The organism is Pseudomonas salomonii (assembly GCF_900107155.1).
Lineage (GTDB): Bacteria > Pseudomonadota > Gammaproteobacteria > Pseudomonadales > Pseudomonadaceae > Aquipseudomonas > Aquipseudomonas salomonii.
Genome location: NZ_FNOX01000002.1, coordinates 288358 through 346028, shown reverse-complemented (window position 1 = coordinate 346028; position 57671 = coordinate 288358). Strand labels below are relative to the sequence as shown.

General features: G+C 57.3%; 49 protein-coding genes and 1 pseudogene (2 of these 50 only partly in view). 27 read left to right on the top strand and 23 right to left on the bottom strand.

The genetic code is table 11. The annotated features are described in order from the left end of the window. The 6 genes from BLV67_RS05555 to BLV67_RS05530 all read left to right on the top strand — a co-directional run. Positions 1-340 carry the 3' portion of an amino acid ABC transporter permease gene (locus tag BLV67_RS05555; RefSeq protein WP_069787657.1) on the top strand. The gene continues 329 nt to the left of window position 1, outside the view, so only the last 340 of its 669 coding nucleotides appear in the window; its start codon lies beyond the left edge, outside the window; the stop codon is at positions 338-340. A 10-nt stretch (positions 341-350) separates the two neighbouring features. Continuing rightward, positions 351-1016 carry an amino acid ABC transporter permease gene (locus BLV67_RS05550; RefSeq protein WP_069787656.1) on the top strand — a complete coding sequence of 222 codons (666 nt, stop codon included), beginning with the start codon at positions 351-353 and terminating at the stop codon, positions 1014-1016. 70 nt (positions 1017-1086) lie between these two features. Continuing rightward, on the top strand, positions 1087-2397 hold the full coding sequence (locus tag BLV67_RS05545; protein WP_236215958.1) for an NAD(P)/FAD-dependent oxidoreductase: 1311 nt from the start codon (positions 1087-1089) through the stop codon (positions 2395-2397). Between the two features lie 275 nt (positions 2398-2672). Next, positions 2673-4175, top strand: coding sequence for an FAD-dependent oxidoreductase (locus BLV67_RS05540; protein ID WP_069787654.1), 1503 nt, complete (start codon positions 2673-2675; stop codon positions 4173-4175). A 106-nt stretch (positions 4176-4281) separates the two neighbouring features. Then, on the top strand, positions 4282-4659 hold the full coding sequence (locus BLV67_RS05535) for a Rid family detoxifying hydrolase (RefSeq protein WP_069787653.1): 378 nt from the start codon (positions 4282-4284) through the stop codon (positions 4657-4659). Positions 4660-4691: 32 nt separating this feature from the next. After that, on the top strand, positions 4692-5813 hold the full coding sequence (locus tag BLV67_RS05530; protein WP_074854417.1) for a PLP-dependent cysteine synthase family protein: 1122 nt from the start codon (positions 4692-4694) through the stop codon (positions 5811-5813). Between the two features lie 123 nt (positions 5814-5936). Here BLV67_RS05530 and BLV67_RS05525 read toward each other — a convergent pair whose 3' ends face one another. Next, positions 5937-6251 (bottom strand): EthD family reductase, encoded by a 315-nt coding sequence (locus tag BLV67_RS05525; RefSeq protein WP_069787652.1) that lies wholly within the window; start codon positions 6249-6251, stop codon positions 5937-5939. Between the two features lie 25 nt (positions 6252-6276). Beyond that, the gene (locus tag BLV67_RS05520) at positions 6277-7152 is read right to left on the bottom strand and encodes a TauD/TfdA dioxygenase family protein (RefSeq protein WP_236215956.1); all 876 of its coding nucleotides are present in this window, start codon (positions 7150-7152) and stop codon (positions 6277-6279) included. 293 nt (positions 7153-7445) lie between these two features. On the opposite strand from BLV67_RS05520, the gene BLV67_RS05515 reads away from it, so the two are divergent. Beyond that, positions 7446-9044: a phytoene desaturase family protein gene (locus tag BLV67_RS05515; RefSeq protein WP_069787650.1), complete on the top strand. Its 1599-nt coding sequence runs from the start codon at positions 7446-7448 to the stop codon at positions 9042-9044. Here BLV67_RS05515 and BLV67_RS05510 read toward each other — a convergent pair. The 5 genes from BLV67_RS05510 to BLV67_RS05490 all read right to left on the bottom strand — a co-directional run bounded on the left by BLV67_RS05510 (position 9041) and on the right by BLV67_RS05490 (position 14472). Then, positions 9041-10156, bottom strand: coding sequence for an AraC family transcriptional regulator (locus BLV67_RS05510; protein WP_069787649.1), 1116 nt, complete (start codon positions 10154-10156; stop codon positions 9041-9043). The two genes, BLV67_RS05515 and BLV67_RS05510, sit on opposite strands and share 4 nt — an antisense overlap. Before the next feature lie 313 nt (positions 10157-10469). Beyond that, complete coding sequence (locus tag BLV67_RS05505) at positions 10470-11045, bottom strand: peroxidase-related enzyme (RefSeq protein ID WP_069787648.1); 576 nt, start codon at positions 11043-11045, stop codon at positions 10470-10472. Next, on the bottom strand, positions 11042-11539 hold the full coding sequence (locus BLV67_RS05500; RefSeq protein WP_069787647.1) for a CMD domain-containing protein: 498 nt from the start codon (positions 11537-11539) through the stop codon (positions 11042-11044). The genes BLV67_RS05505 and BLV67_RS05500 overlap by 4 nt, the downstream gene beginning before the upstream one ends. Positions 11540-11620: 81 nt before the next feature. Continuing rightward, positions 11621-13054, bottom strand: coding sequence for an NAD-dependent succinate-semialdehyde dehydrogenase (locus BLV67_RS05495; protein ID WP_069787646.1), 1434 nt, complete (start codon positions 13052-13054; stop codon positions 11621-11623). Positions 13055-13455: 401 nt separating this feature from the next. Next, a complete protein-coding gene (locus tag BLV67_RS05490; protein WP_069787645.1) occupies positions 13456-14472 on the bottom strand; it encodes an AraC family transcriptional regulator in 1017 nt (338 codons plus the stop codon). 222 nt (positions 14473-14694) lie between these two features. On the opposite strand from BLV67_RS05490, the gene BLV67_RS05485 reads away from it, so the two are divergent. Both BLV67_RS05485 and BLV67_RS05480 read left to right on the top strand, forming a co-directional pair. Further along, positions 14695-16365, top strand: a complete 1671-nt coding sequence (locus tag BLV67_RS05485; RefSeq protein ID WP_069787644.1) for a GMC family oxidoreductase — start codon at positions 14695-14697, stop codon at positions 16363-16365. Beyond that, positions 16352-18790, top strand: a complete 2439-nt coding sequence (locus BLV67_RS05480) for a flavin-containing monooxygenase (RefSeq protein ID WP_069787643.1) — start codon at positions 16352-16354, stop codon at positions 18788-18790. The genes BLV67_RS05485 and BLV67_RS05480 overlap by 14 nt, the downstream gene beginning before the upstream one ends. A gap of 71 nt (positions 18791-18861) precedes the next feature. Here BLV67_RS05480 and gorA read toward each other — a convergent pair whose 3' ends face one another. From gorA to BLV67_RS05455, 5 genes are all read right to left on the bottom strand, one after another. Beyond that, a complete protein-coding gene (gene gorA / locus BLV67_RS05475; protein WP_069787642.1) occupies positions 18862-20220 on the bottom strand; it encodes a glutathione-disulfide reductase in 1359 nt (452 codons plus the stop codon). 82 nt (positions 20221-20302) lie between these two features. Continuing rightward, positions 20303-21055: an alpha/beta hydrolase family protein gene (locus BLV67_RS05470; RefSeq protein WP_069787641.1), complete on the bottom strand. Its 753-nt coding sequence runs from the start codon at positions 21053-21055 to the stop codon at positions 20303-20305. 754 nt (positions 21056-21809) lie between these two features. Beyond that, entirely contained in the window at positions 21810-22556 is a 747-nt protein-coding gene (locus BLV67_RS05465) for a sulfite exporter TauE/SafE family protein (protein ID WP_069787640.1), read from the bottom strand. 49 nt (positions 22557-22605) lie between these two features. Then, a complete protein-coding gene (locus BLV67_RS05460; RefSeq protein ID WP_069787639.1) occupies positions 22606-24189 on the bottom strand; it encodes a rhamnogalacturonan lyase B N-terminal domain-containing protein in 1584 nt (527 codons plus the stop codon). Next, the gene (locus BLV67_RS05455) at positions 24189-25442 is read right to left on the bottom strand and encodes a pectate lyase family protein (protein WP_083269406.1); all 1254 of its coding nucleotides are present in this window, start codon (positions 25440-25442) and stop codon (positions 24189-24191) included. The genes BLV67_RS05460 and BLV67_RS05455 overlap by 1 nt, the downstream gene beginning before the upstream one ends. Before the next feature lie 241 nt (positions 25443-25683). Between BLV67_RS05455 and BLV67_RS05450 the strand changes: the two genes are divergently transcribed. Next, the gene (locus BLV67_RS05450; RefSeq protein WP_069787637.1) at positions 25684-27219 is read left to right on the top strand and encodes an aldehyde dehydrogenase family protein; all 1536 of its coding nucleotides are present in this window, start codon (positions 25684-25686) and stop codon (positions 27217-27219) included. 6 nt (positions 27220-27225) lie between these two features. Here the strand turns inward: BLV67_RS05450 and BLV67_RS05445 are convergent, their stop codons facing one another. The 4 genes from BLV67_RS05445 to BLV67_RS05430 all read right to left on the bottom strand — a co-directional run bounded on the left by BLV67_RS05445 (position 27226) and on the right by BLV67_RS05430 (position 31783). Then, positions 27226-28239 (bottom strand): AraC family transcriptional regulator, encoded by a 1014-nt coding sequence (locus BLV67_RS05445; protein ID WP_069787636.1) that lies wholly within the window; start codon positions 28237-28239, stop codon positions 27226-27228. A 21-nt stretch (positions 28240-28260) separates the two neighbouring features. Next, positions 28261-29697, bottom strand: a complete 1437-nt coding sequence (locus BLV67_RS05440; RefSeq protein WP_069787635.1) for a coniferyl aldehyde dehydrogenase — start codon at positions 29695-29697, stop codon at positions 28261-28263. Positions 29698-29751: 54 nt separating this feature from the next. Beyond that, positions 29752-30972 carry an amino acid deaminase/aldolase gene (locus BLV67_RS05435; RefSeq protein ID WP_069787634.1) on the bottom strand — a complete coding sequence of 407 codons (1221 nt, stop codon included), beginning with the start codon at positions 30970-30972 and terminating at the stop codon, positions 29752-29754. A 136-nt stretch (positions 30973-31108) separates the two neighbouring features. Then, the gene (locus tag BLV67_RS05430) at positions 31109-31783 is read right to left on the bottom strand and encodes a TetR/AcrR family transcriptional regulator (protein WP_069787633.1); all 675 of its coding nucleotides are present in this window, start codon (positions 31781-31783) and stop codon (positions 31109-31111) included. 162 nt (positions 31784-31945) lie between these two features. Here BLV67_RS05430 and BLV67_RS05425 point away from each other — a divergent pair, with 162 nt between their 5' ends. Genes BLV67_RS05425 through BLV67_RS33100 form a run of 7 tightly spaced genes read left to right on the top strand, consistent with a single transcriptional unit; the run spans position 31946 to position 39701 of the window. Next, positions 31946-32371 (top strand): DUF2147 domain-containing protein, encoded by a 426-nt coding sequence (locus BLV67_RS05425; protein ID WP_069787632.1) that lies wholly within the window; start codon positions 31946-31948, stop codon positions 32369-32371. Positions 32372-32398: 27 nt separating this feature from the next. Beyond that, complete coding sequence (locus BLV67_RS05420) at positions 32399-33280, top strand: TorF family putative porin (RefSeq protein ID WP_069787631.1); 882 nt, start codon at positions 32399-32401, stop codon at positions 33278-33280. A gap of 10 nt (positions 33281-33290) precedes the next feature. Further along, positions 33291-34919, top strand: a complete 1629-nt coding sequence (locus BLV67_RS05415; protein WP_069787630.1) for a xylulokinase — start codon at positions 33291-33293, stop codon at positions 34917-34919. Continuing rightward, the gene (locus BLV67_RS05410) at positions 34916-35593 is read left to right on the top strand and encodes a class II aldolase/adducin family protein (protein WP_069787629.1); all 678 of its coding nucleotides are present in this window, start codon (positions 34916-34918) and stop codon (positions 35591-35593) included. Before BLV67_RS05415 ends, BLV67_RS05410 begins: the two co-directional genes overlap by 4 nt. After that, entirely contained in the window at positions 35590-37071 is a 1482-nt protein-coding gene (locus BLV67_RS05405; RefSeq protein ID WP_069787628.1) for an aspartate aminotransferase family protein, read from the top strand. The genes BLV67_RS05410 and BLV67_RS05405 overlap by 4 nt, the downstream gene beginning before the upstream one ends. A 10-nt stretch (positions 37072-37081) precedes the next feature. Next, positions 37082-37702 carry a hypothetical protein gene (locus BLV67_RS05400; protein ID WP_069787627.1) on the top strand — a complete coding sequence of 207 codons (621 nt, stop codon included), beginning with the start codon at positions 37082-37084 and terminating at the stop codon, positions 37700-37702. 25 nt (positions 37703-37727) lie between these two features. After that, positions 37728-39701 (top strand): SDR family NAD(P)-dependent oxidoreductase, encoded by a 1974-nt coding sequence (locus tag BLV67_RS33100; RefSeq protein WP_069787626.1) that lies wholly within the window; start codon positions 37728-37730, stop codon positions 39699-39701. 3 nt (positions 39702-39704) lie between these two features. Here the strand turns inward: BLV67_RS33100 and BLV67_RS05390 are convergent, their stop codons facing one another. Continuing rightward, positions 39705-40751 (bottom strand): AraC family transcriptional regulator, encoded by a 1047-nt coding sequence (locus BLV67_RS05390; RefSeq protein WP_069787625.1) that lies wholly within the window; start codon positions 40749-40751, stop codon positions 39705-39707. A gap of 155 nt (positions 40752-40906) precedes the next feature. On the opposite strand from BLV67_RS05390, the gene BLV67_RS05385 reads away from it, so the two are divergent. Both BLV67_RS05385 and BLV67_RS05380 read left to right on the top strand, forming a co-directional pair. Then, entirely contained in the window at positions 40907-42328 is a 1422-nt protein-coding gene (locus BLV67_RS05385) for a flavin-containing monooxygenase (protein ID WP_069787624.1), read from the top strand. Next, on the top strand, positions 42318-43199 hold the full coding sequence (locus BLV67_RS05380; protein ID WP_069787623.1) for an SDR family NAD(P)-dependent oxidoreductase: 882 nt from the start codon (positions 42318-42320) through the stop codon (positions 43197-43199). Before BLV67_RS05385 ends, BLV67_RS05380 begins: the two co-directional genes overlap by 11 nt. A gap of 86 nt (positions 43200-43285) precedes the next feature. Here the strand turns inward: BLV67_RS05380 and gspJ are convergent, their stop codons facing one another. Then, positions 43286-43891, bottom strand: coding sequence for a type II secretion system minor pseudopilin GspJ (gspJ, locus tag BLV67_RS05375; RefSeq protein WP_069787622.1), 606 nt, complete (start codon positions 43889-43891; stop codon positions 43286-43288). After that, on the bottom strand, positions 43888-44349 hold the full coding sequence (gspH, locus tag BLV67_RS05370) for a type II secretion system minor pseudopilin GspH (RefSeq protein ID WP_069787621.1): 462 nt from the start codon (positions 44347-44349) through the stop codon (positions 43888-43890). Before gspH ends, gspJ begins: the two co-directional genes overlap by 4 nt. A 68-nt stretch (positions 44350-44417) precedes the next feature. On the opposite strand from gspH, the gene BLV67_RS05365 reads away from it, so the two are divergent. Beyond that, positions 44418-44849: a type II secretion system protein N gene (locus BLV67_RS05365; protein WP_069787620.1), complete on the top strand. Its 432-nt coding sequence runs from the start codon at positions 44418-44420 to the stop codon at positions 44847-44849. A gap of 6 nt (positions 44850-44855) precedes the next feature. On the opposite strand, the gene gspI is transcribed toward BLV67_RS05365, so the two are convergent. Beyond that, positions 44856-45242: a type II secretion system minor pseudopilin GspI gene (gspI, locus tag BLV67_RS05360; RefSeq protein ID WP_069787619.1), complete on the bottom strand. Its 387-nt coding sequence runs from the start codon at positions 45240-45242 to the stop codon at positions 44856-44858. A gap of 138 nt (positions 45243-45380) precedes the next feature. On the opposite strand from gspI, the gene gspG reads away from it, so the two are divergent. Genes gspG through gspF form a run of 7 tightly spaced genes read left to right on the top strand, consistent with a single transcriptional unit; the run spans position 45381 to position 53374 of the window. Next, positions 45381-45830 carry a type II secretion system major pseudopilin GspG gene (gene gspG, locus BLV67_RS05355; RefSeq protein WP_069787618.1) on the top strand — a complete coding sequence of 150 codons (450 nt, stop codon included), beginning with the start codon at positions 45381-45383 and terminating at the stop codon, positions 45828-45830. A gap of 8 nt (positions 45831-45838) precedes the next feature. Further along, on the top strand, positions 45839-46762 hold the full coding sequence (gene gspK / locus BLV67_RS05350) for a type II secretion system minor pseudopilin GspK (protein ID WP_069787617.1): 924 nt from the start codon (positions 45839-45841) through the stop codon (positions 46760-46762). Further along, positions 46759-47898, top strand: coding sequence for a type II secretion system protein GspL (gene gspL / locus BLV67_RS05345; RefSeq protein WP_069787616.1), 1140 nt, complete (start codon positions 46759-46761; stop codon positions 47896-47898). Before gspK ends, gspL begins: the two co-directional genes overlap by 4 nt. Continuing rightward, positions 47891-48400, top strand: a complete 510-nt coding sequence (gene gspM, locus BLV67_RS05340; protein ID WP_069787615.1) for a type II secretion system protein GspM — start codon at positions 47891-47893, stop codon at positions 48398-48400. Before gspL ends, gspM begins: the two co-directional genes overlap by 8 nt. Continuing rightward, a complete protein-coding gene (gene gspD, locus BLV67_RS05335; protein ID WP_069787614.1) occupies positions 48397-50745 on the top strand; it encodes a type II secretion system secretin GspD in 2349 nt (782 codons plus the stop codon). Before gspM ends, gspD begins: the two co-directional genes overlap by 4 nt. 2 nt (positions 50746-50747) lie before the next feature. Further along, positions 50748-52166, top strand: coding sequence for a type II secretion system ATPase GspE (gspE, locus tag BLV67_RS05330; RefSeq protein ID WP_069787613.1), 1419 nt, complete (start codon positions 50748-50750; stop codon positions 52164-52166). Then, positions 52166-53374: a type II secretion system inner membrane protein GspF gene (gene gspF, locus BLV67_RS05325; RefSeq protein ID WP_069787612.1), complete on the top strand. Its 1209-nt coding sequence runs from the start codon at positions 52166-52168 to the stop codon at positions 53372-53374. Before gspE ends, gspF begins: the two co-directional genes overlap by 1 nt. 63 nt (positions 53375-53437) lie before the next feature. Here the strand turns inward: gspF and BLV67_RS05320 are convergent, their stop codons facing one another. The 3 genes and pseudogenes from BLV67_RS05320 to BLV67_RS05310 form a co-directional block, all read right to left on the bottom strand. Beyond that, positions 53438-54580, bottom strand: a complete 1143-nt coding sequence (locus tag BLV67_RS05320; protein ID WP_069787611.1) for a pectate lyase family protein — start codon at positions 54578-54580, stop codon at positions 53438-53440. Between the two features lie 271 nt (positions 54581-54851). Further along, on the bottom strand, positions 54852-55919 hold the full coding sequence (locus BLV67_RS05315) for an NAD(P)-dependent oxidoreductase (RefSeq protein ID WP_069787610.1): 1068 nt from the start codon (positions 55917-55919) through the stop codon (positions 54852-54854). A gap of 701 nt (positions 55920-56620) precedes the next feature. After that, positions 56621-57671 (bottom strand): annotated as a pseudogene (locus BLV67_RS05310) (sigma 54-interacting transcriptional regulator); it runs 598 nt beyond the window's last position.

The window sequence follows — 57671 nt, the reverse complement described above, 5'->3', positions numbered from 1 at the left end:
CAGGGCCGCCATCCAGGGAGTTCAAAGCAATCAGTACGATGCAACTGTTGCTCTGGGACTTTCTCCGTTTCAACGAACGGTGTATGTGGTGCTCCCACAAGCATTCCGCTCGGCGCTACCAGTATTGGTTGCAAACGGCATTGGTGCATTCCAACAAACTGCGCTGGTTGCGATAGTCGCTTTGCAAGACCTTATGTATATGGGGAAAATACTGGCCACCGACACTTATCGACCTATCGAGGTGTTTACCGTTATTGCTCTTATATATTTTGCAATATCGTTCCCTGTATCACAGCTCGTAGAATACATAGAGCGACGCCGTAAAGCGGAAAACTCATGAGGACGCGGCCATGGAACTAGATTTTTCAGTAATCTTCGATTACAAGGCTGCGTTGCTTTTTGGCCTTTTCTTAACTCTAAAGCTCACAGCGATCTGCGTTGTGTTGGGGTGTGCTTTAGGTTTTTTGGTGGCGATTGCAAGGAGCTCAAAAAATAAGATTATCTATGGGGTCAGCACTGTCTATGTAGCGCTGTTTCGCGGTACTCCAGTGCTCATTCAGTTGTTTTGGATGTTTTTCTGCTTGCCTCTGGTCTTGGGTATGGAGCTATCGAATCTGACTTGCGGAATAATCGCGCTTACGTTGTATATGGCGGCGATTACGAGTGAGACGTTCCGTGCATCGTTCAGTTTCGTCAGTAAAGAACAGCATGATGCGGGGGTCGCTTTAGGGCTCACTTACCGTGTTCATACTTTGTACGTTCTTCTACCGCAGGCGCTACTCAGGGCGGCTCCCACGCTTCTTTCCAACTGCACCAGCTTGTTTAAAGAGAGCGCTCTCGTCTCCGCTGTGGGCATGGCTGACTTGATGTTTGTTAGTCAAAATATATCTAACCGAACGGGCCATCCGGTGGAGCTCTTGACCGCCGCTGCTGTAATTTATTTTGTGATTGCGTTCCCTATTACTCGTGCCGTCACGGCGTTGGAACGGAAAATTTTGCATACCATGGCTATTTAGTTAAGCAAAAAACCAACCCTTTGTAGCGATTGAAAACAGTTAATAAATTAAACGCTCGTAGCGAAGTAGGATGACTATGTTTAATGGCGATAGACCTTTCATTAGCGGACAAGAATCTGGAATCGACCATTCAATGTGGTCTGCGACGGGTGGGGAAAGACCGGAAAGTGTGATTCTTGCGCAGCAAGAGTCCTGCGATGTTTTGATCATTGGCGGCGGATTCAATGGTGTGACCGCTGGGCTTCACTGTGCTGAGCGCGGTGCGAAAACTATATTGGTCGAAGCACAGGAAATTGGCTCGGGTGCAAGCGGTCGTAATGCTGGGCAAGTGAACCCTGGCCAGTTTCTATCCCCCGAACAAATCCTCCGCGCTTTGGGCCCGGATTACGGTCAGCTCTTTTTGAAGGAGTTGGGCAGCGCGCCTGACGTAGTCCGTCAACTGATACGCGATTACGGTATTGACTGTGCCGCTGACGAAAGGCCTATCATCCGCTGTTCAACGTCTCCTCAGAAAACACGAGAACTTGAAACCCAAGCTTCGGATTGGCAAGCCTTGGGAGCGAATGTTCAGATGGTCTATGGCTCTGAACTCGAAGAGATGAACGGATCAACCCGATATAAAGCTGCACTGATCGATCATCGCGGATTTACGCTTCAACCGCTTGCCTACGTGCGCGGGTTAGCGCGAGCCGCAGTCGCCAGAGGTCTTAGAATTTCTACCGGGTCTAAAGTGACATCCCTGGAACCTTCAGGTACCGGATGGGTTGCTACCACCGGCACTACGACAATAAAAGCCGACAAAGTCATTCTCTCAACCAACGCATACAGCAATGATCTGGTACCAGGTTTCAAAGAGGAAATAATGCCTCTTGGTGCTTTTGGTATCGCCACAGCAGACCCGTTACCTCCTGAGTGGAGAGAGCGAATTTTGCCTCACTACATAGCCATGTGGGACACCCATAAGATACCGCTGTGGTTCAGATATGACCCGGTTGGGCGTCTTCATGTTGGATCGATTGGGTTCCTTCCCATTCATTCGGAAGGGGATAACTGGGTAAATCGCGCAATGAAGTTTGTCTACCCGTTCGCGCCTACATTCAAATGGGGCTATCGGTGGTCAGGCACGCTCGGCCAAACGGTCGACAGATTGCCGCATCTCGTTGAACCGCGCCCGGGCATCTTTGCGACCATCGGATGTAACGGACGGGGCATTGCGCCAAATGCTTATTTCGGAAAAATGCTAGCTAGCATCGCACTTGGCGATGATGTAATAACTCCGTTGCCACTTAGAAATTCTACGAAATATCCAATGCGTGAGATCGCGTTAGAAGCATATGACGCTGGAATTCGCTTCTATCGCAATACGTTACTTTTTACGTAATAAAAACGAAAAAAAATGCGGGTTTTGCATTGCTATTGGAGGTCTTCGTTCGCATTTTTGCTAGCCTTGGAAAAATAATTCCAAGGGTTTTGATTTTTTAGAAGTTTATTCATTTTTGCTTGGTTTTAGCGGTGAAGATTGGAAGCAGCTTCTGATGAAGGAAGAATACACTGACTTTATCGAGCCCAATTAGCGAAATGGCAATATGAGTGGCCTCTGGGCTGTTTGCGACGAGATGACCTATATTTCGGATCTCTGTAGATAGGTGAAGAAAAATGAGTGTTAAATCAACAGAATATAGTGCTCTAGATGAATTGGCGTCCAGGGTACAGGCAGATCTCCACGTCCTACGCTTTCCTCATGACCCTTGGGTACTGCCTAAGGCGCACCCTAGCGGTAACCATGTCTACGACGTTGCTATCATCGGGGGCGGCCAAGGCGGGTTGGCAGTCGCGGCAGGTCTCTTGCGCGAACGAGTTGATAACATCGTTGTTTTTGATCAGCAGCCCAAGGGACTGGAAGGCCCATGGAACAATACGGCGCGGATGCGCACTTTGCGTACCGTAAAGCATTTGCCAGGTATTGATGCGTCCTTAACCAGTCTTGCACCTCAAGCCTGGTACACAGCCAAATACGGTGAAGAGGCCTGGGAAGAGCTGATCAAGATTCCGAAAGGCGATTGGCAAGAGTATCTTACATGGTGTCGCGATACGCTGAAGATTCCAGTCGAGAATCTTACTGGTGTCTCCAACGTCATTCCAGAAGATAAACTCTTTCGACTAGAGCTGAACAGATTCGACGGTCGAGGGGAAATATCGTCTCGCGATGTTGTTTATGCTCGCAGAGTGGTTGTTGCGACGGGCGTTGATGGCAGTGGGGCGTGGCATGTACCCAAATTCATCTCATCGGCATTGCCCAGAGATCGATATGCTTCTTCAGGAGAGCATATTGATTTTTCCAAGCTTGTAGGGAAGAAGATTGCTGTTCTCGGTGCAGGCGCATCTGCATTCGATAACGCTTCGACCGCGCTTGAGGCGGGAGCGTTAGAAGCGACTGTTTGTATTCGTCGCAAGGATATCCAGCGTATTAATCCTCAGGTCTGGATGGCAAAAGCAGGGTTTCTTAATCATTACGCTGATATGGATAATTCCCTGAAGTGGAAATACATGCGGCATATGTTCAGGTACAACATTCCAGCTCCGCAGGACGCCTACAATCGATTGTCAGGTTTAGAAGGTGCGAGCGTTCGTACCAATGCGGCCTGGGAAGGGGTGAAACTCGTCATTGATGACGGAAAAGAACAAGTTGAGGTCACCCTTGCATCTGGAGACAAGCTCAAGGTCGACTACTTGATAGTTGCTGTTGGGTTTGTGAACGATTTTTCACTACGCGCAGAGCTTTCAAGTATTTCCAATGACATAGCGCTATGGCGAGACAAATATAGTCCTGCCCATGGGGAGGAAGATGCTCAAATATCCAGCCATCCCTACCTGGGTGAGAATTTTGAGTTTGTCGAAAAAAAGCCTGGGGAAGCCCCCTATATTAAGAATATATTCAACTTTACCTATAGCGCCCTTGTAAGTATGGGGCTTTCCGGTTCGGCTATCAGCGGGTTTAGATACTCGGTTCCTCGTGCGGTACGTGGTATCACCAAATCGCTTTATCTTGAGGATGCTGAAGAGATCTATAATAAATTCACCGATTATGCAGAGCTTGAGATGGTAGGCGTTGTTCCGTTCAGTAATTCAATTCAAACAAGAAAAATGTTCGCTGATTGAATTACTTATCTTTACTTGGCCCATGAAAGGTATCGGTAATCGATACCTTTGCTGACATAAAATTATAAATTGTTAATATCCATTAATAATGGGTAGGGATCCTTTTATGCGAAATATTTCAACTTTTTTAGCCCCTGCTGCCGTTGGCCCTTATTCCCAAGCAGTCTGCCATGGCGAATATCTATTTGTTTCGGGGCAGCTAGGCATTGACCCGGCCAAAGGAGAGTTGGTGGCGGACGATGCCTTGCTTCAAATGAAACAGTGCCTCAACAATATCTCGGCGATTGCTGAAGCAGCGGGTACAGGTATTTCAAAGACTATCAAAACAACAATAATGGTCACGGATTTAAGTGATTTTGCGAAGTTGAATGACGTATATGCTACCTATTTCTCTTCTCCGTTCCCTGCTCGCGCCACATTCGAGGTTTCCGCACTACCAAAAGGCGCCCTCGTTGCAGTAGATGCCATTGTCGCGCTGGACTGAATGTTGAATCAGTAGCCAAATACAGGATATTTATGAATCTTAATCTCGGTAATCAGGATAAAGAGTGGACTCGCTGGGCGATCGGCGTGTTGCAGGGGGATGCCAATCGCTCTGCCGATACACATCTGATTCCTTTAGACTTTAACGGGCTGCCTGGGATATCGATTTATCTGAAGGATGAGTCTACTCACCCTACAGGCAGTTTGAAGCACCGCTTGGCACGATCGCTTTTCCTGTATGGCATCTGCAATGGCTGGATAAAGAACGGTACTTTGTTAGTCGAGGCATCTTCTGGCTCAACAGCTGTCAGTGAGGCGTATTTCGCTAAGCTTCTAAATCTGCCCTTTACTGCAGTCATGCAGCGTTCCACCAGTTGCCAGAAAATCGATGCAATCAATCGATTAGGGGGAACATGTCACTTTGTTGACAATCCTGGGGCTATCTATACGGTGGCCGAGCAACTTGCTCGTGAAACGGGGGGGCATTATTTGGACCAGTTTACAAATGCAGAACGCGCTACGGACTGGCGTGGCAACAATAACATCGCCGAAAGTATATTTTCACAAATGGCGATGGAGAAAGACCCTGAACCAGCTTGGGTGGTTATGAGTGCCGGCACTGGAGGAACGTCAGCTACAATCGGAAGGTATATCAAGTATAAGCATCTGAATACTCGACTTTGTGTGGTTGATGTTGAACATTCTGCTTTCTACGAATCCTACGATACTGGGGATAAGGCGAGCACTTGTGCTACTCCCTCTCGGATTGAAGGTATTGGTCGGCCTAGGGTGGAGCCTTCGTTCATCCCTGATGTCATCGATCACATGATAAAGATTCCAGATGCAGCTTCACTTGCTGCCATGCACGTGCTTTCAGAGCGGCTATCGCGTCGTGTTGGTGGTTCTACGGGAACGAATTTTTTTGGCGTTTGTTGTATCGCGGAGCAAATGCGCTCACAGAAGCAGACAGGGTCGATAGTCTCGGTAATTTGCGACTCGGGAGATCGTTATGCCTCTACGTATTACGATGCTGACTGGCTTAAAGAAGCCAAAATTGACATAGGGCCTTATGAGAAATATTTGAATTTATTTCTCGATGGAGGAGCTTCAGATGTTTCACTGATCAACCTCTGTGAAAATGTACGAGGTCATTAGTCAGTCTTTACTCATAATTGATTATTAATAAGCTGACGGTTCTTATGCAAGCTTTAAATAAATCGGTACTTGGTTCTTGAAAACCAGGTGCCTTGCGGTTCGCGCCAATCAGTTTCTTGGTGATCAGCCTACTAACACATCGCTGATCTGAATGAGGGGCTTGAGGTTGGTGTAATTGGCGATGTCTGCCCCGATGGCCTTGGCATGCGGCCCGAATGCTGCGGTGAATGCGTCGAGCGATTCGAAGAAGAGATGGCCTATCGCAAGGTAGGTCGGATCGCTTCCCGGTACTGGGCCTTGTAGGCCTTTTTCAACAGTGAAGTGACTGCAGGCCCCGGCCATTTTCTGCTGAATCATCGTCATATGTTGGTCACGATAGTAATCGAAGTCGAAGGTTGCACCAGCTTCATTCGGGTACAGAATGCTTACATCAATCATTGGGTGTATTTCCCTGGTTTATTGATTAAACGGCGGCAACACCAACAGGGCGTTCGCCGGAGAGGGTTGTTCGATGCATGAGGCGTAGGTGGCCGTCGTAGCCACCCTCTGCATTGTGAAGCGTACAGCGGTTGTCCCAAAGGGTGAGCATGTTCGGCGCCCACCGATGGCGGTAGATAAATTTGTCCTGCACCATGTGTTGATACAAATAACTCAGTAGCGCCGTTGATTCACCATGAGTCAAACCCTGAATACCCTGCGTGTAGACAGGGCTTATGTATAAAGAATTTCGACCTGTTACCGGATGTACACGCACCAGCGGGTGTGGCCAGGTTTTGTCGGCGTCTTCACTGATTACGATCTTCATCGAGCGCGTTTCTGTTTCTTTTGCGAAGAGACCATTTTTGCCATAGGGCATGCTCGCAGAATGTATCGCGACGAGACGACTCAGTAAGCCCTTCATCGTCTCGGAAAGGTCATCGTAGGCACGATAGCCGTCGGCAAACAGGGTATCGCCACCCACGGGCGGAGTGATCTTGGAATGCAGGATGGTTCCCGCCGGCGGCTGTTCCTGGAAGCTCCAGTCGGAATGCCACTGGGCACCAAAGTTGACCGCTTTTTCATCAGGCTCGCGCCTGAGTTCGAGTATGTGCGGATGGGCCTCCATCGGGACGATATATGGGTCTATTCCGAACTCACCAAGTTGAAGCGTGAACGCCTCCAGGTGTGTGTGGGAGAGCGGCTGATCCGGAAAGTAAATTACCGAATGCCTGGCCCATGCCTCTTTTACCTCTTCGAGTACAGCTGCCGTGAGTGGCTTATCAATCGAAATACCATTAACCCTAGCTCCAAAACCGTGAGCCTCGGGTTCTACCAGAATATGCCTAAAGTTGCTGTCCATCATCGCAGTCCCTTTCTCTCGTTTTTATAAATAAATCACAGGAAGACCGTGGAGGGATTCTCCGATGCCAGTCCTCTGCTGTCGTTGCTACCGTGCGACAGAGATTTGATTTGGGATGCCAATACCTTGGCCAGTTGGTGTTCCCGCCTTTTAAATTGTCGTGTCGAAACAAATCTTTGGCGTGTGGTGCCATTCACGCAGATTCCCCACGTACCCACACTCAGCCAGGCTGCGTAGCGATTGCGCCGCAGTGATCAATAAAAATCCCGGAAAGGGCAGGGAAGGGACGAACGATGAGTGATTACGATCTGAGTTTTAAGCGCGCGCTGGCTCGTGGCGAGCTAGACAACAGGTTCGACACGATTGTCATAGGTTCTGGCGCAGGCGGCCTAAGTACAGCCGCATTGTTGGCGCTCGAAGGACAGCGCGTTTTGGTGCTCGAACGCCACGCGGTGTTGGGTGGTTGTTTGCAATCCTTCAAACGCCAGGGCTTCGAGTGGGACGTAGGCCTGCACTATATGGGCGAGGTACATCGCAAAACGAGTGGCCTCTATCGCCTTTTCGACAAAGTCTCAGGTGGTCAACTTGAATGGGCGCCCATGCCCGAAAACTACAATCGCATTATCGTAGGTGCCAATAGCTACGATCATATGACCGGTGCACAAGCCTACAAGGATCGACTCAAGGACTACTTTCCGAAGGAGGCGCGCGCGATCGATCGTTACGTGGAGTTAGTGGGTGAGGCAAGCCGGGCGGCGAAATCCTTTTTCGGAGAGCGGGCGTTGCCACGTTCAGCGTCTGAGGCAGCGTTCACCAAGGCTCAGATTGCATTCATGCCACTTGCACAGCGCACAGTGCAGGATGTTTTGGACGAATTGACCGACAACGCTGACCTTAAGGCAGTCTGGTGTGGGAACTACGGCGACTACTGCAATTCCCCTGCCGAGGCCTCTTTTGCGATCCATGCCATGGTTTTCAGCCATTACATCGATGGTGCTAGCTACCCCGTTGGCGGTTCGCAACGAATAGCCACAGCAATGGCCGACACTGTTCGCGCTGCAGGAGGAGCTTGCCTGGTGGCGGCTGAGGTTGTGAGCATCGAGATGTGTGATGGTTGCGTGGTAGGTGTGCAAACCGCTGACGGAAGCCAGATTCGCGCGGACAGAGTCGTCAGCGCGATTGGTATTTCTCAGACTGTACCGCTGCTGGCTCATGCAGATCCTGAACTGGCTCAGCCCTTGGGCGAGCTAACTAAGAGCATTGGTACAACTCAATGTTTTGCTGTGCTGAACCTGGGCATCGACATCGCAAACGCTGATCTGAATATTCATCCAGCCAATCTGTGGGTGCACCCAAGCAATGATCTCCCGGCGAACCTTGCGCGGTACAAAGCTGATCCAGAGGGACAGCCCATGCCCCTGCATTTCATCGCCCACCCATCACTGCGGGATCCGAGTTGGCCTGACCGTCACCCAAAGCAGAGCACGATGGATATATGCGGCCTGACTGATTGGTCGGTGTTCGAGCGTTTCACTGACACGAAGTGGAAGCACAGAGGTGCAGAGTACGAGGACATGACGGCAAGGCTGAGCGAAGACCTCATGGCTGTGGCCTTAAAACATTACCCTCAAATCTGCGGAAGCATTGCTCATGCCGAGTTGGCTACACCTCTGACCTTCAATCACTTTCTAAACCGTAGCCACGGCAATTTCATGGGATATGAACAAACGCCGCTTCGTTTTGCACAGCGCTGGATGCGCGCGCACGGCCCTGTTAAAGGTCTATTCTTCGGTGGACAGGATGTGACCGCTGCTGGAGTCAGTGGTGCGATGGTCAGTGGGCTGGTCGCGGCGAGTGCCGTTCTCGAACGTGACCTTTTTCGTGAACTTTAGACCTTAAGTTCGCACCGGGTCGAATCGGCTTTACAAGGCGCCCTCTGGTGGTCAGAACCCTCAGTATTGTTGATTGCAAGGGCCTTTCCTCCTGCAGAGAAGCTGCTTACTAATTCAAGGCGCAGCGCACTAGGTGCTTTACCGAAATGACCTCGCACAGCATGCGAAAAAGCGCTGGGCTCTGCATAGCCCAGCCGTTCTGCCAGCATCATAAGCGGCAGATCGGGATCAGCCAGGCCTTCCAATGCTTCGCTCATACGCACCGCTTCCAGTAATTGGCGGAAGGATGAACCGCGCTCAGCCAATCGACGCTGAAGAGTACGCCTGCTGAGATCCAGCGAACTCGCAACGCTGTCGCAATTCGCTTCCGAAAATCCCTGCGCGGCAATGGCTGCTGTCACGTAATCAACGAGCGTGTCGGAGCGACCCTGGGTTTTAAGCATCGTCTCCGCGCGACCGAGTACGATGCGAAGCAGTGTTGGATCAGCAGCCTGCCAGGGTGAGTCCAGCAGTTCAGCGCCAAATACGACACGAGCGTGCTCGACTCCGAGAATGACCGGACATTCAAAATAGACTTGATAGCGGTCGGCTAAACACGCGTCAGTACCAGGTAGCTCAATTCTGGATGGCCTACGATCAGCCGGCATACAGTTATAGAGAAGGCGTATGTACGCGGCAAACAGCGAATCTATCTGGGCCGGATGCATGGCGACTGGGCTGGGTGTTACGTGGTAAACCAGCTGAACACCATTGTTGGACGCAGGTTCAATTAAAAAACGACCAGAGTTGCTGACCAATTGCTGCAGCCTGACCGTATGGGCGAGCGCCTGGCGTAAGGAGCTACTGTGCATTAACACCAGTGCTACGACGTTCATCGATTGCAGTGGCAGTGCTACGCCAACCTTCAAGCCGAGTAGCGGGTCCTGGGAGAGTTGCATCGCGCGCTGCCAAAGCCTCCTCACTTGCACGAGTTGCAGCTGCCGTGTAGGCGCCACATCTTCCCACTGTTGAGTCCAGGGAGCGCCCAAACGGGAAGGCTCGATACCTTGCCGAGTCAGTTCCTCGATGACGCCTACAAGCCAAGTGGCACTGACGGTGAGAGGTCGGGTCATTTTATATCCGTTAGCCGCAGTGCATTGCTTGGTTGGAACGGGACGAGACCCAATTATGCGCTGTATTGCAAATCGTTTGCTCAGGGTCAGCGAAGTGTTACGACAAACTGTGTAGCACGTCTGATAGGGATATTCCAAGGCCTGGCCGGCAGCGTCGATTTCGCTTCGAGATACGCGTGGTGGGTTGGGAGTCAGAGAAAAGGAAGGGGGGTAAATCGTAGTTTGGAGCTGCAGCTATCGAACTCATTCATTTTGACAAGCGGGCAGTTTGGGGCTGCCCGCTATTTTGATATCACTTCAATGCAACGTCTGATCAGATTTTTACGGGTTCACCTAAAACATGCATCAGGCGGTTTGCCCAACCGAAGATGGCTGTGGCCAGCACGAGGTCGACAACCCCAAGCGTGTCAAAGCCGAGTTCTTTCAAGGCATCGGCATGCCGTGTATTCAGCACTGGGGGTGACTTGGCCAACTCAACCGCAAAGTCAAACAACGCCTGAGAGCGATCATCCAATTGTGCTTCGGTTTCGTCTGCAAAGATTTTTGCGACCAGCTCTGTACTTTTGGTCAGCTGATTGTATCGGGCGCCGTGTACTGCAGCGCAGTAGACGCATCGATTAACAATTGAAGAACCAATCGCCCCAAGTTCACGCTCAGCTGGGGGCAAGCCGGCGCGGCCATACATAATGGCGTTGAACAAAGGGGATCGCACCGCTAGCGATTCGGGGTCATGGGCGAGAGTAAGCACGTACTCCGAGATCTTTTTGCTCGATGGAGTCACTTTCATCGCATCAAGCTGCTCTTGGCTCGCACTTTCTAACTCGACAGGCTTGATGTACGGCGACCAGTGAGGCACCGATACGGTGAAATTATGCACGACCTGGCTCATTTCATTTCTCCTGCAATTTTGAATCCTGCTACGACCCGGAGTTGGTAGTTCACGAAGGCGAGGACTTCCGTGAGCCTTACGATGTCCGGTTCTGAAATCCCAGCGGCCTTTAAGGTATCGATATCTTGCTTTGTAGCTTCTCGCGGCTTTTGAGTGACCAGATCCGTGAATCGGATAATCGCCATAAAGCGTTCATCCCCGTACGCGGACTGCTGAGGATTGGCAGCAACATAAAGGCCTTCTTCGCCACCTGCTGTCTCAAGACAAGCATGGTAGTGATCAGCCAATTCTTCAGAGTTGCTCAACCGAGCGATTCGTTCAGCAAGAGCTGCACGTTCTGCATGTGACAGACCACCGGGATCTTTGGGAATGATCACGGCATCATGGCTCGCTTGGCTCAGCGCCATAATTTCTGCCCGCTCAGCAATGGCCATCGCGAGCGGAGAGTTTTCGTTTGCGCCGAAAAGACGCTCGATAATGTTCGGAGTAAGCATATGAGTTCCAATAGTTAGCGACACGTTATTTCCTGAATGCAGCCGTGCTCGATAGCGACTAAAAAACACGTTCGCCGAACGTTAAAGAACGCTCGCAAGCGAAACGAACTTCGTGGTCATGAAAGCATCCAGTGCGCCAGGGCCTCCTTCGGTTCCGTATCCGGAATCTTTTACGCCGCCAAACGGGTGCTCGGGTAGGGCAACGCTGTGATGGTTGATCGAGATGGCGCCAGACTCGATGCCGTTAAACAGCTTATTGGCCGAGGTAAGCGATCGCGTATAGGCGTATGCAGAAAGACCATATGGCAGTCTGTTCGCTTCTTTGATGGCTTCGTCGATGTCGTCGAATGGGTTGATTATTGCAATCGGCCCGAAGGGTTCATCAACCATGGCGAGGGCGGTCACCGGTACATTCGTGAGAACGGTGGGTTCGAAGAAATAACCCTTGTCGCCCACGCGGTTGCCGCCAATCTCCAGCTTTGCTCCATGGGATACAGCATCTGCCACGAGTTCTTCTGTTGCCTTAAGCCGGCCCAAATGAGCCATCGGGCCCATTGTTACCGTCGGATCAAGACCGTCGCCTACCTTGATTGCGCGTGCGCCTTCCACGAAACGGGAAACAAACTCGTCGAACACTTTATAGTGAACAAGAAAGCGAGTTGGGGAGACACAAACCTGGCCCGCATTTCGATATTTAGCGGCGACAGAAATCTTAACTGCGGTGGCGATGTCCGCGTCGTCCATAACGATTACCGGCGCATGGCCACCCAGCTCCATTGTGGATCGCTTCATATGCAGCCCGGCGAGGCTTGCAAGCTTTTTGCCCACTGGCGTTGACCCGGTGAAGGTCACTTTCCGGATGGAGGGATGAGCAATCAAATACTCAGAAATTTGGCTCGAGTCGCCAAACAGTAGGTTGACGGCTCCCGGAGAAACGCCCGCGTCAGCGAATGCTTTCACAAGCTCGACAGCACACGTAGGTGCCTCGGTGGCGCCTTTTAAGATGATCGAACAGCCGGCGGCCAGTGCACCAGCGACCTTTTTCACCGCTTGAATGAGCGGGAAATTCCATGGGGCAAAACCCACTACAGGCCCGATAGGCTCCATCAGAGTAAATTGATGAATCCCTAGTGCGCGGGAAGGTATAACACGCCCATACGCGCGTCTTCCTTCTTCAGCATGCCAATCGATAGTGTCAGCAGTTGCTGCGACTTCACCCATAGCCTCGGCCAGAGGTTTTCCGTGCTCAGTCGTGAGAATCAGAGCAATATTTTCTGCACGCTCCCGAATTAGGTTTGCCGCTTTGTGCATAATCGTTGCGCGCTCAAGCGCTGAAACCTGCTTCCAGGCGGCAAAGCCTTTTTCCGCAGCGATCGCCGCATCTTCAATGTCAGCCAAGCTCGCTTTCGCGATGAGTCCGATCTGATCTTCTGTTGCCGGATTTATTACAGGGATCGATTCAGTGGGATGCGTGTTACGCCATACACCGCCAATAAACAATGGTATTTGTTCCATGATCACCTCTCATAGTTGCTATGGTTTTGACATCCCACGACTTGGCTAAAAACTCATTGTGGTGCTTAGCTACAAGCTATCTACGACACATGGGCTTCAATAAAATATAGGGCATTTCCCAACGGAAAATTTTCTGTTCTTTTTCAAAAAACACATCGAATTTAGAATTTTTTTCTAAAAAATATGACGCTAGTAAAAGTATTATCCAATTGGATTGCAGGGAGCGATTTTGCCTCTACTACATGGAAGTTTCTGTCCCTAGTCGAACTCAAGGATCGTTTCAACCAGCCTCAAGACCCCGCTGCTGATACGAGTCGCTTACTCTGATGAAGGGCGCGTGAGCTCTATTGGCTGTATTTGGCAAAGCAGGGATTCATTAACCCGAAAATCCTTTCCGGTGATCACTTTTGTTTTTTTGAGTTTTGGAAATTGCTCGGTGCCACCCCATGCCATCGCTTGAATGCTTGAGAGAAGCTCGATAAATCACTGAAGCCTAGTCGCTCGGCGATCTCGGTCAGGCTCAGGCGGGAGTCGTTGATCATTTCGATGGCGCTGCTGCTGCGGGCTTCTGCCAGCAGTGTTCGAAACGTGGTGCCTTCATCGCTCAGTCGGCGCTTCAGGGTGCGCGTGCTGATATGGGTCAGGCGGGCAATTTCGGAAAGATCCCTTGGTGTGTTTTCGGAGCTAGTTAGGTAATGCTGCACCAGGGCAGTCATGCCCGAGCGGGCGACTCTGTTTTGCATCAACTTTGTGCACATCTGTTCGCACATGCTTACCGTGACGGTATTGGCCTGGGGCAAGGGGTGAGACAGGAACGCGCGATTGAAGGATAGGCTATTGCAGCTGGCCGAGTAGGTCGGAGTGGTGCCCAAAAGATGATCGATGCTAGGTAGCGTTGGTGCAGTAGCTCTGAGGGTAAAACGCGACAGTGCGAAGTGTTCACCAGCCAATTCGTTCAGGAGCACTGCTGCTGCAGCCATATCCCGAGCCAGCACAAAATCACGCAAGTCCGACGCTAGCCCAGGTGCTTGAAAGGTCAACACGCCGTCATTGCCTTGCGCTTCATACAAAATGACGGTGAAAGCGTAGGTGAGCGGCAGAAAGCGCAACGCCAGTGCCAAGGCATCACCTGTAGTCGCACTGCTAATCAAGCCGTAACCGAACAGGCCATAAGTGGAGAAGTGATAGCGTGTACCAACTTCAAATCCCAAGCCGGATGGATTTCCCAGAAGTGTCAGCAAATTGCTGATCACGCGTAGCTCCTGGTCGGCGGTCAACTCGACGTTCGGATCGCCCAATTGCGCCTGAGTCAGTCCAGAGCCCGCAAGAACTTTAGCGACCGACAGGCCTTTCTCACGACCGAATTCGAGCTGTAACAAGGCGCTGGCGGGGCCGCGCGTAAAATCCCGAAAGCTCATGACTCTTTGCCTATTGCAAAATATTGGCCCAAATAATAAAGCAGTTGGCCCTTTCCAGCATTGGTCTCTTCCCTGATGGGCGTCAACATCATCCGTGTTCGGCTAGCCGTTTCAACAACAATAAAGGCTGTCGCGGTGCTTGGCGCGAATCAGAAATCGCTTTTAAACGTTTCTGATTAGACGTTTGGGACCTCGCACTGCCCTGTGCGTGAGAAAACAATAATGAAAAAGACCTTCGATTACATCGTTGTGGGTGGTGGTTCCGGTGGGTGTGTGGTTGCGAGCAGGTTGACCGAAGATCCGAACGTCAGCGTTTGTGTGCTGGAGGCGGGGGGAGGTGGTCAATCAAGTCTGATAAATATCCCCGCCGCCGTGGTGTCCATGGTGCCGACTTCGGTGAACAACTGGTCGTTCGAAACCGTTCCGCAAATATCTCTAGCTGGCCGCAAAGGCTACCAGCCTCGCGGTAAGACATTGGGCGGTTCATCAGCGATCAATGCCATGATTTATGTACGGGGACATCAATGGGATTACGACCATTGGGCTTCGTTGGGTAATACCGGCTGGGCGTTCAGAGACGTGCTGCCTTACTTCCGCCTCAGCGAACACAACGAGCGAATCGATAACGAATGGCACGGTCGAGGCGGGCCTTTGTGGGTAAGCGATCTGCGTTCCGACAACCCGTTTCAACAGCGATTCCTGGACGCGGCCCGTCAGACCGGGTTGCCGCTCAACGACGATTTCAACGGTGTCGAGCAGGAAGGCGTAGGTATTTACCAAGTGACGCAAAAGCATGGTGAGCGTTGTAGTGCAGCGCGAGCCTATCTTCTTCCTCATATCTGTGTACGCAACAATCTAACGGTGGAAACCCGGGCACAGGTTCAACGCATCCTGTTCGAAGGTACCCGCGCCGTAGGTGTGGAAGTTCTTCAACGCGGCCAGATTCACGTGTTACGGGCACATCGGGAAGTAATCCTTGCTGCCGGAGCCTTTCAGACGCCACAACTGTTGATGCTTTCTGGTGTGGGGCCGGAGGCAGAACTGGAACGCCACGGCATCAAAGTCCTGCTGAATCTTCCAGGGGTAGGCCAGAACCTGCAGGATCACCCGGATTTTGTCTTCGTTTACAAAACACCCAGCCTCGACGCAATGGGCGTCTCCATGGGCGGCGGTGTCAAGCTGCTGAAAGAGGCAGTCCGTTTTCGAAATGAGCGTCGGGGTATGTTGACCTCGAACTTTGCCGAAGGCGGGGCGTTTCTTAAAACTCGCGAGGCTTTGGACAAACCGGATATTCAACTGCACTTCGTCGTTGCGCCGGTCGAGGATCATGCCCGCAAATTGCGACTCGGCCATGGACTTTCCTGCCATTTTTGCCTTCTGCGACCACGCAGTCGCGGTGCGGTGTCGCTGGCCAGTAATGACCCGCAAACGGCGCCATTGATTGATCCGGCCTTTCTTCAGGATCCACAAGATCTTGAAGACATGGTCGCGGCGTTCAAAATCACCCGTCAGTTGATGCAGGCTCCCGCTCTTGCCAGTTGGATCACTCAAGATCTGTATACCGCAGAAATCGACACCGATGAGCAGATCCGCGCCATCCTGCAACGTCGCACCGACAGCGTTTATCACCCAGTGGGTACCTGCCGGATGGGCGTTGACGCACTTGCTGTGGTGGACTCGAAGCTGCGCGTACATGGGTTGCAGGGCTTACGGATTGTCGATGCTTCCATTATGCCAACCCTCATCGGCGGCAATACTAACGCGCCGACAATCATGATCGCTGAGAAAGCCGCTGATCTTATTCGGGGTATTCAACGGGTGAAATTGTCCGTGGAGCCGGAAGACTCGACCATTGCCAATAACAAGAATGAGGCACCTTATGTCGTTGCATGAATTTGATGTGGACCTTCAGTCCGCAATGCCTCTGACCGCGATCATCATTGGAACCGGCTTCGCTGGCATCGGCATGGCCGTTGCGTTGCAAAAGGCCGGCGTCGAGGACTTCGTCATCCTGGAAAAAAAACATGACGTAGGCGGTGTCTGGCGGGACAACACATATCCCGGCGCAGCGTGCGACGTACCTTCGCACTTATATTCGTTTTCGTTTGAGCCCAATCCGGGCTGGAGCCGAGTGTTCGCTCCGCAGGGTGAAATTCATAACTACCTGCAACGCTGTACCGACAAATATGGGTTGATTAAATACATCCGTTTTGGCGTCGAAGTCGCCTCCGCTGAATTCGATGAAGCGACCTCGCTGTGGCAGGTCATTCAGAGGGACGGAACTGTACTGAGTGCTTCGTTGCTGATTAGCGGCACCGGACAGCTGAGCCGCCCGGCATTTCCAAAATTGGCGGGCATGGATAATTTCAAGGGCCACATCTTTCACTCGGCCACTTGGGATCACAGCTACTCGTTAGCTGGTAAGCGGGTAGCGGTAGTCGGCACCGGGGCCTCTGCGATCCAGTTTGTCCCGGCCATTGCCGGACAGGTGGAACACTTGAAGGTTTTCCAGCGCTCCCCCGCGCACGTGATGCCACGTCCTGACCGCGCTTACTCCGAACGAGAAAAAGCCCTGCTACGCAATGTTCCCTGGTTGATGAAGGCTTACCGTGCATCAATATATCTACGGTATGAATCACGAGCTCTGGCGTTTACCCGGTTCAAGTCTTTGATGAAATGGGCGGTCGGTATTCCATTTCGCAAGCTGCTGACCGAGCAAGTGACTGATCCCGTATTACGGCAGAAACTTACTCCTGATTATCCGTTCGGCTGCAAACGCATTTTGCTGTCTAGCGAATACCTCAAGACCATGAGTCGGCCCAACGTGGAATTGGTCACCGATGGTATTGTCCGTATTACGGAGAACGGAATTGAAACCGCTGACGGCAGACAGCATGAGGTCGATGCGATCGTCTACGGTACCGGGTTTGCGGCCACTGAATTTTTGTCTCCGATGCGCATTGTCGGGCGTGGCGGAATAAACCTTAATCAGGCTTGGCGCGACGATACCCGGGCTTATCTTGGACTAGCGGTTCCGAACTTCCCCAATTTCTTCATACTCTACGGCCCAAACACCAACCTTGGCCACAACTCGATCGTGTATATGCTTGAAAGCCAGATTGCCCACATCATGCGATGCTTGCGCACTTTGAATGCAACGGAGACGAACACAGTTGAGATCGATCAAAGCGCGTATGACCGTTTCCACCAACAGACCCAGAACCGCCTGGCCAACACGGTGTGGAACGGATGCAAGAGCTGGTACGTCGATGAAGCCGGCAACAACAGCACAAATTGGCCAGGCTTCACCCTAAGCTATCGCTGGCTAACGCGATTCTCGGCTTTGCACGCCTACCGCTTTAGCCGTCAGTTCGAAGGAGGCACCACGATAGCGGAATCACCAGATTGGCTTGAGGTGATGAAAACTCGTTTTTTGCGAGGCTTCTTGCGCACCACATTTCGGTCGTTGATCGGGCCGGGATTGGGTGTCGTCGCGCAGAGAAGGGTGGTCAGGGGACTTTCCCGGCTGATGCCCGGCACCACTGGCGTGATCCGTTATTGCCAGCAGGTCAATGGTGTTCCCGTACAGGTGGTTGCTCCCAAGCAAGGTGAGAGCGGCGGTGTCATTTTGTACCTGCACGGCGGAGCGTTTTGCCTCGGCTCCCCGGACACGCACTGGAGCATCACCAGTCGCTTGGCCAAGGCATCCAGGATGTCGGTATGGGTTGCGAATTACCGATTAGCTCCAGAGCATCCCTGTCCAGCAGCACTGCAAGATGCGCTGGCATGCTATGAAGCCTTGCGCGCTCAAGGTTATGCCGCCAACCGGATTTTTCTCGCAGGCGATTCGGCGGGCGCTGCGTTGGTATTGGCCTTGGCCCTCAAGCTTCGAGATCGTTACAAGCTTTTTGCCGCTGGGCTGCTGCTGATGTCACCGGTAACCGACGAGCACTTGACCGGCGCCTCAATGATCTCGCGACTTAAGGAAGACCCCATGATTCGTCGCGGTTGGCTTGAGCAGGGATTGGGTTGGTATGCCTCCGATGAGGCGACGCCCAGTCCATTGCGAGTGGATCTGCAAGGACTGCCTCCGATGCTGGTTCAGGTTGGCGACCATGAACTGCTGTTATCCGATTCCATACGTTTGGCCGAACACGCAGTCAACAGTGGGGTGAATTGCTGGCTGGAGGTGTACGCAGCACGATGGCACGTTTTTCAGCTTCAAGCCTTTTACCTGCGCTCAGCGGCCAAAGCGCTGAACACAGTGGCTGAGTTTGCCCGTGTGCAACTTTCACAGGCGGAGCCAACAAGTTCGTGATGATGGTGAAAGCGTGCGTCTAGCTGCTGTCGTTGCGACAGGGCTAGACGCATCAGATAACCGAAGAGCGGTTAACCCGCGACCGGTGTGCGCATGGTGACGAACTCTTCAGCGGACGTCGGATGCACGGCGATGGTGTCGTCGAAATCGCGCTTGGTCGCGCCCGACTTCAGCGCAATCGCCAAACCCTGCACGATCTCGCCGGCCTCCGGGCCGACCATGTGGCAGCCCAAGACCTTGTCGGTCTTGGCGTCCACCACCAACTTCATCAAAGTGCGCTCCTGGCATTCAGTCAGCGACAATTTCATCGGCCGGAAACGGCTTTCAAAAATCACCACTTCGTGCCCGGCCTCTCGCGCCTCTTCTTCGGTCAACCCGACAGTGCCGATGTCGGGCTGGCTGAACACCGCCGTCGGGATCATCTTGTAATCCACAGGGCGATACTGCTCGGGCTTGAACAAGCGCCGCGCTACGGCCATGCCTTCTGCCAGCGCGACCGGTGTAAGTTGCACCCGACCAATCACATCGCCCAGAGCCAGGATCGACGGTTCAGCGGTTTGATACAGTTCATCGACCTCGACAAAACCTTTCTTGTCGAGTTTGACGCCAGTGTTTTCCAAGCCCAGGTTGTCGAGCATCGGACGCCGACCGGTAGCGTAGAACACGCAGTCCGCCTCAAGCTGACGACCATCCTTGAGGGTTGCTTTCAGGCTGCCATCGGCTTGCTTGTCGATGCGCTCGATGTTGGCATTGAATTGCAGGTTCATGCCGCGCTTGCTCAGCTCTTCCTGCAAATGTTTGCGCACCGTACCGTCAAAGCCGCGCAGGAACAAATCGCCGCGATACAGCAATGTGGTCTCGGCGCCCAACCCGTGGAAGATACCGGCGAATTCAACAGCGATGTAACCACCACCCACCACCAGAACACGCTTTGGCAGTTCTTTGAGGAAGAATGCCTGATTGGAACTGATCGCATGCTCATGACCCGGAATCTCCGGAGTCTGCGGCCAGCCACCGGTAGTGATCAAAATGTTCCTGGCGGTGTGACGCTCACCATTAATCTCGACCGTATGCGGGTCGACGATCTTGGCGTGGCCTTCATGCAAGGTCACGCCGCTGTTGACCAGCAGATCGCGATAGATACCGTTCAGTCGATTGATCTCGCGATCCTTGTTGGCGATCAGTGTTGCCCACTCGAACTTGGCGTCCCCTGGAGTCCATCCGAACCCTTTCGAGTGCTCGAATTCGTCGCAGAAGTGCGCTCCGTAAACCAGCAGTTTTTTCGGGACACAGCCAACGTTTACACAGGTACCACCTAAATATCGGCTCTCGGCCACCGCCACTTTGGCGCCGAAACCGGCGGAGAAGCGCGCAGCCCGAACACCTCCGGAACCTGCACCGATCACATAAAGGTCAAAATCGTAAGTCATTTTCAATTTCCTCGTAATCCAACATGGCAGCGCGCTGTTAAGGGATCGAATGTGTTCTGGGTTGGGTGGAGGTGGACTTAGGTCAGAGGTATCTGGAGCTCCAAGCAGTAATGCAGGAAGCGACATAGTCTGCATCCTGACTGTTAGTAAGGAGGTGATCTGCTGAGTCGAGCGAAATAAAGCTTTTGGGGTGCTTAGCTGCCAGATAAATTTTTTGGGCTTGTTCTATGGATACGGTGGTGTCTATTGGGGAATGAAAAACAAGCAGTGCGCGTCGAAGGTTAGCGATATTCGCATCCTGTTTTTGGGCCTCAATGTCATCCAGAAACTGTTTTTTTATCGTGAACTCTCTGCCGGCGAGCATCACGTTGTATTCGCCAATGTCTCTGATTGCCTCAACATGACCTCTGAACTGCTTCATGACATGGGCGGCTTCAGCGGGTGCACCGATTGTGACTACGCCCTTGGCCTCAGGAATGTGCTTCGCCGCCGCTATGACTGCGGCTCCACCCAAGCTATGGCCAATCAAGATGGAGGGAGCCTGGTACATTTCACGCAGATATTCCGAAGCCGCTACTAGGTCGGCAACGTTGGAGGAGAAATTGCTATTGGAAAAGTCGCCTTCACTACTGCCCAGGCCCGTGAAATCAAATCTGAGCACCGCGATATTGTTGTTGACTAACGCTTTAGCAATTCTTGCGGCAGCTTTGATATCTTTACCGCACGTGAAACAGTGGGCGAACAATGCATAGGCTTTAGGAGATTCTGGCGTCTCGAGCAAACCAGACAGGCTCATACCTTGAGGGTTTTGGAAAGTTATCTTCTTTTTGCTCATCGTGAATCTCTCTCAAATGGCTCTGCTCCTTGCCCGGTACGAACCGGATGAGTGAGCAGTGAATTTAACAAAGCTACCATCCAGAAGGTAGATTATCAAAGATTTACTAGAATACACTCGATTGTGAGCGTCTTAATTCGGTTTGGAGAGAGGAGGGGCCGGGCGTAGCCCCTCTGTTGTGAGCGATCTGCAATTCATCGTATTTGATTATTTCCTCCCTGGCGTTCTCGTGGTATCGCGCTCATCGCTGCCCCGTCCATCTTGATTCCGGGAGCGAGGCTGAACGCCACCCAGTTTCGGAGCAGATACATGAGGAGTCAACGATCGTCCGTCGGTCATGCTGTCATCTTTGTAATTGTTAAATTATGAAAGTTGGCTACATTATTCGCGGCAACGCTAACGCCTATGTCGAGCGTCCGTAGCGTCATTGCCGAGCTTAGACTAAGTGAGCGTTAGGCGAGTAAGGGGGGGCCAAGCAATGTCTTTAGATGTCTACGACGTAGGGTCATTGCGGTAGCTGCCACATCGCTTGGGCGCTCAACAAAACAGTAATTGATGAGTCTGGGTTTGGGCTGATTTTGAAATCTACGGCTGGGTCATAACTTGGTTTTGCGCCGTATCGTTGCTCGCGGTCAGTATCTCTGGTCGGTAACGGCTTCAAGGTTGCGCAACGATAGTATATCCAATTACCGGACCTGCTGCAGGTTCAACACGATATGATAAATTTCGGCTTGGCGGCACCTATCCATATCGATTACTCAAAAAGCAGCTTCAACGCCAAGCCAATCACCACGATATTGAATACCCACTCCATCCATTCATCGCCTTTGCTTAACGCAAATCGTGCCCCGGCGTTTGCGCCAAGCACTGTGCCGGCCAATAGGCATCCGCCGTATTGCCAGTTGATAATGCCGTTGATGCCGAAGACCATCAGCGATCCGATTGACAGCACCAACCCTCCGACCTTTCGAGTGCCAATGGATTCGCTGATCGTTTTGCGAAAAAAAATAATGTAGATGTACGTCGACAGTTTTGCCTGCCCGCCAAATAAACCCCCAACTGCGCCTACTGGGATGAACAGCAAATAACCTGCGAGTCGCCTTGTCCAGGAAGGGTGTGACTCTCCGGCAAGCGGCTTTTTGATTAGCGAAAGCGCTACAAGTAATAACGTCAGTGCTCCAATTATTTTGTGCAGCAGCAGAGGATCGATTTCAATCAGCAGACTCGCCCCCGCCAGCGCCCCAAGCAGACCTAGGAGCGCCGCTGGGAAAGCAGCGGCATAATCGATTTTTCCGTGCTTGTGGAAATGACGTAGTCCAGCCAGCATCGTGCCCAGTGACGCTAAGCGGGCAGTGGCTACGGCCGACTGCGGTGCAATGCCTAGCCCAATCATGACCGGTACTGTGAAAAACACGCTTCCTCCCGTATTGGTGCCGACAAAGCCGGTTACGCTACCTAGAATGACCAGGCCGGCCCCTGTCAGCCACTCGCTAGCTATCATTTCGGCGTGCTTGCCGATGGTGAGTGGGCCGATCGGGTCCCAGTGATCATTACTGCACCCACTGCACGCTATCGAACACAATGCCTGGGCTTAGAAAGCCTTTCCCCGTTTTACCTGATGCCACGCCGATCTCCACTGTGTTAACGCCTACCTGCAGCGCTGTGGCCGGAACACTGACCTCGAACACGGTGTTGTTGCCGCGATAAGTGCCCCGGGTGATGCCACGGCTGTCGGGCTGCTTCGAAGCGGGTGGCACTGGCGCGGTCCAGTGCTGATTGACCCTCACTGCTGGGCGCCCTCCGGCTTGGGCCAGCGAAATAAACAGGCGTAGCCGGTAAGCGCTCAGCTCGTTGGCGGCCAATACGAATTGAATGCGCGTGGGGCTGTTAACGTCGCGCCATTGCACCGCCGGGAATTCATCAGCAGTGCTGGTGCCTACGGTGTAGGTGACGGGGGCCCATGACGCCATGCGTGAATCGCTGGGATGTGCCGATAGCACCAGGTGCGCGTTGCGAAAGCCAGCCGGAGTGCCATCGGGCACACCGATTTGCCATTTCACCTGGCCTGGAAGCGGTTGCGCCTGCAAGCTCGCCTGGGTGGTGGTGCCGGCTTTGACATCAACCGTGCTCTGTGCCACTTCCAGTTCATTCTGATAGAGCGTCATCCGATATTGCCCCGGGCGTACCGCCGTCAATTGGAATCTCCCTCTGCCATCGGCGCGCGCCCAATATTCGGCGTTGGCATTGCTCAAACCCACCACCGCCGGCAGTGCGCTGGTCACGCCGCAAACGTGACCGGCTACCGCGCCGCGCCCAGCGCTGTCCACGAACCCGGCAAGGCCCAGGCTGTTATTGACGAAACCCACGTCGATCAAGGCAGCGTCAGGGGTGCCACCGTCGGTAAATAACAGCCCGTAAACCCCATGCAAGCCGCCGCGATAGGGCTCGGTCTGGGTGTGATTGGAGAACATGTAGTTGTAAAGCTCATGGGTGGTCGGCGTTTTCTGGGTGGCAATATCTTTGAAAAACGCACCTCCAGAGCTGAGTTCACGACTGCCCATCAGCATGTAAACCGCCACACCGGGGCCTTTGACCGCGTGCAGTGGGTCGTCGATCATCGGTTGTGCCGAATAGAACTTGGAGCTGGTGCGCCCGTCGGGTAGCAAAAACACATCTTTGCCTTCGATCGCTGTGCCGACGTTGGAGTCGGTGCCGCGGTCGGCCTTGGGCAGCTTGTTGGCGTTGAGCCGGGCCACAAAGCGCAGCTCGCCCACGGGTAGCAAGGCTGGGGCGTAGGTCGCCATGTAGATAGCAGCGCGACCTTTTTTCGCCAGGTAGTAGTGGATCAACTCTCCCGCCCGCGCACTGATCACAATCACGTCACCTACCGTGTGCACGTCTACCTGTGCGCTGCCAAGGCCTGAAGCAATCTGCGAGGCTTTGGGTTCGGTGGTCTGCAATTCGCTGTCGCGATAGCGCATGGAAGTCAAATCGCCATTGCGCGTGTCCAGGCTGAACAGCAAGTTTGCACCGGTGTCGACGACGATCCGGGAGTCGGTGCGGGTGAAGCCGAAGCCGGCGGCGTGTGCATGGGCCGCAAGTGTGCAAAACATGATCAGCAGGAGGCGTCGCATCACTGGCTCCCCGGATTGACGTGACCAGCACCGGCGTTGTTGGGGACTTCAATTCGCGCCGTTTCGGCTGGCTGCGGTGCAATAAGGTATTGACGGTATTCCTTGAACGCCGCCAGCACAGGAGCATCCTGGGGACGATAGTCATCACCACTCAGGTGTTGCTGGTTGGCAACACAGGGCCTGCCTAGCGCGGACTGGCAGGTGTCGTTGGCCGACTGCGGGATTGGGGCGAAGAGGGCGAATGCCGTGCCGGGTTGTCGGGTATCGTTGAACAGCGGGTGCGATACGTCTTCGAAGTCATTGCCTTCCACCAGCAGATGGGAGCTGGCGGTGCGGGACATGATCGCGCCCTGGTACGTGAGATGGGCAAATACGTTATTGACCAGTTGCGCGCGAATCTCGGCATTGCCCATTCCGCCTGAATGGGGCGCGCGCCCCGAGGTGTCATGCACGTAGTTTCTGAGCAGCGTCAGGGTGTCGTGATGGCCTAGAAACAACCATACCCAATAATGGTGACCATCGCAGGTCGCCGAGTAGGGCGTGCGGCCGTCGAACTCGTTGTTAGAGATCGTCACATGGGTCGCGCTACCCCAACCGGTCACGATCATCTGCCGGCCGATACGCGCGAAGGTATCATGGTCGATCCACACGCCATCTGCATCGTCCAGGGTGAGTGCATCACCGCCCCAGACCACACGGGGGTTGATGTCCGACAGGGTCAGGTTACGCACGATGACATTGTGTGCGCCGCTCCCGATAAACAGCCCCATGCCCTGAATACCGGCACGGGCACTTACTCCCAATAGCGTCTTGTTCGAGCCAATCTTCAGGCGCTGCAGCCCTGCCTTGTCGTAGGTCACTGTGGTCGGCGGTTTTGACTGGCAGAAATGGTTGGCGCCGTCGATCGCCCATTGCCCACCGCCATGGGCACAGGCGTTGGCCATGCATCCGGCCTCCGTTACTTGGGCGCTGCCGTCGGAAACAACCGAACCGCGAAAATCGAAGGTATGGTCCAAGGCGATCACGCGTGGCGTGTCATCGGTGCAATTGCCGCGCGTGTCGAAGCGCGCGCACAAGGCATTTTTCAGTTCAGTGGGTGTGGCGGGGTGCACAGCCGCAGCCTCGCCACCACCGGTCACGCCCTTGGCAAAACCTTCGGGATGGTTTGCCGCCTGGGACAACTGCGGTATCAGCACAAAGGCATATAGCACGGACGCTGACAGGCACTGCACAAATGGATTCCGGAACGTCAACGGTGTGGTCCTGAGTATTTCATTAAAGGCGGCCAAGCCTTGTTAAACAGGCTGTTCATGATCTGAATACCCATCGGTATTAATCAAACGGTTTAATCGCGATAGCGATTGTCTTCAGCTGAGGTTCAGTTGGGCGCTGGCAAATAGCCGTATTTAACCGGTTTTCGTCCGTCTCAACCCTGCTTCAGAGGCTTGCGGTCAGTTACCTTGAAGATTGGCCGATGATTCCGAGGAACGTTGAATGAACACTCCCGATGAATTCAAACCGCGCCCGCGCGACAACGTGCTGCCGTATGAGGCCGAGGTTGCCCGGATGGCATTCACAAACGCCCGCACGGCTTTGCGCGCTCACTCTCTGCTGTCCACCAAGGAGCGCCTGGCCGAACTGTCCAAGCTTAAACAAACGATTCTGGCCCATCGCTCAATGATCATCGCGCGGGTCATGGAGGAGGTGGGCAAGTGTCGAACGGATGCACTGGTTGCGGAGATTCTCGGCACCATTGATTGGCTCAACTGGCTGGAGAAAAATGCCGAGCGGCTGCTGAAGCCTGAAAAGGTCAAAACGCCGATTACGTTGTTGGGCAAGCAGTCGTTGCTGCTGCATGAGCCCCTGGGCGTCGTCCTGATCATATGCCCCTGGAATTACCCCTTCCACAACGCAATCACCGGCATCGCGGCCGCGATCGTTACGGGCAATGCCGTGGTGTATAAACCCTCCGAACACGCTCCCTGCAAGGGATTGATCGAACAGGTCCTGGCGTGTTCATCGGTACTCCAGAGCCTGGTCCGAGTGGTGTACGGCGCCGGCAGCCTGGGTTCGGCGTTGATCGAGCAGCAGCCGGCGAAGATCTTTTTTACCGGCAGTGGCCCCACCGGCAGCAAGATCATGGCTCAGGCCAGTCGTGAATTGATTCCGGTGGAGCTGGAGCTGGGTGGCAAAGATCCGATGATCGTGTTTGCCGATGCACCCATGGCGCGCTCGGTGGCTGGCGCGCTGTGGGGCGGCTTCACCAACGCCGGGCAATCCTGCAGCGGTGTGGAGCGCCTGTTGGTAGAGCACAGCGTGCAGGATCGTTTCGTCGATAGCCTGGTCAAGGAGGCGCAAAAGCTCGTCGTGCGCGTTGGCGATAAAGGCGACGCCGACGTCGGGCGCATGACCGTCGGCTTTCAGCGTGACAAGGTCATTGAGCATGTGCAAGACGCCCTGAGTCTTGGCGCGCGCCTGAGATTCGGTGCCGTACCCAGCGCGAACTCCCTGACTGTGCAGCCGATCATTCTGGACCGTGTCACGCCGGCGATGCGGGTGTGGAACGAGGAAACCTTCGGTCCGGTATTGCCGGTCATGGCCTTCACCAGCGAAGCGCACGCCATTGAGCTGGCCAATGACACTGACTATGGCCTATGTGCCAGTGTGTTTACCGCCGACACGCAGCGCGCGTTGCGGGTGGCCGGCGCACTGGAGGTCGGCGGAGTGTCGATCAACAACGTCAACATGAGCGAAGGCAACCCAGGCTTGCCATTTGGCGGCGCGAAGAAAAGTGGCTTCGGCAAACTGCGTGGGCCGGAAGGGCTGCTTGGGTTCACCCGTAGCAAGGCCGTACTGATTGACAAGGCCGGGAGCAAGATCGAGGCCAATTGGTACCCCTACACATCACGCAAATTCAAGTTGTTCGAACGCTTCATTCAGGCGCTGTATGGGCCGCGTCGTTTACGCCTGCTGGCGATCGCATGGCATGGCTTGCGGTTGGAAGCGTTCAGTCAAAAGCCACGAAAGTGACGGCAGTCAAGCGCGCGTTTGTCGCGGGCCGTGCCCGGTCCAGCGCTTGAACGCCTTGCGGAAGTTCTGCGCGTCGCTGAAGCCCACTTCAAAAGCCACCTCATCCAGCGTCATGCGTACATTGCCCAATAAAGAAAGGGCACGCTTCTTGCGCAGATCATCCAGAATGGCTTGATAGGACATCTCGTTCTGCGCCAGACGCCGGCGCAAGGTGCGTTCGCTCATGCACAACTGAGAAGCGACCGCTGACAAACTGAGGGATGTGCGCAGATCGCGACGCAGAATGCGCTCGACGGATTCGACGAACTCAATTTCGCCGCCCCGGCCGTCACTCATTTCCAACAACTCCATGACTTGTCGATTACTCAACGCATTGTGGGTGCCGATGGGGGTATTGGCCCAGTGCTTGGCGCAGACAAACAGATTGTCCTTGCGGTCAAAGTGCACCGGGCATCTGAACAGGTTTTCATAATGGGCGGCGTAGGCGGGCCGTGGGTAACTCAGTTCGATCGACGACGGGCTGAACGCCGGGCCTGCCAGGGTACGCGCAACGTTCAAGAACACGCCGAAGGCTTCCTCCACCAGAAAGATCAGGATCTCGGGCTCATGAAACGGGCAGGTGACCTGGAGCGTAATATGCCCTGGGGATTCGAGGTTCTCGAAGCTCAATAGCGCGCCGGTCTGTTTCTGCATGTCGATGCCCAGGGCTATCGCGCTACCGAGGGTAGCGCTGGTCAACATGGCATAACCCACCAGGCCCATGGAGGCGATGGACTCGGTCGTGCTCATGTCCAGGCCCAGTCCTCTGTCGCGCCCCTTGGTCATGTCCAGAGCGCGCTTGATCATCAGGCAGGCCTGACGAATCGAGACGCGACTTTGCGGGTTGGCCAGGTCAGCGATGTTGAAGCCTAAACCCAGGCACAGTCGATTCGGGTCCAGGCCCAGTTGCACAATTAGATCCGCCAGACTGCGCAGCAGGTTGACCGGTAAGTCGGCGGTGTGCCGTAGGGGACCGAGCATGCCGTACTCCTTGTGGCGCGCTTACTTGCCTAGCATCAGGCGGGTGACCAGGCGGGTCAGCCGCCCATACGGTGCTGCGACCTTGTCGGACATATTGAAGGGGCTCAGCTTGAATACGCCGCGCGCATGGGACAGGCGCACAAACCCTTCATAGCCATGGTAGGCACCCGTGCCGCTGTCACCGACGCCACCGAAGGGCAGGTCGTCCTGTGTGGCATGCAGCATGGTGCCGTTGATCGTCACACCGCCCGAGCGGGTGTGCTGCACCACGTGTTCAATGCAATTTCGATCATTGGAAAAGCAGTACAGCGCCAGGGGTTTGGGGCGTGTGTTGATAAATGCCAGCGCCTCGTCGAGGCTGTCATAGGCGACCACCGGCAACAGCGGCCCGAAGATTTCCTCGCGCATGATGTCGGTGTTCAACGGCACGTCGGTCAACAGGGTCGGTGGGATTTTGCGCTCGGTGGTCTTATCGAACGCGCTGTCCTGCCATACCTTGGCCCCCGCCACGATGGCCTGATCCACCAGGTTCAACAGGCGTTCATAGTGACGTCGCGAAATAATCGAAGTGTAGTCCTGGTTGCCGTCGATGCTGGGGTACAGCTGTTTGGCCGCCGCCAGCCATTCGGTGGCAAAGCGCTCGACCAGCTGACGCGGCACCAGCACGTAATCGGGAGCGACGCAGGTTTGCCCGGCGTTGAACAACTTGCCGATGGCGATCATGCGCGCAGCCTTCTTCAGCGGGAAATCGGCCGTCAGCACCACCGGTGATTTGCCTCCCAGCTCCAGGGTCACCGGGGTCAGGTTGCGCGCTGCGGCCGCCATCACCAGACGCCCGACCTGGGTAGAACCGGTAAATAGCAAGTGATCGAACGGCAATTCGCTGAAGCGGCTGGCCAATTGCGCGTCGCCGATGACCACGGTGACCTGGTCGGCGGGAAACGTCTTGGCCACCAAGTATTGCAGCAACGCGGCGGTGCGCGGGGTCAGCTCCGACGGTTTGATCATCACCCGATTGCCTGCTGCCAGCGCTTCCACCAGCGGCGCCAGGGTCAGCGTCAACGGGTAGTTCCAGGGCGCCAGAATGCCCACCACGCCCAACGGTTGATAGATCACCTTGGCCGATGCGGGCTTGAAGGCGATGCCCACCTTGCGTTTGCTGGGGCGCATCCAGCCTTTGAGATGCGCGCGGATATGCTTGATGCCGTTGACGATAGGCATCAGCTCACTGAGTTGGGTCTCGGCGAACGAGCGGTTGCCGAAATCCGCGCATACTGCTTCCAGCAGTGAGTCATGATGATCGGTGACCAGGCGCAACACCGCGTTCAAGGCGGCGATGCGCTGCGCGTAGGTCGGGGCGCCCTGGGCATGCACGGCGGCTTGTTGGGCCGTGAACAGTTCATTGAGTAACGGCACAGGCTCAAGCGAATTGGGCATGCTGCTGACAGGCTGATTCATGACGGTAATCCTTGGGCAAGATGCCAGAGAGGGGATGTGAGCGTGCGCGAGTCGTCAGAAGAAATTTTTGCCCTCGCCGCGGTAAGTCGGCACGCGATCCACCACGCGCCCATTGCTGATCACCAGCAGTTCATCGAAACGCTCACACAGCTCGCCCGCCTTGGCGTGACGAAACAGCACCGGGTCGCCGAGGTTCAATGCTTGGCTCAGGGTGTGTTGCAGTGGGGTCTGGACTTCGCCGGCGGCCTCGTTGTCGATCAAGCGACAGCCGCTGGGTAGCCAGGGCTGGGGCAATCGGTCCTTGCCCGCGGGCCCAGAGGCGATGTAACCACCGCCTGAGCACACCATCACGCCGGGGGCCTGGGTGCGTGTCACGGGCAAGGCAAACCCGGCGGCAGGCTTCAGTTCAAAGGCTTGGTAGTGGTCAAACAAGGTCGGTGCGTACAGGCCGGAGCCGGCTGCCAACTCGGTGACCGAAGGATCCTGGCGGGTGCTTTCAAAACTGCCCGTGCCGCCGCCGTTTACAAACTGCAGGGTGTGGCCGGCTTTGCGCAACGCTTGCACAACCTGCTCCCGGCGTTTATTAACTTCGGCTATGGAGCGGCTTTTGAGAAACCGGATGATTCTATTCTTGACGGCTTGGCCTGGCACCGCATCCATCAGTCCGGCAATTTGCCCTTCATAACCCATCAGCCCTTTCAGCATGACGCCTTGGTTCGAGGCGATATCGGCGGCCAGTCCGAGTGCACTTGCCACGTCGTTGATCGGGGAGCGGTGTACGCCAAAGTACAGCCCAGGAAAATCAGACGACATATCCAGATCGATCGCCAACGGCATGACCACACCCTCGGTCATGGCTATCTCGTTGATCGCCAGCACCTGGGTCCGGTTGTCGACCATCAGCGTGATCGAGCGTCCTCGCCGCAATTGACAGGCGACTTTGACCAGGCTGCGCTCATCGACCGTCGGGTAAGCCACCACGATATCGTCGAAACCCAGGCCAGCCAGCCAGGCGGCCTCTGCAGCGCTGTAGCACAGCAGGCCCTGCATGAACGACCCGGTTGCCATGATTGTGCGAATCATCTCCACCGAGCGTATGGATTTTGTCACTAGCCGCACGGGCAGGTGCCCGGCCCGTTTGCCCAGGCACTGAAGGTTGATCGTCAGTGCATCCAGGTCAATCAATGCTGCGGGTAACTGCACCCCGGCCAGTACCTGATGGTAATAGGCATAATCGCGAACAGGTGGCAGTGGGGCGGTTTCGACACGGCGCATGAAGGACCCAATGAGTTCAGCGGTAGGTAAGGAGGCGTGTGGTCTCGCTGTTAAGAGGGTAAAGCGCCCGCGGGTGTCGATGAAGGTGCGATCCGGCCGGGCAACAGGTTCTCACCGGCCATGCTCGCATTCCACTTCACACTCTCGTGACAGGGGCCAACCGATCCAGATGGCTGACAATCATCGACGCGACCATAGCGCAGACGCTCTTGGGGTCCATGGATTCGTCAAACAGCAGTTCGATCGTCGCGTGGATCATCTCCACCGCCACACGGGCAGCGGTGGCCAGTTCTTGAGGATCCGCCTGGGGAAACACGGCCGCGAGGATTTCGGCCTGTGCGCCGGAGACTTTTCGGTGTGAGTCAATCCTTACATGCTCCAGCGCCGGTACCGCGCGCAGCCCTTTGAGGATCCACATGCCGCCCAGTGTCGCCTCCGTGACCCGATAGGTCTCCAGGATCAGATCGGCGAGCGCTGACTCCAACGCCTCTGGCGGCCCGGACAACAGCTGCGGAGTGATCCAGTTATCGATCAGCCCGTTCTGTTTTTCCAGCAGGCGCTCCCCCAATACCGTCAGCAGCGCGTACTTGTTCGGAAAGTAGCGGTACAGCGCTGGCGGGGTCAGCCCGGCACATTCGCAGACCAGGTTGGTGGACAGACGTTCTATTCCCACATCACACAGGGTTTGCGCGGTCGCGACGAGAATCCGCTCGTAGGTCTCAGTGCTGCGCTGCTGTGCAGGCGGTTTCTTGTGATCCTGTTTTTTCCCGGCGTTAGCGGCGCGGGCGCTGGCGGTGTTGGGCTTGGTCATAGGTACCTAGCAAAAAAAGGTTGAAGAATCAGCTTATCAAAATGAAAAAAAATGTTGCTGATGCTCTTAATGGTAGTTATAACTATCGTGTAGCGATGACTATCATAACCGATGCGTCGTTAGTGTGACGGTCTCTTAAAACAAAAAATACAGGTGACGACTATGAACGCGCGGCATTGGCTGTTCCTTTCACTGGCACTGGTGTGCTGCTCCAGCGGTTATGCGGCGGCGGGCCCACAGGAGGCCAAGGGCCTGTGGCTCACGTCGGAAAAGGATGCGGTGGTCAAGGTAGACGAATGCGCCGACAAGCCCGGCGCGCTGTGTGGAAAGGTCGTCTGGGTCAAGGACGTGGCCTCCACCACCAGCGATTGCGGCGTACAGATCATGCAACTGGATCGTTTCGACCAGGAAGCGTGGCGCGATGGCTGGGTGTTTGATCCCCGCGATCATAAAAAATACAAAGGCGTCGTTCGGATCAAAGAGGGGTACCTCAATGTCCGGGCTTTTGTCGGTACCGAGATCCTCGGTAAGACAGAGCAATTCGAGCGCATTGCCTCACTGCCTCCTACTCCGGTTTGCACTTTGTAAATCTGACCTTTCTTGTGGGAGAGCCTCATGCGTGCAACTACACACCATTATCTGATGGCTGCTTTGCTGTGGCCTGTCGTCAGCCCCTCCTTGGCGTTCGCCGACGAGATGGCCAGCTATGCAATCGATGTCACGGCCAAGGCCGTATCCGATGTCAGGACCCGGGGCGTCTCGGATTCGTTGAATCGGCCGGGTGCCAGAGTCACCATTCAAGTCGCCCATGAATCAGGGTTGGTGGCACTGGCCGAATTCACCACTGTCAACAAAAAGCAGTTTCTTGAAGGTGACGGCCTTGGCGTCCTGCTCGCGGGCGGTTATCGCTTCGGCGATCCGGAGGCTTGGCATTACGGTGTGGGTTTGGCGGCAGAGATGTTCCCCGGTGCGCAGTTCAAGGCACCCAACAAATTTGACTTCGACACCTTCACGCCCACCGATGAGCGTACGACCAACTACAACAGCCAGTTCGCCGTGTTGGAAATCGGTTACGGCGCGTTTGAAGGTCGAGTCGCGCGGGTATTGTCCAAAACTTACCGTGGTGCCAACACCGGCGGTGTGTGCGGGGCCCAGTTGCAGTTCCGCGACGATCCCACCAAGGGCTTGGAATGCTACGCCAAGGGCGACCGCAACTCCCGTGGCAGCATGCTCTATGACCTGGACTACAAATACGCATTCGGCATGAACACCACGCTGAAGCTGCATGCGGGTTATCAGCAAATCGTTAATTTCTCCGAAGCCAATGCGGCTGACTACGGCGTTGGCCTAATCCATCACTTGTGGGGCTTCGACTGGGGGCTCGACTGGGTGACCGCAAAGACACGGGCGCGTGAGTTGTATATGGCCGAGGACAACGGGCATGTACGCGCCACGGATGAGAACCGCTGGGTCGCATCGATTTCACGTACTTTCTGAGTAGACCTTTATGACTTCGCTTTTCTTATCCCGGACGCCTCAGGTGGCCACCGGTCTGGAGCAACTCGTCCTCGCGGTGGACCTCGGCACCTCTGGTTGCAAGTGCGCGCTGGTTTCATTGGAAGGCGAGATTCGGGCGTGGGCGTTTCACAGTGTACCGTTGCATGTGAGCGGGTTGAGCGTCGAGCAGGAACCGCAGGATTGGTGGAATGCCTTTCTGCGCGGCGCCAACGAACTGCTCAGCGCCGACCCCGTCCGGCGGCGCCAGGTGATCGCGGTGTGTTGTTCGACACAGGGCGAAGGAACGGTGTGTGTGGATCAGGACGGCGTTGCCATTGGGCGTGCGATGTTGTGGCTGGACAAGCGGGGCGCAGGCGCGGTCAAAAAGCGCATGGGAGGAGGGCGGTTCAGCCTGGCCGGGTACGGGCCGCTCAAACTCTGGCGTTCGTTGCGCCTGACCGGGGGCGTGGCCTCGTTGTCCGGCATGGATGCCGCCGGGCACATGGCTTACATCCTTGATCACGAGCCGCAGCGCTATGAGCGAACCCACAAGTTTCTCAATGTGCTCGACTACATGAACCTGCGCCTGTCGGGTCGCTATTGCGCCACCAGCGACTCGATGCTGACAGCATGGATCACCGACAACCGCGACCCCCATCGCATCCGCTACGACGACGGCCTGGTCAAGGCGCTGGGAATCGAGGCTGGCAAACTGCCTGAGCTGGTCCGCTCCACGGATGTTATCGGCACGCTGCGCCCGGAGCTTGCCGAAATGCTCGGACTGGCGCGCACCACGCAAGTGGTAGCGGGAGCCGTCGACACCTCGGCGGTGGCCGTTGGTGCCACTGTCAGTGACTTTGCCCCGCACCTGTACCTGGGCACCTCGTCGTGGGTGGGCGCACACGTCCCGTTCAAAAAAACCAGCGTGCGTCACCACATCGCTGCGGTGCCCAGTGCCGTTAATGGCCGCTACCTGGCGATGGCCATGCAGTCGGCTGCGGGGGCGAACCTTTCGTTTTTACGCGACAAGGTGCTGTACCACCCGGATGAGCTGCTCAGTGATGAACAGCAGCCGGACGTCTACGCCTTGCTCGACCGGATCGCGGCACGGGTGCCGCCGGGCTCGAGAGGGTTGATCTACACGCCGTGGCTGTGTGGCGAACGCTCGCCAATCAGTGATCCGAGCCTGCGCGCCGGCTTGTTCAACCTGAAGTTGGAGCACTCACGGGAAGACATCATTCGCGCCTTCATGGAAGGAGTCGCGCTCAATACGCGCTGGATGTTCGAACCGTTCGCGCGCTTTCTCGGCCAACCCAGCGACGTGATCGTAGCGACCGGTGGCGGCGCCCAGTCCGAGGTGTGGTGCCAGATCATGGCCGACGTCTGCGGGCGCGTTATCCAGCAGCCGCAGAACGCGATCCAGACCAACGCCCGCGGGGCTGCATTTATTGCGGCGGTGGCGTTGGGCAAGTTGCAGTTTCACGACCTTCCGAGTCTCAAACGCCCCCACCGCCTGTTTGAGCCATCCCGGGTCACTCGCGCGCTATATGACGATCAATTCGCAACGTTCCAGGAGGTCCGCAAGCGCCTCGCGCCGCTGTATCGACGCCTGAACCCCACACAGGAGACTGCCTCATGAGTCATGTGCAACAACAAATCGTCGAGCTTTCACAGCATCTGTGCCACCGCGGTTTTTTTGCGGCGACGGGAGGCAATCTCGCATTGCGCATCGATGCGCAGCACATCGCTGTTACGCCGTCGGCCACCGACTATTTCACCATGCGCCCCGAGGATGTCTGCGTGCTGCGCCTCAAGGATTTGGCACAGCTCTCCGGTGACCGCGCGCCAACGGTCGAAAGCGGTTTGCATGCAAAGATCCTGCGCGCCCGCCCGGATGTGCAGTGCAGCATCCATACCCATCAACCCGTCGCCAGCGCCTGCACCTTGCTCGGGGAACCTCTGGATGTCCCGGACCCCAAGCTGTGGGACTCCCTGGGCAAACATATTCCCATGGTGGGGTACGCGCCCTCCGGCTCCAACTGGTTGGCCGGCAAGTTCGGCCGCACCATTCGCTGGGACTACAACGCCTACCTGATGCGCAACCACGGTGTGCTGTGCTGTGGCCCGGATATCGAGACGACCCTGGCGCGCCTCGAGGATCTGGAAACGTTCTGCCGTGACTACCTGCTGCGTCACATCAACGAACAGTCTCGCACCCAATCACAGTCACCCGCCGCCGTGGCACGCCTGGTCGATGCGCTGGCGCGGTCCAGCGCAGCCGACGCTCACTTTTCTTCCGAGACCCCATCATGAACAAGCCTCTTGATCCCATCACACTGCCTGCGATAACAGACTCTGCGGTTTCCCAATGGCCGGATGTCGATTCGCTGTATCGGCGTTTCGATGCGCTGGTCAAACAACCGATTCGACCCTTGAAGCGCGACGCGCTGAACAAGGTCATGGGTTACTTCGACGAACGCTGCCAGGGATCGCGGCGACTCTCCGAGGAGGCGAAAAAATACATACCCGGTGGCGTGCAGCACAACCTGGCATTCAACCACCCATTCCCGCTGGCCATCGCCCAGGCCAAGGGCGCGCACCTGACCGATGTGGACGGCAACCGTTATATCGATTTTCTGCAGGCCGGCGGGCCGACCTTGCTGGGCTCCAACCACCCGGCGATTCGTGAGCAGGTCAACCGCATCCTCGACGACTGCGGCCCGGTCACCGGCCTGCTGCATGAATACGAGGTGAAGCTGGCGCAGTTGGTCTGTGAAGTGATGCCCGGCGTCGACATGGTGCGGCTGCTGGGCTCCGGTACCGAGGCGGTCATGGCGGCGGTGCGTCTGGCACGTGCCTATACCCGCAAGAAATGGGTGATCAAGATCGGTGGGGCGTATCACGGCTGGAGTGACCAGTTGGTATACGGCATGCGCTTGCCGGGCACCGGTCGCATGGAGGCCGTCGGCATTCCGCGCGGCGCCACGGCTCACACCCAGGAGAGCCCGCCGAATAACCTGGACGCGTTGCGGCGGCGCTTGCAGATCAATCGCCTGCGCGGCGGCACGGCGGCGATCATGGTGGAACCCTTCGGCCCGGAAAGCGGCACGCGTCCGGCGCATCCGGATTTCAACCGCCAGTTGCGCAAGCTGTGCGACGAGTTCGATACGCTGCTGATTTTCGACGAAGTGGTCACCGGTTTCCGTGCCGGTCTGGGCGGTGCACAAGCGTATTTCAATGTGATGCCGGACATCACCGTGCTGGGCAAGTGCCTGACCGGGGGCTACCCCATGGCGGGTGCGATCGGCGGGCGCAGGGATGTCATGCAGTTGCTCGCTGGTGGCATCGGCACTTCGGCGCGGCGGGCGTTTGTCGGCGGTACGCTGTCAGCCAACCCGTTGTCCTGCGTGGCGGGCTACTACGCGCTGCTCGAGGCGCGCAAACTGAATGCACCGGCGCTGGCGGGGCGTGCCGGCGACCGCATGCGCAAAGGGCTGGAAGAAATCATCAATCGCCGTGGCTTGCCATATGTGGCCTATAACATGGGTTCGATCGTGCATTTGCAGACCTCCGGCGTGCTGTTGCTCGACACCAGCAACCCGCTCAAGCTGCTGCGCGCGCGCAATGAGGCCAAGTCACGCAAGCACATGATGGAAGAGATGGGCGCCGCGTACACCGCGCACGGCTTGATCACGCTGGCCGGCAGTCGGATCTACACCAGCCTGGCCGATACCGATGACGTCATCGACGACGCGCTCGAGCGATTCGACGCCGTTTTCCAACTGGTGTGAGGAGAACACGATGCAGGATGTACTGCGACAACAATGGCTGGAACTGCGCCAACGACTCATCGGCCTGGTGCAGGCGGGGGGCAGCGTCTCCTTGCGTATTCCAGGCAAGGAAAGCATGTGGTGGGGGCAGTTGACTGACCTGGTCCCCACCCGCATCGACTGGCCGGTGCATGCCATGGGGGACAGCCAGACCCACCATGTGGTCTACCATGCCCGCTCGGACGTCGGCGCCATTTTGCTGGGTGGGGGCGACTTCGCCAACAGCCTTGCGGACTTTGGCGGGGTCATGCCTATTCTGTTCGATGAGCAGGCGCGGCATATTGGTCATATGGGCGCCCCGGCGGCTTCGATCCAGGACATTGCGACGGGCTTGCAGCGCGGCGGCAACGCACTATTGATCAAGGGCGTGCCCGCTGTCCTGGGCACCACCGGTACGCGAATGGCGATGAATGCGCAGCTGTTTGAAAAGTGCGCCAAGGCCTTCACCCTTGCCAAGGCGTCCGGGGTCAGGATGACGCTGCTGCCCTGGTGGGTGGTGCAGGTGGCCAACAGTCGTTTGATGAAAGACGAGAAACGCGCGACGCAGTGCTTTGCCCGAGGCGAAATTCCGCCGGAAAACCGTGGTTACTAAAAGACCCTTCAAGAGGTGTAACGCCATGCACATGTCGTCCGCTGTTTCCCGTAAACACCTGAGCGCCGCCTTGGCGCTGGGCTCGATCGCTGTGCTGATGGTGGGGCTGCAACCCTTGCTGCTGGGGGAATTGCTGGAGCAAAACCGTCTGTCACTCGAGGGTGTCGGTCTGGTCGCGATGGGCGAAATCCTTTCGTTGGGTTTGGGAGTGGTCCTGGGGGATTTATTGCGTTCGGTGTTCAGCCTGCGCGTGATCACGGTCGTCGCCATTCTGGCGGCATCGGGCATGGATCTGGTCACGGCCAATACCTCCGGGGATGGTGCGCTGGCATTGACGCGGTCGTTGGCCGGGTTGGCCGAAGGCCTGCTGTTATGGGGCACCGTCAACTTGATCATCCAGGGGCCGGCGCCTGATCGCGTCGCCGGTGTGTTCATGGTGGTGCAAACCCTCGGCCAGGCGCTGGTGGCGGCGGTGCTGGCATACTGGGTATTGCCGCTTCAGCGCACCTCGTCTTTTGGCTTCGTGTTCCTGGGGGCACTGACGGCGGCGTCCCTGGTGTTGGTTCGGTGGCAGCCCAACCGCCTGGCCAGTCAGCAAGCACAGTGCAACGCGGATGCGGGTTTTTCATGGGGCCTCAACCATGTGTTGCTGCTGGGGCTGGCCTTCATGCAACTCAGCGCCATCGGTGGGTTGTGGGCCTACCTGGAGCCGCTGAGCAAATACGTGGGGCTGGATGCACAAAACGCACAACTGCTCGTCTCCGGCACATTGCTGATGCAAGTCCTGGGTGGGTGCCTGGGGATTGTGCTGGTGCGCCGCGTCTCGGATTTCGGATTGTTGGCCGTCGCCGCGGTGTTGTTGGGCGGTATTGCCCTGGGCATGTATTTTTCCGCCGATATGGGCGTTCGGCTATTCCTCGCGTTGTGCGGCGCGTTTGGCCTGGTCTGGCTGATGCTGACGCCGTTCCAGGTCCGTATCGCACTGCAGCTTGATCCTTCGGGACGAGTCGCGGCGCTGGTGCCGGGCATGCAACTGTTGGGGTGCGCCTTCGGGCCCTTGATGGCGTCGCAGTGGGTGGTGGGGGAGAACGCTCAGTACGTGTTGCTGGTCAGCGCCGTGTTCTCACTGATTGCCCTGACCCTGGTTGGTTTGCTTCGCCGATGCCCGGCAAGCAAGCGCGTCAGTTTCGCGGGCAAAGTGGTGTTGGTGGTGGGCGCATCCTCCGGCATGGGTCGTGGGCTGGCGGTGCGTCTGGCGCAGGAGGGCGCCTGTGTGGTGGCCACGGCCCGACGCAAGGAATTGTTGAGCGACCTGCAACTGGAAATCACGCTTGAGGGTGGACAGTGCCGGGTCTCGGCGGTGGATGCCCTGGATGTACAGGCCGCCGCCGGCCTCGTGGATGAAATCGTCGAGCGCTACGGCCGGCTCGATGTGATCGTGCTCAACGCCGGCGGCGCGCCTGCGCTGGATATGCGCGAGATGAAAGCCGCCGACGTCACCGCGTACATGCGCTCGAACTACGATGTGGTGGTCAACTACCTGTTCCCGGCCCTGGAACAGATGAGTCGCCAGGGCCATGGGTTCGTGGTGCACACCAACTCCCTCGCGGGTTTCCTGGGTGTGACCTTGCAGGGGCCCTACAGCGCGGCCAAGGGCGCACTGCGCTTGCTGATCGATACCTGCCGTATCGAGTTCGGCGGCCGTGGCATTCGCTTTCTATCGCTCTACCCAGGGTTTGTCGCCACCGCGCAAACGGCGAACGATGGCATGCCAGCGCCGCTGGAAATCTCCGAAGCGGCAGCCGTCGAGCATATGCTCTATGCCATGCGCAGCCAGCGCTGGGACTACTTGTTTCCCTGGCCGATGAGGTGGGTGATCCGCCTGGCCAGAGTCATGCCCAAGTCGCTCACCGTGTGGGTGTTGCGCAAGGAGCTGCCGGGCGAGCAGGTGGCGGGTGCGCAACGTGAGGCGCGCATGTCACTGAATAAACCGGGTTGATCCTCAACGCCGGCGCTGTTCGCTGGGCAAGGTGCCGGTCCACCGCTTGAATGCCCGCCGCAGCACGCGGGCGTCGCTGTAGCCGAGGGTGTGGGCAACTTGCGCCAGGGTCATGGCGGTATTGCTCAGCAAGTCGCGGGCGCGTTCGTGACGGATCTGGTCGAGCAATTCGCTATAGGAAACCCCGGATGCTGTCAGACGGCGGCGCAGGGTGCGTTCACTCATGTTCATCTGGCTGGCAAACGCCTGCAGCGCCCGCGGATCGTCCAGGTGGGTGCGAATATAGCTGCGCAGCGTTTCGATCAGCGCATCGAAACTCACGCCCCGGTTGAGCAATTGGTCGAGTTTGGCGCGCAGAGGCGCACAGGTGATGTCGTCATAATCGGGCAAGCGCGTTGTCAGCCAGTGCGCCTCGCTGATCAAGCGGTTTTTGCCGGCCTTGAACATGATGGGACAGCGAAATACCCGGCTGTAGATGCCCGCATAGGCCGGGCGTGAATAGGCCAGTTCGACGCGCAGTGGCGTGAAGCCCTGGCCCACCAGCCGCCGCACAATGGCCACGACGCTGGAAAACGCCTCTTCCACCAGAAACGGCTCGATGTCCAGGTCAAACACTTTGGGTTTGACCTCAATGATCAACGCTTCTTTTTGCCGGCGGGCTTGATGCTCCATCAAGGCACCGGTGTCGCCCTGATGCTCGAGCCCGTAGCTCATCGCTTCGCCGAGGGTCTTGCAGGTCAGCATCGCCGGCCCTGCAAAGCCCCATGACACTGGCGTCTGCCGTATCCCCGTCGATATCCCCAGCGCGGGATCGCCCATGGCTCGCTGCGCGCGGGTGATCAACGTGCGGGTCTGGCGGTAAGACAGACGCATGTCCAGGTCCAGAAGCTCCTCATACCCGAAGCCCAGTCCTCGGCAGAGGCGCTCGGTGGACAACCCGCTTTCACTGACCAGGCTGAGCAAGGCTCGCGCGACGTTGGGCACCACCACGGCTTCATTGTGCTGTGGATGCTGGGTCCAGTCGTGGGTGTCACCGGCAGACTCGAACATAGGTCAAGACTCGTGGCTTATGAACATAGGTGTATCGGAGGCACAAACCTGTCCGGCAAAGAACCCTTCCTGACCGCCAAAGCCCCGTGCCTGGATGATGCGTGCTTTACATTCCAGGTTCAAAGCCTATCTAACAATAAAGGAAGGAATTAGCCATGAGTGCGCTCGGGAATGCCGCTGTGATTGATCAGGGCGACAGCGTTTGTATCATCGGTTCGGGGGCGGGTGGTCTAAGTGCGGCGCGCGCGCTGAAGGCACAAAACATCCGCTACGATCAGTTCGAGCGGCACGCGCAGGTGGGTGGCATTTGGGACATCAATAACAGCGGCACACCGATGTACGAGTCGGCGCACTTCATCTCTTCCCGTGACCTGTCCGGCTTCGTCGGTTTTCCCATGCCACGCGATTACCCGGACTACCCCTCGCACCGTCAAATAGCCCATTACCTCAGGAGTTTCGCCGACGCCTTTGGCCTGCGCGAGGCGATTCAATTCAACACCTCGGTCAGCCTGATCGAAAAAGACCCTGAAAACCGCTGGCGGGTGACGCTCAGCGACGGTGTTGTAAAGCGCTACCGCTGGGTGATATTGGCCACCGGTACCAACTGGAAACCGAACCTGCCGTCATTCCGGGGTGAGTTCAGCGGCGAAATCCGTCACTCCAATACGTTCAAATCCGGGCGCGAGTTCCAGGGTAAACGCGTGCTGGTGGTCGGTGCAGGCAATTCCGGCGCGGACATTTCCTGCGAGGCGGCGATCCATGCCGATCAGGCCTTCATCAGCATGCGTCGTGGCTACTATTTTATTCCCAAGCATGTGTTCGGCATGCCGGTCGACAAGTTCAACGAAGGCCCGCATTTGCCGTTGTGGTTGGCGCGGCCGGTGTTCAAAGGGTTGTTGCGCTTGTTGGTCGGCGACTCGACGCGCTGGGGGCTGCCGAAGCCGGATCATGCGCTGTTCGAAACCCATCCGATCGTCAATTCACAACTGCTGCACCATTTGCAGCACGGCAATATTGCCGTGCGTAAAAACATTGACCGCTTTGAAGGCGACAGCGTGGTGTTCGAGGACGGCACCCGCGAGCAGGTCGACCTCGTGCTGTGCGCGACGGGCTATCAGTGGGGGGCCGAATGCGCGGCGCAGTTTTTTGAGTGGAAGAACGGGCGCCCGCTGATGTACCTGTCGATGTTCAGCCGTACCCACCGGAACCTCTGCGCCATTGGCTACCTCGACCAGAACTCCAGCGCGTTCAAAACCTTCGATACCCAGGCGTTGACCCTGGCCGCGTATTTCCGTGCGCAACTTGAAGGCTCGGCGACCGCGTCGCAGTTCGACCAATTGATCCAACGGGACGAGCCTGATCTGAGCGGCGGTATTCAATTCGTCAAGTCGGACCGTCACGCGGTGTATCTGGACTCGCGCGCCTTCCTTGCGTACCTGGAAAAGCTGCGCGCCGACTTGAACTGGCCAACCTTGGGCGAGCATACCTACGATGCCCTGAAACAGTCCCGCCGTCAGGCAATGGCGACGCGCCAGCCGGCGCCGGTGTTGCAGGAGGCCAACGCCCATGGCGAGTAATCGGATGTTTACGGGCTGGGTCGCGCTGATCACCGGCGGTGCGGATGGGTTGGGCCGTGCGATTGCCGCCGCGCTGATTGGGCGCGGTATCAAGTGCCTGCTGGTGGACATCGACCCTGATCGCCTGGCACAGGCAAGCAGGGCCCTCGGCCCGATGGCGCTGACTTACCAGGCCGACCTGACGGACGCCACGGCGTTGGAAGGGCTGGTCAACCATGTGCGCGACGACCTCGGACGCCTGGACCTGTTGGTCAATAACGCCGGGATACTCAGCAACACACCGTTCGAAGTCCGCTCGATGCAATCGATCAGCCATGAAGTGCAGCTCAACATGCTGGTGCCGATCGCGCTGACTCAGGCATTCCTCGGGTTGCTGCAACAGGCTGTTGACGGTCGGGTGATTTCCATCGTGTCGGTGGGTGGGTTATTCCCAATGCCGGAAACCTGTATTTATTCGGCGTCGAAGTTCGGTCTGCGCGGAGCGATGCTGTGCCTGGGGCTGGATGGTAAACGGCTCGGCGTCACGTTCACCATCGTCAACCCATCGGCCACCGAAACGCCGATGCTGATGCGTGAGGCGATTGAGGACGGTAACAAAATGCAGTTCCTGGACCCACCGCAAATGCCCGAGGACGTGGCTCAAACCGTGCTCAAGGCGCTGGATAAACCTCGCTTGGAGATGTTCGTAAGACCGAGCGAATCCTGGACGGCACGCCTGGTGATGCTGGCTCCCGGTATCTTGCCCCGGGTGTTGCCGCTGTTTCAGCGCAAAAGCGAAACCGGCCATCGCAACTACCTGGTTTCCCTTGAGCAGCGGGGCTTGATAACCCGCGAGGGGCAGGGCTGGCGCCTGAAGTTGCCGGAGAACTGATTGTGCCTTGCAGACGCACTGACTTTGCATCAGCCTCCGGCCAGTATCCCCAAGCCCAGACTCCAGCGCTGAGCACTGGACTGACTTTATTGCAAGGGGCCCACTACTTGCCGATAACGCTCTTCCCCTTGCGGCGTCTGGCGGGTCAGCTTGATCTCCAGGCCAAGAGGGTCGTTCTTGCGGTTGCCGGCGAGCTGACGCCAGCCTTTGCCGGCTTCCCAGAAGCGTACCTGCAGGTCACTGATGCCGGACAACGCAGCCGCTGCTTTTTTGGGCGCAGGTAAGGGGTATCGGTCACTGGCCGCTGATGTGGCGCGGTACAAGGTGTCGCCGTCCAACCACCAGCGTACGCGTTGCAAACCGATCTCTGGAGGTGCTGCGCTACGGATGACGTCCAGTTGAAAATCATGATTGTCGGAGCTGCGAACGCTGACTGCCGGGAGGTTGTCGGGCTGCTCATCCTCGGTCAAGCCTGGGGTGCGCAGTTCGATACTGGCGCGCAGGGCCAGGTCGCGTTCCAACTGGTTCAATGTGCGCAATAACGCCTGGGTCTGTTCCGTACTGCTCTGCAGATGGCTGTCGGCCCGGCTCACGCTGTCGAGGCCGCGCCAAGCGATTAGGCTGACAATGGCCGTCAGCATGATCGCCACCATGACCTCTATCAGCGTAAAACCGTGCTGGTCTGTTTTCATGGTTCGTTCGCCACGCGAACTTGCCCGGTCGCGGTGAGTTGAACTGTGAGTTGGTGCTGGCCATCCGAGAGCCGCAACTGGAGAGGGGAGGCGAACCATTCGGCATTCACTACCGCTCGTTGCCTGGGGGTTACGCGCACGCTCATTGACGGGGTTTCCCAGGCCCGAGGACGCAGTTGCGGGTCGTTCACAAAATGATCCCAGCCGTGGCCTGATTCGTTGCGACGACTGAAGTGAAACCCTTTATTGTCTGCCTGCCAGGTGATTGGGCGGCCGTCGGCACGGGCTTCGGCCTGGGCGATTTGCAGCCGTTGGGCCACTTGGTTGGCGTCCTTGCGCAGTAACTGCAACGGGTCGGGTTTAATACTCAAGCTGATGGCTGCACTGGCGATGCCGATGATCACCAGCACCACCATCAACTCCATCAGGGTGAAGCCCCGCTGGTTGTCCTTGTTCATGACACAACGCTCCTTCGTCATGGCTCTCTCCTGTAGACTGCCCGGCAGGACAACAGGGAGGTTTTGTCTTGGTCTTTATTTTTCGTTTAACGGCACCGCGGCTATTGCAGGCAGTGGCGTTGGCCACGGCGCTCGCGGGTGTGCTGGTCTGGTCTTCTGTCTTGCTGACGTCGGCCGAGTCCCAGGCGCCGCAGGTTGTGCCCCCCGTTTTGGCCGCTCGCCCGGATACGACGGCGCTGCAATGGTTTTCCAACCAGCCAGCGGCGTTGGATATCAAGGTCTCTGGCGTGATGGCCGGTGCGCGGGGAGCGGTGGCGATCCTCAGCCTGAACGAAGGGCCGCCTCGCAGCTTTCTGGTGGGTGAATCGTTGGCCCAGGGCGTTCGCCTGGTGGCCATCGAGGCGGATGGCGTGGTCATTGAGCGTGGCTCGCAGAACACTCGCATCACCGTCAGCACGTTGCCGGACGCCGTGGTTCTACCCCGATTGACCCAACCCTGAGCACGCTCATTGGCGCGCTTCCTTTGGCGGATTCAGCAGGGTCTCCAGTCGCGCCAAGGGCGGCGCCTCACGCTTGCGCTCCGACACCTCAACCGTGACACGCAATAGGCGCCCATCGGCAGCGGGTGCAATGTTTTGTTCGCAGCGCAACTGTAATTGCCCCTGATCACAGTCAAACCCTTTGTGCCCCGAAGGGAGTCGCCCGTCCAGGCGCAGTTCGGCGAGCCTGCCTTGAGCCGACAACAAAGCAATCGAACGATCGCGCAGTAAGCCGTTGCTCTGGGTCATCAGGCCTGCCACGCGGACAGCGGCCGACATCGCGACGGCGATGATCACCAAGGCCACGAGCACCTCGATCAACGTAAAACCTTGCTCCTTGCGCGACAGCTCCATGGGCCACTCTTGGTGTAAAAAACACGTCGCAGGATAGCACTCGCAGAGCGGCGGGCAGTGGCCAATTATTTTTGCTATCCGGATAGTTAGTTTTGCTACACTGCGCGCCGAATTAGGATCAAACCAAGGATGGTGGATATGGATTTCGCGCGCATCAAATATGGGCCTGGCGGCCGTCACGCTCAGCACGGTTTCACCCTGATCGAGATCATGGTGGTGGTGGTCATCCTTGGCATCCTGGCTGCGATTGTCGTGCCTAAAGTGCTTGACCGCCCGGACCAGGCCCGGGCGATTGCGGCGAAGCAAGACGTCGCCGGCCTGATGCAGGCGCTCAAGCTTTATCGCCTCGACCACGGCACCTATCCCAGCATGAACCAGGGCCTCAAGGTGTTGGTCGAGCGCCCGGCGGATGCAAAAAATACCCAGTGGCGTTCTTATCTGGAACGCCTGCCCAACGACCCCTGGGGCCGTCCTTACCATTACCTGAATCCCGGCGCGAACGGCGAGGTCGACCTCTTCTCTCTCGGTGCCGACGGCCAGCCGGATGGTGACGGCGTGAATGCCGATATCGGATCCTGGCAGCTCTAAGCCCCGTCATGGAATCGCGGTCGTCGACAGTGGCGAAACAGCGCGGTACGGCGATTATCAGCGCCTTGCTGATCGTCACGGTGGTCGCTGTGATCACCGCCGGCATGCTCACTCGCCAAAGCATTTTTACTCGTTCACTTGAGGCTGAGCAGGCGCGTGTGCAGGGCAGCGCATTGTTGCTGGGCGGGTTGGAAGTCAGCAGGCAATTGCTCAAGGACGCCCGCGAGCATGATGCGCTGACCCGGCTCGACCAACCTTGGGCGCGGCCGATCAATACCGCGCAGGACGGCCAATTTGAGGGTCATCTTGACGATCAGCAAGGCAAGTTCAATCTCCGTAATTTAGTCGCCCGCGAGCACGTTGATCTTGGCCAGGTGCGCAGCTTTGAACGGCTGTGCGACATGATCGGTATCGAGGCCCACCTGGCACAGCGCATTAGCCAGCGGGTCATTGCGGCGTACCCGCGCATGCCGGTTGCATCAGCCTTGGGGCAGTCCGGGCAACTGATACCCGCCACCCAGCCGATGCTGCGCACACTTGACCAACTACGCGGTATGGAAGGTCTCAGTGAGCGACTGTTGGCACGGTTGGCGCGTTATGTCAGCGTTATTCCCGTCAACACTTGGGTCAACAGCAACACTGCCAGCGCCGAGGTCCTGGCGGCGGTGGTGCCCGGCTTGTCATTGTCGCAAGCCAGCGCGTTGGTCGCTGAGCGTGACCGCGGCCAGTGGTTTGTCAATCGAGGTGACTTCGTTAATCGCGTGCAGTTGCCCAACCTGAGCGTGGACGAACTGCGCGTGGGGGTCAGCAGTGAGTGGTTCATGCTTCATGGCCAGGCCCATCGCAACCAACGCCGTGTTCACATGAATGCGCTGTTGCATCGCCCCGAAGACGCAATGCCCAAGGTCATCTGGTCGAGGCTGGGCGTATGACCGGCCTGCGCATTGCCTTGCCTGCGCTGGATACCTTGACGTCGCAGACCGAGCTTGAGTTCGCGCACCTGGACCGCAAGGGGCAGGTCAGCCAGACCGGCATCAGCACCCTTGAAAAGCTGAGCCAATCCGCCAAGTCTCAGGTCGTCGAGTGTTTCCTTCACCCGATGGATACGGTACTCACACGCATAGCGCTGCCGCCTCTATCACCGGCCCGTATCGGTGCGGCAGTCACCTGCGCCGCGCAGGCGCTGATCCTGGCGCGCAGCGAACAGATGCATGTGGCGCACAGTGCCCGGCACGCGGACGGGCAGGTGCATTTGAGCTGGCTGCCAACGTTTGGCCTGGATCGCCTGGGTCAGCTATTGGACCAGCATCGACTCAAGCTGCGCGGTCTTTATCCGGCACCTTACCGCTTGGCGATACCACCGGCGGGGCAGATCAGTGCGTGTGTGGTGGACGGCCAGTTGTTGCTGCGTTTCTCCCTTGAGCACGGGACGGTGGAACCGTTGGTTGAGGACACTCTGCAGGCGCTAGCAGCCACTGGCGAAACGCTGTTGTGGTCAGTCGATTACCAGCGCTGGAGCGGCGCAGCCCCTGGCTGGGGGCTGCACGGCGGGGTGGGTAAGCGCACCGCCCAAGCTGCAGGCTGGGGGCGGGCATTGGGCTGTTGCGCACTGGCCGTTGGCATTTGGGTGGCCGGGCTGAACCTTTATGCTGCCCGCGAAGTGGCGCAAGGGCAGCAGCTCAAACAACGAATGAGTCAACGCGTAAAGCAAGCATTTCCGGAGCTGCCGGTGATTCTCAATCCCTTGCAACAGGCCCGTCAGCAACTGGCTATCCGGCAAGGGGGCGGGGCAATGCAGGCTAATCATGATTTTGCGTTTCTGGTGCGGCAAGCCGCGCTTGCGCTGCCGTTCATGGCGGGCAGCGTCGAGCAAATGACATTCGGCCAGCGTCAGTTGCAAGTGCGGATGACGGACGAGGCGCCTCCCGTTGCCGACGCGGCTGCGCAACTGACATTGCACCAGGCCGGGCTCTCCGCCAACCGCGATGAGCGCACCTGGACGTTGGGCAGGCTGGCGCAAACCGTGTCGAGTGAACGTGATGCCTCCTTGGAAAGCGACGATGAATAATCAGATGCGGGTCATGTTTCGAGGACGCTGGAAGGCGTTGGCCCCGCGCGAACAGCGCGTGCTGATTGGCGCGGCGGTGTTCCTCGCGAGCTCGTTGGTGTGGTCGTTGCTGATCCGGCCGCCGCTCAAGGACATCGAGTATTGGCAAACCGAAACCCCGAAATTAAGCGCCCAGAACCAGGCACTGGAACTCTTGCTTGGCGAGGTCGTGACACCCGCTGGGCTGAGCTTTGAACAATCATTGCAGCAATCGCTGGACACTGCTGGCTTGGCAGGACGCTACCGATTGCAGGCCAGGGACGCATCCTGGCAACTGACATTCGCAGAGGCGCCCGCCGATGCGGTGATCGCCTGGCTATTGAATTACCCCAATCAATTTTTACTGGAAGTGGTCGAGGCTCGCCTGCAACGTGCGGGTGAAGTCACGGCCGATAACACGGCTGGCACTCTCTCAGGAACCGTCCGTATGGATCAGATGCAAGGCGCTAAGGAAGCATCATGAAGTGGTCAGGTTCCAATTATGTACGCACGGCCGCGCCGTTTCTATTGCTGGCGCTGAGCGCATGCAGCTCACTCCCTTCAGCGCAGTCGCCGCCGGACAGTGAGCTGGGATTGCCCCTGGCCACCACCCAGCGCAGCGGCGATGCGTTGGTCGACAGGCAGCGCGCGCAAGTGCAGATCGAACGACCACCGCGGCCGTTGCACAAGGTCACCAGCAGCGCGCACAACGGCTCTGCCGGTCGGACGCAAACAGCACCGAGAAAGCCTTTGGGCGATCAACCGATTACGTTGAATTTCGTCGAGGCCGATATTCAAGCGGTAGTGCGAGCGTTGTCCCGCGCCACCGGTCAGCAATTTCTGGTCGACCCCCGCGTCAAGGGCACGCTCACGCTGGTCTCCGAAGGGCAAGTGCCGGCGCATCAGGCCTATGACATGCTGTTGGCGACGTTACGTATGCAAGGGTTCAGTGTCGTGGATGTGGGCGGCATTGCACAGGTGGTGCCCGAGGCTGATGCCAAGCTGCTGGGCGGCCCGGTCGACAGTGCAGACAGCGTCGGCAGTAACGGCATGCTCACACGTACGTTTCGCCTGCAATACGAAAACGCAGTGAACCTGATCCCGGTATTGCGCCCGATCGTTTCGCCCAACAACCCGATCAACGCCTATCCGGGTAATAACACCATTGTTGTCACCGACTACGCCGAGAACCTCACACGGGTGGCGCAGTTGATTGCAGGCATTGATACTCCAAGCGCCATCGACACTGACGTGGTGCAGGTTCAGAACGGTATCGCCGTGGATATCGCCGAGATGGTTGCGCAACTGCTGGAACAGCCGGGCAGTGATGTAACGCAGAAAATCACCGTGGTGGGCGATCCACGCTCCAATGCCATCGTGATTCGTGCCGGCAGCCCGGAGCGAACCGAATTGGCGCGTAATTTGATTTACAAGCTCGATAACGCCCAAGCCAACCCTAGTAACTTGCACGTGGTGTACCTGCGCAATGCCCAGGCGACGAAACTGGCACAGTCGCTGCGCGGTTTGCTCACGGGTGAAAGCGACAAGGGAGGGGGCGACAATGCGCGTTCGGTGCTCAGTACGATGGGCGCCACTACCACGGGCAGCCTGGCCGGGCAGAGCAGTGCCCAAGGCACTGTCAACAACGGCAATGATGAGTCGGCGTTGATGGCAAGCAGCTCCACCGGCCAACCCGGCGAGCAGCAGAGCGAGCAGAACATTGCCTTCAGTGCCGGCGGGGTAACCATTCAAGCGGACTCGACCACCAACACCTTACTGATTTCCGCCCCTGAACCGCTGTACCGCAACCTGCGGGAAGTCATCGACATGCTCGACCAGCGCCGCGCCCAGGTCGTCATTGAAAGCCTGATCGTTGAAGTCAACGAGGACGATGCCAACGAGTTCGGTGTGCAGTGGCAAAGCGGCAACCTGGCTGGTAAAGGCGTGATCGGCGGAGCCAACCTGGGCGGTACCGGCTTTAACCTCAATGGCAAGACCAGCGTTGACGTGCTGCCCGGCGGCCTCAGCCTGGGCTTTATCAACGGCACCGTGGATGTGCCCGGCATTGGCAAGGTCATGGACCTCAAGGTGCTGGCCCGCGCACTGAAAAGCAAAGGCGGCAGCAACGTCCTGTCGACGCCGAACCTGCTGACCCTGGATAACGAAGCCGCGAGCATTTTCGTGGGGCAGACCATTCCGTTTGTCAGCGGCAGCTACGTCACGGGCGGCGGCGGTACCAGCAACAACCCGTTCCAGACCGTCACCCGCGAAGAAGTCGGCTTGAAACTGAATGTGCGCCCGCAGATCTCCGAGGGTGGCACGGTCAAGCTCGATGTTTACCAAGAAGTCAGCAGCATCGACGAGCGCGCGTCCAGCAGCGCGACGTCAGCCGGTATCGTCACCAACAAGCGCGCGATCGACACCAGTATTTTGCTCGATGACGGACAGATCATGGTCCTGGGCGGCCTGCTCCAGGATGGCTATAGCCAGAGCAATGAAGCCGTACCGTGGCTGTCAAGCATTCCGGGGCTTGGGGCGCTGTTTCGCAACGAGCGGCGGGCCATCGCCAAGACCAACCTGATGGTGTTTTTGCGCCCGTATATCATCCGCGACAGTGGCGCCGGGCGCGCGATCACCCTGAACCGGTACGACTACATGCGCCGCGCTCAGGGGCGTTCGCAGCCGGAACATAACTGGGCATTGCCCGACATGCAGGTACCTCAATTGCCTGAGGCGGCCCAGGCCGTGCCGATAGGGGTTGCCCAACCACGCGCGACGAACCGCGCGGTGCCGCAGGCTGCCGCGCCAGCGGGGCGAGAGGTGTATTGAGTATGAGTGCGCTGCCTTACGCCTGGGCCAAGGCACACCGTATTCTGCTGCGTGAGGGCGAGGAGGGCGCGATGCTGACGGTGTGCCCGTCCACCGCGGGCTGGGCGATCGCTGAAGCCCGCCGTCAGTTCGGCCCTCTGCGCCTGGAGCGGGTAGGTGATGCCGAGATCGACGGCCTGCTTGCCCGCGCTTATGCCGACACAGGCAGTGCCGCCGCTGTGGTCGGCGCAGCGGAAAACGAAGTGGACCTGGACCGACTGATGCAGGACATCCCCGAGATCGCCGACCTGCTCGACACCCAGGACGGCGCGCCGGTGATCCGCATGATCAACGCCTTGCTCACCCAGGCGGCGCGGGACGAGGCGAGCGATATCCACATTGAGCCCTACGAAAGTCATTCGGTGGTGCGTTATCGGGTCGACGGCACGCTGCGCGATGTGGTGTCGCCACGCAAGGCCTTGCATGGGGCACTGATCTCGCGGATCAAGATCATGGCGCAATTGGATATCGCTGAAAAACGCTTGCCCCAGGACGGTCGCATCGCGTTGCGGGTGGCCGGGCGACCTATTGATATCCGGGTGTCGACGGTGCCTACCGGGCATGGCGAGCGGGTGGTGATGCGTCTGCTGGACAAGCAAGCGGGTCGCCTGCAACTGGAAACCCTCGGCATGGCGCCCTCGGTGCTGGCCAGGCTTGATGGGCTGATTCGCCAGCCTCACGGTATTGTACTGGTCACCGGGCCTACCGGCAGCGGTAAGACCACCAGCTTGTACGCCGCCCTGGCACGGCTGGATGCAAGCACCAGCAATATCCTCACCGTGGAAGACCCGGTGGAATATGACCTGCCGGGTATCAGCCAGATCCAGGTCAATGCCAAGATCGACATGACCTTCGCATTGGCGCTGCGCGCGATCCTGCGTCAGGACCCGGATGTCATCATGATTGGTGAAATCCGCGACCTGGAGACCGCGCAAATTGCCGTGCAGGCCTCACTCACTGGGCACTTGGTGTTGGCGACGTTGCACACCAACGACGCAGTGTCCGCTGTCAACCGCCTGCTGGACATGGGCGTCGAGCCCTTCTTGCTGGCGTCGTCGATGCTCGGCGTTCTGGCTCAACGTCTGGTACGCCGGCTTTGTCTGCATTGCAAGGAAGAAGGTCAGGCAATTCCGGGGACTTGGCGTGCGCCTGGATGTCCGGCTTGCAATCACACAGGCTACAGCGGCCGCACCGGCATTCATGAGCTGTTCTGCATTAACGATGACATTCGCACGCTGATCCACCAGGGGGCCGGTGAACAGGCGCTCAAAGCCGCAGCGCGTCGTGCGGGTATGTTCAGCATGCGTGAGGACGGCGAACGCTGGGTTAACAGTGGCGTGACCGCACCCGAAGAAGTGCTTCGCGTGACGCGGGACGCCTGATGAATCGCTATCGTTTTGAAGCCGCCGACATCACGGGCAAGATCGAGACCGGGCATCTGGATGCTGACAGCCAGCGTGAAGCCTTCAGCCTCTTGCACCGGCGCGGCTTGACCGCATTGTCGGTAAAACTTGAGAGCGGTACCGGGGCCGCGAGCGCAGGGATCTTCGCCGCAAAACTGTCAGACAACGACCTGGCCTGGACCACGCGACAACTGGCCAGCCTGCTCAGCGCCAGCCTGCCGCTGGAGGCGGCGTTGAGCGCCACGGTGGAGCAAGCCGAGCGCAAACACATCGTCCAGGCCCTCAGTGCGGTGCGTGCCGATGTGCGCAGCGGCATGCGCCTGGCGGACGCCCTGGCCGCGCGGCCACGGGACTTTCCGCAGATTTACCGTGCACTGATTGCGGCCGGAGAGGAGTCCGGCGATCTGGCCCAGGTGATGGAGCGGCTCGCCGATTACATTGAAGAACGCAATAACCTGCGCAGCAAAATCCTCACCGCGTTTATTTATCCTGGGGTCGTAGGGCTGGTGTCGATTGCTATCGTGATCTTCTTGCTCAGCTACGTGGTGCCGCAAGTGGTGAGCGCGTTCTCCCAGGCACGCCAGGATTTGCCTGGGCTGACCCTGGCCATGCTCAACGCCAGTGATTTTATTCGCGGTTGGGGGTGGCTGTGTTTGAGTGCCCTGGTGGCGTGTTTCTGGGGCTGGCGTGTGTACCTGCGCAACCCTATGGCCCGCTTGAGCTGGCATCGGCGCGTGTTGCGCTTGCCGCTGATCGGGCGGTTTGTGCTCGGGCTCAACACTGCGCGGTTCGCGTCGACGCTGGCGATCCTCGGCGCTGCCGGGGTGCCGCTGCTGCGCGCACTGGAAGCGGCGCGCCAGACCTTGTCCAACGATTGCTTGAGCCAAAGTGTGAGTGACGCCACTGCGAAGGTACGTGAAGGGGTTAGCCTGGCCGCGGCCTTGGCGGTGGAGAAAGTTTTCCCGCCGTTGCTGATTCACTTGATAGCCAGCGGTGAAAAGACCGGCTCGTTGCCGCCCATGCTCGATAGTGCGGCGCAAACGCTGTCCCGTGATATCGAACGCCGGGCGATGGGCATGACGGCACTGCTTGAGCCCTTGATGATCGTGGTGATGGGCGCTGTGGTGCTGTTGATCGTGCTGGCAATACTGTTGCCGATCATCGAGATCAACCAGTTGGTGCAGTAGGCGCAAGCATGAAAAAGCCCTCGTTACCGAGGGCTCTTCATATCACTGACGTTGCACTATCGCTTAGAGCTTACCGGCTCCAGCTTTCGCTTTGACGTCCGCGGCGACCTTGTCGGCAGCCAGCGGGGTGTAGCTGTAGGGTGGGGTCCAGCCGATGCTCGAGCTCCACGAGCAGCTCAGTGCGTTGCCGTTGAGGGTGGAGCCTGTGTCACGGTAGACGCTGCCGCCGTAATCGCCGGCGATCTTGTCGCAACCGCTTATACCGGCGATCTCGAAGGCGTTACGTTCGGAGAAAATCTTCGAGTTCTTGCCCACGCCATGGGCATAGGAGAACGGGTACACCTTATGGCTGGTGCTACCCACATGGTAGTTGTTGTACAGATGCACCTGGCCATAGCGCACGCGTGGCGCACGGGCGGAGATGTCCTCGAACAGGGTGTTGTGGATGGTGACCTTGAGCTTGCCATCGTCGGTGGTGCGCGAGTCGCTGGAACCGATCAGGTTGTTCTTTTCGTGAGACTTGAACACCGAGTAAGAGATGGTTACGAAGTTGGCGCCGTTCTTGACGTCCAGTGCGCCATCGTGGTGCTGCTTGGGACGGTTGTTGGCGGTACCGTTCTGGTCATCGGTGCGGCGGCCATCGGTAAAGGTCACGTGATCGACCCACACGTTGTTGGCGCCTTCGACGGTCAGGCCGTCGTACTCGGAGTTCCAGTTGCCGTCGGCACCGTCGTCCTTATCAAAGATTGGCTCGGGGTCCCAGGGGTTTTCGACGGTGATGTTGCGGATGATCACGTCATTTTCTTTCGCGTAAAAGAAACCTTCGCGGATCTCCGCATTGCTGCCGATGCCCACGATTGTGGTCTTGCCGGGAATATCCAGGCGTCCGCGAACCTTCATGTCAGCCGTTTTGGTGTAAACCTTGCCTTCGCTGACGTCGATAATGCCTGTGATCTTGATGATGCGACCGTTGCTGCCTGCCGAAGCACTGAGGGCTTTTTTCAGTTCGGCTGCGTTTTTAACGGTGTAGATGTCGTTCGCGGCAGCCCGGGAGCCGCCCTTGGTCCCGCCATTCTGCGTGGCCCAGCCGGTCGTGGCGACGTCCAGCCAAATGTCCGCCGCATGTGCGGGAACGCTGGAAAGCAGCAGGGCGCCGAATACGGCACTGGCCAGTTTGCAGGCGGTGAAAGTTGAGGGTTTTGTCATGAGTAATCAGATCCTTGATTAACTTGAGTTTTAAACGCGCACAGGGTTTACGCGTTTCTCGAGCGGACGTCCTTGCCACCGGTGCAGCGAATCGAACGTCCGCTGCATGAGAAATACTATCATGTGTCTCTTGCGATGTCGTACAACTGATTGCGTTATGATTTGCTCTCTTTCGCAAGACTACAGCCGCCGGCCGGACTGGACGGCAATGAGCCCTCCGTGGATGGAAGGGCATCAAAGTGATTTATAAACGTCTACAGCCGATTGGGGGCTACTGCTCAAAACCGTGAATTTCTCGATCAAGTCTGAATGCGGAAATTTTATCTACGATTTGCCGTGAGGCCGTCCTGATTGCCTTCGTAGTATTGCCGGCGATATGCGGCGTCAGTTGAGCATTGGCTATGCCCGTCAACGGCGAGCTGAAACGGTCCTTTTCCAGAGCAAAAGTGTCGATGGCGACCGCCTTGATATGCTCGGGAAAGCGCCTCAAGAAGATAGCCAACTGCTGTTCGTCGACAATGCCACCACGAGCGGTGTTGATTAGGATCGAGCCTTGACGCATTTGACTGAACGCTTCGGCGCCGAATAGGCCCCGGGTCAACGCTGTGAGCGGAGTATGAATTGATACGACGTTGGCTTCGGTCAGCAACTGCGCGAGGGTTTGTCGTCGATCAAGCCCGAGAGTCCCTGCGACCTTATCTGTAAAGCGTTCCGAACCGGTGGCAATGACCTTCATGCCGAGTGCGTGAGCCTTGCGAGCTACCTCCTGAGCGATGTTGCCAGTCCCCACCAGCCCGAGGGTGAGTTCGGAAAGTTCCAGGCCAGGTGCCAGACGTCCCTTGGACCAATGGCCGCTGTGTGTTTCAGTGTTGTAGTGGTTCAGGTCTCTCGACAAATAAACGGCCTGAGCCACCACATATTCGGCGACGGCTGTAGCGTTGGCGCCTGGAGTGTTTAACACCGTCACGCCAGACCGCTCGGCCTCTTGTCTATCGATATGGCTGATTCCTACGCCTGCCTGAGCGATTGCCTGTAACGGAGTTGCCAAGTCTGATGACGCAGCGGACCTGATCAGTTCGCTATCAAGAGGGATGTTCAGGCGAGTCTTGAATACGCTGTAACCTCCAGCATGCTTCACTGCAGCGATGAAGGCGGACGTGTCATGGCAGTTGATGTCGACATATTGAATGCGCTCGCCATAGTGCCGTTTGATGTGGGTCTTATCGATGAAATAGTGAACGTTCAGAGTGATGGCGATGCCCGCTTCAAGGAAGCGGTCGACTTCCTCAAAAAGCAGCGGTGGGCCAGGGGCGTCCAGGATCAGCGTGACGAATGCCATGCGTGTGCTCCTTTCGGAAGAATACCTGCAAGTACCTATACCTGATTGCCTTGGATTTCGGTAGGTTATTTACCAATGAACTGATCTCAAAATCCTCGACGGCGCAATGAATTGCTTTCCGGTATACCGGCCACTCAAAAAGTAGCGTCAATGCCAAGCCAATCGCGCCCCTATCGCCAAGTATTAGTCCAATCCTTCCGAGCGGCCATCGATCCTGAGCAGGAGAGGGCTCCAGAACATCTGCTCATGGTCTACCAGCCCGAAGAGTTGCCTGCGGTGGCCGATATTCGTCGGTTGTGAGTTGACTAGTGAGCAGGAGGAGGTTGGGACGTCTTTTCGGGGGGACTCATACCCTATTGATCCTGTGAAAATGGCACTGCCAGCTTGATGATCGCTCGTCCATTGGCTTTGGATAGAATCCAATAGCCTTGCTTAGAGTTACCCCTTTTTTCGCTCTTGAAACACCCCAGAAACAAGTCCATAATTGAGTCTTTCCCTGCTTCGGAAAGAATAGAAACCCCTAGATTTCAACGGGTCGTACGCCAGATGCGAGTCTCGTTTCCCGCTCCAAACATAAAGAAAAAGCCACTCTGACGAGTGGCTTTTTTTGCCTGCGATTTACTGATGTAACCGCGGAATCAGTAGCAGCACCGCTTGTCGGCCCTGCAAAACACTTAACTGGGTAAAGGACTTATCGCCACTCAACAGATTTGTCGCTGATGCTTCTTCAACCGGTAGGCAAATTGAGCGCGGCTGAGCCCCACGAGCCTGGCCGCGGCGGCCAGATTACCTAAGGTCTGTTGCAGCGCCTCATTGATCAGGCGCGACTCAAGCCCTTCGATGGAAAACCCCTGGTCCAACTGGCCCAGGGTGTCCAGCAGTGCCGCGCGCGGCGCCTTTAGTCCTGTGTTGGACAGGCTGCCATGGTCGTCCAGGCCATAGGGATCCGCGGGCATCGGTTCGTTGCGAAACAGATGCACCAGGTCAATGGCTTGGCCTTCGTCACTGGCGATCAGGCCGCGTTCGATCAGGTTTTGCAGCTCGCGCACATTGCCCGCAAAGTCGTAGCGCAGTAGTACCTTCAGTGCACGCATGGTCAGGCCTGCTGGCGTTCGGGCATATTCGTGGCAAAAGCGGGTAAGGAATGCGTTGATCAGCAGCGGAATGTCATCGCGGCGTTCACGCAGTGGCGGCAGGGCGATGGGGTAGACATTCAGCCGGTAGAACAGGTCTTCGCGAAACGTACCGTCAGCCACGGCTTTGCGCAGATCAATATTGGTCGCGGCCACCACCCGCACATCCACCTTGATGCCGCGCACACCGCCGACCCGTTCGATTTCCCGTTCCTACAAGGCCCGCAGCAGTTTGCTTTGCCCACCCAGGCTGAGGCTGGTGATTTCATCCAGAAACAGCGTCCCGCCCTGGGCCCGCTCGAAACGCCCGGGGCGCGAGTGCGTGGCGCCGGTATACGCGCCGCGTTCCACACCGAACAGCTCGGCCTCGATCAGGTTGTCCGGGATGGCGGCGCAATTGAGCGCTACGAATGGGCTGTCATGCCGACGACTGAGCTGGTGCAACTGGCGCGCAAACATCTCCTTGCCCACCCCGGACTCACCGCTGATCAGCACCATCGCCGGGGTCAGCGCGACGCGTTGCAGGGCTTGCGTCGCGGCGTTGAAGGCGGCACTGGCGCCCACCAACGGTTGCGGCGGGTTGACCCTGGTGCTGTGGCGCTCGGGCTGGCGGGTATGG

Bases quoted from the DNA above. Each gene is read 5' to 3' on its own strand.
- BLV67_RS05505 (WP_069787648.1), bottom strand. From the start codon at position 11,045: ATGAGCCAGGTCGTGCATAATTTCACCGTATCGGTGCCTCACTGGTCG.
- gspF (WP_069787612.1), top strand. From the start codon at position 52,166: ATGAATCGCTATCGTTTTGAAGCCGCCGACATCACGGGCAAGATCGAG.
- gspG (WP_069787618.1), top strand. From the start codon at position 45,381: ATGGATTTCGCGCGCATCAAATATGGGCCTGGCGGCCGTCACGCTCAG.
- BLV67_RS05415 (WP_069787630.1), top strand. From the start codon at position 33,291: ATGACTTCGCTTTTCTTATCCCGGACGCCTCAGGTGGCCACCGGTCTG.
- BLV67_RS05460 (WP_069787639.1), bottom strand. From the start codon at position 24,189: ATGCGACGCCTCCTGCTGATCATGTTTTGCACACTTGCGGCCCATGCA.
- BLV67_RS05500 (WP_069787647.1), bottom strand. From the start codon at position 11,539: ATGCTTACTCCGAACATTATCGAGCGTCTTTTCGGCGCAAACGAAAAC.
- BLV67_RS05470 (WP_069787641.1), bottom strand. From the start codon at position 21,055: ATGAGCAAAAAGAAGATAACTTTCCAAAACCCTCAAGGTATGAGCCTG.
- gspH (WP_069787621.1), bottom strand. From the start codon at position 44,349: ATGAACAAGGACAACCAGCGGGGCTTCACCCTGATGGAGTTGATGGTG.
- gspE (WP_069787613.1), top strand. From the start codon at position 50,748: ATGAGTGCGCTGCCTTACGCCTGGGCCAAGGCACACCGTATTCTGCTG.
- gspJ (WP_069787622.1), bottom strand. From the start codon at position 43,891: ATGAAAACAGACCAGCACGGTTTTACGCTGATAGAGGTCATGGTGGCG.
- BLV67_RS05315 (WP_069787610.1), bottom strand. From the start codon at position 55,919: ATGGCATTCGTCACGCTGATCCTGGACGCCCCTGGCCCACCGCTGCTT.
- gspK (WP_069787617.1), top strand. From the start codon at position 45,839: ATGGAATCGCGGTCGTCGACAGTGGCGAAACAGCGCGGTACGGCGATT.
- BLV67_RS05485 (WP_069787644.1), top strand. From the start codon at position 14,695: ATGAAAAAGACCTTCGATTACATCGTTGTGGGTGGTGGTTCCGGTGGG.
- BLV67_RS05520 (WP_236215956.1), bottom strand. From the start codon at position 7,152: ATGGACAGCAACTTTAGGCATATTCTGGTAGAACCCGAGGCTCACGGT.
- BLV67_RS05525 (WP_069787652.1), bottom strand. From the start codon at position 6,251: ATGATTGATGTAAGCATTCTGTACCCGAATGAAGCTGGTGCAACCTTC.
- BLV67_RS05535 (WP_069787653.1), top strand. From the start codon at position 4,282: ATGCGAAATATTTCAACTTTTTTAGCCCCTGCTGCCGTTGGCCCTTAT.
- gorA (WP_069787642.1), bottom strand. From the start codon at position 20,220: ATGACTTACGATTTTGACCTTTATGTGATCGGTGCAGGTTCCGGAGGT.
- BLV67_RS05435 (WP_069787634.1), bottom strand. From the start codon at position 30,972: ATGCGCCGTGTCGAAACCGCCCCACTGCCACCTGTTCGCGATTATGCC.
- BLV67_RS05390 (WP_069787625.1), bottom strand. From the start codon at position 40,751: ATGTTCGAGTCTGCCGGTGACACCCACGACTGGACCCAGCATCCACAG.
- gspM (WP_069787615.1), top strand. From the start codon at position 47,891: ATGAATAATCAGATGCGGGTCATGTTTCGAGGACGCTGGAAGGCGTTG.
- BLV67_RS05385 (WP_069787624.1), top strand. From the start codon at position 40,907: ATGAGTGCGCTCGGGAATGCCGCTGTGATTGATCAGGGCGACAGCGTT.
- gspI (WP_069787619.1), bottom strand. From the start codon at position 45,242: ATGGAGCTGTCGCGCAAGGAGCAAGGTTTTACGTTGATCGAGGTGCTC.
- BLV67_RS05400 (WP_069787627.1), top strand. From the start codon at position 37,082: ATGCAGGATGTACTGCGACAACAATGGCTGGAACTGCGCCAACGACTC.
- BLV67_RS05515 (WP_069787650.1), top strand. From the start codon at position 7,446: ATGAGTGATTACGATCTGAGTTTTAAGCGCGCGCTGGCTCGTGGCGAG.
- BLV67_RS33100 (WP_069787626.1), top strand. From the start codon at position 37,728: ATGCACATGTCGTCCGCTGTTTCCCGTAAACACCTGAGCGCCGCCTTG.
- BLV67_RS05495 (WP_069787646.1), bottom strand. From the start codon at position 13,054: ATGGAACAAATACCATTGTTTATTGGCGGTGTATGGCGTAACACGCAT.
- gspD (WP_069787614.1), top strand. From the start codon at position 48,397: ATGAAGTGGTCAGGTTCCAATTATGTACGCACGGCCGCGCCGTTTCTA.
- BLV67_RS05425 (WP_069787632.1), top strand. From the start codon at position 31,946: ATGAACGCGCGGCATTGGCTGTTCCTTTCACTGGCACTGGTGTGCTGC.
- BLV67_RS05420 (WP_069787631.1), top strand. From the start codon at position 32,399: ATGCGTGCAACTACACACCATTATCTGATGGCTGCTTTGCTGTGGCCT.
- BLV67_RS05410 (WP_069787629.1), top strand. From the start codon at position 34,916: ATGAGTCATGTGCAACAACAAATCGTCGAGCTTTCACAGCATCTGTGC.
- BLV67_RS05445 (WP_069787636.1), bottom strand. From the start codon at position 28,239: ATGCTCGGTCCCCTACGGCACACCGCCGACTTACCGGTCAACCTGCTG.
- gspL (WP_069787616.1), top strand. From the start codon at position 46,759: ATGACCGGCCTGCGCATTGCCTTGCCTGCGCTGGATACCTTGACGTCG.
- BLV67_RS05430 (WP_069787633.1), bottom strand. From the start codon at position 31,783: ATGACCAAGCCCAACACCGCCAGCGCCCGCGCCGCTAACGCCGGGAAA.
- BLV67_RS05540 (WP_069787654.1), top strand. From the start codon at position 2,673: ATGAGTGTTAAATCAACAGAATATAGTGCTCTAGATGAATTGGCGTCC.
- BLV67_RS05450 (WP_069787637.1), top strand. From the start codon at position 25,684: ATGAACACTCCCGATGAATTCAAACCGCGCCCGCGCGACAACGTGCTG.
- BLV67_RS05480 (WP_069787643.1), top strand. From the start codon at position 16,352: ATGTCGTTGCATGAATTTGATGTGGACCTTCAGTCCGCAATGCCTCTG.
- BLV67_RS05380 (WP_069787623.1), top strand. From the start codon at position 42,318: ATGGCGAGTAATCGGATGTTTACGGGCTGGGTCGCGCTGATCACCGGC.
- BLV67_RS05465 (WP_069787640.1), bottom strand. From the start codon at position 22,556: ATGATAGCTAGCGAGTGGCTGACAGGGGCCGGCCTGGTCATTCTAGGT.
- BLV67_RS05490 (WP_069787645.1), bottom strand. From the start codon at position 14,472: ATGAGCTTTCGGGATTTTACGCGCGGCCCCGCCAGCGCCTTGTTACAG.
- BLV67_RS05405 (WP_069787628.1), top strand. From the start codon at position 35,590: ATGAACAAGCCTCTTGATCCCATCACACTGCCTGCGATAACAGACTCT.
- BLV67_RS05550 (WP_069787656.1), top strand. From the start codon at position 351: ATGGAACTAGATTTTTCAGTAATCTTCGATTACAAGGCTGCGTTGCTT.
- BLV67_RS05545 (WP_236215958.1), top strand. From the start codon at position 1,087: ATGACTATGTTTAATGGCGATAGACCTTTCATTAGCGGACAAGAATCT.
- BLV67_RS05510 (WP_069787649.1), bottom strand. From the start codon at position 10,156: ATGACCCGACCTCTCACCGTCAGTGCCACTTGGCTTGTAGGCGTCATC.
- BLV67_RS05320 (WP_069787611.1), bottom strand. From the start codon at position 54,580: ATGACAAAACCCTCAACTTTCACCGCCTGCAAACTGGCCAGTGCCGTA.
- BLV67_RS05440 (WP_069787635.1), bottom strand. From the start codon at position 29,697: ATGAATCAGCCTGTCAGCAGCATGCCCAATTCGCTTGAGCCTGTGCCG.
- BLV67_RS05530 (WP_074854417.1), top strand. From the start codon at position 4,692: ATGAATCTTAATCTCGGTAATCAGGATAAAGAGTGGACTCGCTGGGCG.